We start from the raw sequence: 57,671 nt of genomic DNA on the forward strand, positions 1-57,671 counted from the left end.
CGCATGGTGGCGACATCGGCTTCGAGTTCATCGAGATTGTCGCCCAGCGTGGCCTGCCGGCAGGCAATAGAGACGTTCCGCCCGGCGGTGACCGTGAGAACCCCGCCTCCCACCACGCAGTAGTGTTCGACGCGGTCTTGCGTGCGCCATCGCACCACCGAAGGCGGCAGGACCGTCAGAAGATCGGCATGGCCAGGCAGGATACCGAAGCCGCCGCTTTCGTCCTCGGCCCGTACCGACAGGACCCCGGCCTGATCCATCAGCACCGCCGAGGGTGTGGTGATGGCAAGGTGCAACGCCGCACTCATGCAGGGTGGGCTGGCGGGGACGGAGTTGGGGCCGAGTCGGCCCGGCGTGCGGCGGCCTCCTTCTGCCGAGCTTCGTCGAGAGTACCAACCATGTAGAGCGAGCTTTCCTGCCAATCGTCGCAATCACCATCGAGGATCGCCTGGCACCCGGCGATAGTGTCGGCGATTGCGACGGAACGGCCCGCCACACCGGTAAAGGCCTCCGTTACAGTGAACGGCTGGGTGAGAAAGCGCTGAAGGCGTCGAGCCCGCTGGACGATACGCCGGTCATCAGCGCCAAGTTCTTCGACGCCGAGTAGCGAGATGACATCCTGAAGCTCGCGATAATGCTCGATGGTTTGCCGCACACGATCAGCCACATCGACATGTTGCTGCCCGACGATCAGCGGGTCGAGCAGGATCGAGGACGAGGCGATCGGATCGACCGCCGGATAGATCCCCTCGGCGGCCATGGCGCGCGAGAGCACGACCATGCTGTCGACATGGCTGGCGATTGCCGTCACCGCCGGATCAGTGAAATCGTCGGCGGGGACATAGACAGCTTCAATGGCAGTCACGGCAGCACCGCCCACAGAGGCGATACGCTCCTGAAGTGCTGCGACTTCAGTGGCAAGCGTGGGCTGGTAGCCAACCCGCGAGGGCAGCCGGCCCAGGAGCCCGGATACCTCGGCCCCCGCTTGAACGAAGCGGAAGATGTTATCCATCAGCAGAAGCACATTCCGATGGTCTTCATCACGGAAATACTCAGCGATGGTGATAGCTGTCATTGGCACGCGCCAGCGCGCTCCTGGAGGCTCGTTCATCTGACCATAGACGAGGACGGTCCGGTCGAGGACTTTCGAATGAGTCATATCAAGCAGCATCTCGTGGCCTTCGCGGGAGCGCTCTCCGACGCCCGCAAACACCGAGATGCCTTGGTAGGTCGCCACCATGGCGTGGATCAGCTCCATCACCAGGACGGTCTTGCCGACGCCTGCGCCACCGAACATCGCGGCCTTGCCGCCTTGCGCGAGCGGGGTCAGAAGATCGAGTACCTTGATGCCGGTGGCAAACAGGTCCGACGTGCCGGTCTGGCGGGCGAGAGATGGGGCGGCACGGTGGATCGGCCTGAGCGGAACGTCGTGGGGAAGCTCGCCCAGGCCGTCGCCAGTCCGACCGGTAACGTCGAGAAGACGTCCGAGCACCGCGCTGCCGACCGGCACCGCGATTGGTCCCCCCAATTTCTTGACGGGATCGCCTCGCCTGAGCCCTGCGGTTCCCTGCAGAGCGATCGTTCTGACGGTCGTCGGGTCAAGATGCGCCTGTACCTCCGCGATGACCGTGCCGGCTTCTTGATCGAAGACCGAGACGGCGTCGTTGATGTCCGGCAACGCAGTATTTTGAAAGACAATGTCGATTACCGCCCCGCGGATGGCAAGGACTACGCCGCTCGCTTCCACTGCCAACGTCTCCTGATGCTCCCGGGATCGCATCGATGCGAGTTTCGGCCACTGGAGCCCTGGCTTGAAGCCCCTTCGCCGCGGAGGAACAGCGTTCGAATGGCGCTGCGTTCTACGAAGCCCAAAAACATCCAGTCACAAGACCCTGCGCTGAGGCGGTCGACCAGGAGTGCGTTCCACGACCCAACGCTGCTGCGGGAACGCTGCTACAGGACAGTGCCGCCTACCCGCGAAGCCGGTCAACCCGGCGCCCAGGCGCGCGTCGACCGGTTCCCGATGCGTTGCCGGCTGGATTCGCAGGCATGGAGTTGGTGCCGGAAAGTCGGACGGTTGGACAGGAATTCGCGACGGGTGGCAGAAAGCACGCATCACAAGCGCCAAAAGCGATCTTTTGATGCCGTCACGTCAATGACGTGCGGAAAATCAGCGGTGATGTCCTTTACGATTTCGTAAGCCGTCAGATATCGCGACTCGGCCCTTGAAGTCCGCATGAAGCCCTCGACCCTGACGGTGTCGTGAGCTGAACAATTCATACGGTATATCTGGCGGATATTTCACCGTGTCTCCGGCTGCCCAACCTTGTGATCTTGCGAAATCCGTTGTGGCGGAGTAATGCGCGCCCGAGCAGGGCATCCGCGCCGCCTGCGGGAAAGACGAATGAATCTGCTCGCCACGATTGCCTCCGTCAGCGTGCCCGCGTTCATGGCGCTGCTGTTCCTCACCCAACTCGCCACAAAGGAATTTGGATTGTGGTTGGGTCGGCGGCAACGGCGGAACAAAGTACAACTCGAAGGCGTGGGTGTCGTCGTCGGTGGCATGATGGGATTGCTTGCCTTCGTCTTGGCGCTGACGCTCTCTTTCGCCAACGGCCGGTTCGAGGAGCGGCGCTCCGCGGTGTTCCAAGAGGGGGACGCCATCGGGGGCGCCCATACGCGTGCGATGGCGATGGGCGACCCCGATAGCGTCGCGATTGCGCATCTGTTGGAGGACTATCTCAACGTTCGACAAGCCTTTGTGGAAGCGCCGCACGGCGCGGCGCAGATCGACGATCTCATCCGGCGCTCGGCGGTCCTGGAGAATGAAATCTGGACCCACCTCGGGACAATGATGCGCGAGCGCCCCAATCCGGTGACGGTCGGACTCGTCAACAGCGTGGATCAAGCCTTCGCCGCGGCGGCGAGAGTACGTTTCAGCTACGCGACCCGAATTCCACCGCAAGTGCTCTGGCTGCTCATCGGCTCATCGCTATGCACGATGGGGGGACTGGGCTACCAGCTTGGTCTGCGTGGCCAGACCTTGCGTATCCTCTCGACCGCGCTCATGGCGATGTGGACTCTCGTTATCGTGGATGTACTTGACCTGAGTTCCAGTCGACTTGGCCGCGTGCGCACCGATACTGCGATCTATGGTTGGGTACGTGATGGTTTCGCCGCTCCTCCAAAGCCGCCTCCGTCACAACCGTGACGCCGGTGCGGGACGTCGACAGGCCGCTTCCACAAGCTATGTTCGTGCCCGGAGTGGCTGCAGGCTATGCTCAGCCACCTCCTCCGGCCATTGGCGATCCCGCTTGGTAGAACGTATGGATCTTCGCCGCCCCATGGCTGGATAGGGGTGCCCGCGGCGTGGGTGTTGCCTTGCCGGCACATCCAGCCGTTAGCAGTGCCAGAACGAATGCCGTGCCAAGCACGTACAAGTGGCTAAGGGGAAGGACCTTGATATCCATTACAGCTTACCATCCGGATGCGCGAGCATCGCCAGCCCGAGAGCCACGATGGCTTCCGGCAGCGGGGTCGTCGGGTTGTTTGTGCAGTATTGGGTCAGCCACGCCGCCAGGTCCGCGTGACGAAACGAACCGATGACATCGCGGCGGGCGCCGGCGGCGAGGCCGGACAGATAGCCCTCCGCCCAATATTCGATGGCGGCGGTGTCAACCGGATCAGCGGAGGGTTGGCGCCATTCGATCCATGTCGAGCAGGTTGCTGGTCCGTTCGGCGTCATCACAACCAGTCCAGTGACCTCGGCGATTTCCTTAGGAGAAGGCTTTTTCTTCTGTGCCGCGGCCGGAGACGCCATGGCCAGTGTTGCGATGCAGCAGGCGCCGGCGATCAGACCCAGCCATCCAATACGACGAGCTCCACTCACCCGTTGACTGTGTCGCGGTGTCCTGCGGCGGTGCATTATTATTGGCGTCCTCCGTTTTTCCGGGGATTCCGCAACGCGCATTTGACAACCTCCCGACAGTCTAGGCAGGACCGAATTCGTTATTCGTGCCGTTGATACGAAGGCGTTACTGGCCCGCCGGTCGCATGCTACGCCACCAATCCGCCAGACTTACCCGCCCCGCTATGGATCGTCAACGCTACTATTACGGGAATTGCAGATCACCATTATAGTGGCGTTCTGGAGAGGCGGTCTGGACGCCGGACAGCTCGCGGAATAGATTTTCGAGATTCATTTGTAACCATTAAGAATGGCTCGTGCCGTGCGATTTGCGTTCGCCCAGCACCGCGAGCGTCGGCAGTCTCGCGCTGCAGCCACCGCGGCATCGGCTCATCCCACCTGCATTGGCGCCCAGCGCCGCCCATGCTCCCGGGTCAGGTTGTCAGATTGGTTGCTGACGAGCCTTTATGCCGGTCCAAAACTCAGAGACCGACATGGCGCTCGGTGACGTAGTTGCCGATGTGCGAGATCGTTTCTCGACGGCCTGCCGGCTGTCCCGAGAGAGCCGTTCATGGCAAGGGCCTCCACCTCTTGACCGCCAAAATGGACGAATAGCCAGGGGCTGCAGGATTGGTGCCCATGATTGCCCTCCAGACAGCCCACCGACTATTTGCCGTCCCTATTCAATCGAACGAACATTTTACGACGGCTGGGCGCCCTGTCCAAGCTCCGCGCCAGTGATGGGATCGCTGCTTGGATCGGACATCGTGCGAGCGGCGACCTTCTTGGCGATCGCTGCGTCCGCGCGGCTGAGCTTTACGCTGGCGGAGCCATCGCCGCCATCGACTGCGGCTTGCCGCTCGCGTTCCTCGACGAAGTCCCATTGCTCGCCCTGGTTCCACGGGCCGCGCATATCGCCTTCGCCCTGCGACATGTTGAAGTAGGTATTGGTGAACTCCGCCTGTCCCGGCAGCTTCCCAGGGGGGAAGTTCGTCTCGATGGCATAAAGGGCCTTCTCGAATGATTTCTGATGCGCGATTTCCCGCGTCATCAGGAAGCCCAGGGCGTCCTTGACGTCGGGATCGTCACAAAGATTGATAAGGCGCTCGTAGATGATCTTGGCACGCGCCTCAGCTGCGATATTCGACCGGAGATCGGCTGTAGGTTCTGTGCGGGAATCCACATAGGCGGCAGACCAGGGAACTCCTGCGGAATTGGTCAGGGCGACCCCACCGCCATAGAGCAAGGCGGTCGTATGGCTGTCAGTGCCGCCAGATATGTTCGCAAGCAGCTGGGCGGCCTCCAAACCCTCCGCCATCTGCCCTTTGACGCCCTGGTTGAGCATCGTCACGATGCTACCGACGACCTCAAGATGGCTGATCTCTTCCGTCGCGATATCCAACAGCAAATCCTTGCGGCCCGGATCGATCTCGGCGAGGCCTTGGGTGAAGTATCTCATCGCGGCGGCGAGTTCGCCGTCGGGCCCGCCGAACTGTTCAAGGATAAGATCAGCGAGTTTCGGATCGGGAGCCGCGACCCGTACAGTGTACATCAGGCGCTTGTTGTGCATGAACATGACGGCGAGCCTTCCGTGTTGCTGGAATGAGCGGCCGGGAAACCGCCCAGGCTGCATCGGGTTTCCTGAAACCGCTTCACAGGCGTGTCACCCGGATTTTCTCGGACAACGGTCCGACATGCGTGCAGCAGGGACCGGCGCCGGCGTTTCCGAGCCATTCCGTAATCCCACTGCCGAAAAGTTGCGCGAACTAGACTGCTCTGCCTGGCGTTCATCACCTGAACTGTGGCTCGTGTGGTCTTGTGCGCGCGCCAAGTCAGGCCATCGACATGCGATCCGACGAGAGGATCAGAGAAGGACAAAGCCATAGAGAAGGACAAAGCCATGAGGACACTCATCACGACGCTCGCCGCCGCGACTCTGCTGAGCGCCACGCCTGCGCTGGCAGCTGTGTCCGGTTCGGATCGGACTTTTGCAGCGGAGGCTGCTCAGGGAGGCGTGGCTGAAATTCAGCTGGGGCAGCTTGCTTTGCAGAAGGCCGCATCCCCGCAGGTTAAAGAGTTTGCGAACCGGATGGTTACCGACCATACGACTGCCAATCAGGAACTGGCTGGAGTGGCAAAAACTGAAAAGCTAAGCCTGCCGGCGGAACCGGACGCCAGGCAGAAGAGCGATATGGAGCGCCTGAGCGGCCTGACCGGCAACGCGTTCGATACCGCGTATATGAAACAAATGGTTCAGGATCATGAGAAGACGGTCGCTGCTTTTCAGAAGGAGGCGCAGACCGGAAGGGATCCAGAGCTAAAGGCGTTTGCGCAGAAATATCTGCCCGTTCTGCGCCAACATCTGCAAATGGCACAGGCGAGCCAGACGAAGGGCTAGGCTTACCACGCCGCCCGCGGTAGCGGGCGTCGATCCCGTCCATAATGGCGGCGAGTACGCACACGTCGTGCTGCCAGTCGCCGTTCCTCTGAACCGCGTCAGGCAAGGAGCAATGTCGTCCACCGATGAGAATATCGTATTCCGGGCCATTGCCGGATTCGATTCAATCATGGCGATCCAATATATACTCGCCATTGAGAGTGCGCTGGATATCTCGTTGACCGAGGAGGAAGTGGATTAATATCATGGGCGACGTCTTCGCCTTGGCGGCGGCGACGTCTTCGCCCTGACGGCGCCGAAGCCTCCGTCCGGACTGGCAACAACCACCCCATATCCATCAGATGCACGGAGCCAAATCTCTCGGTGCCGCGGCGCCGGCTCGAAAAGCCGAGCTATGGCGCCCGGATCAATTCAATGAGCGGCTTGACCGACCGTGTCTCCCGAAGCCCGCGTATCGCCGCAAGGCTCGCCTCGATCCTTGCCGCGTCCAGGCCCGCGGCCGGTACTAACGCGCGATATTTTGCCTCGATGTCGCTCCAGGCAATCCCAAGCTGGCCGGCGCCTTTCGGGACGTAAACGGTACTGGCAAATTCCGCGCCGTCGGCGGTCCTGATCGTGACGGTAGCGCCCTGCCGGTAGCGATCCACGTCCTGGATCGGTTGAGGGCCGACCGCGACCTTGTCGATCAGGCGGTGAATCACCGGGTCGGCGATTTTCTCCGGACTGGCATGCGTCCAGGAAAAGTCACGATCGGCGGCACCGGCGGCGGCGAAGTAGGCAGGGCTGTGCGCCATATCGATCAGGTCGGCCGGGTGAAGCGGCCCGGTCAGGTCTGTCAGCCCTGGACGGGACACGATGATCGCTGCGATCCGCTCCGCCGTGACGTTGCCGTCTCGCGCCGCGTGGGCGGCCGCCTCCGCGATGGCGTGGTAGGGATGGCCGCCGGGCATCAGCTTGATTGCCATGTCCGTAACGATATCCCAGCTCTCACCCAGGCCGGCGGTGGCGGTTTCGGCCGCGGCCGACCCATTCACCCCGCCGAATGCCTCGAAGAATCCGTTCGAGGCTTCCAGAATGCGTTCCTCGGCCTGGAAGCCGCGCTGTGCCGCCAGCGCGGCGTTGCAGCCGAGCAGCACCGCCAGGCCGGCGTGATATTCACGGGCGGTGCTGGTGTCGGCCGCGGTGGCCAACCCGCCGATCGACGTCGCCGCAATAGCGATGGATTGCGCCATTGCCGCCGCATCGAGCCGCAAGAGACGCGCCGTCGCGACGGCGGCGGCGAATACGGCGCCCAGGCAACCATGGAAACCCCGGCGGCGGAAGCCGGGCGTGATGGCCTCGCTGATCCGGCCTGCCGCCTCATAGCCGACCACCATGGCGGTCAGCACCTCTTCGCCCGTCGCATCGGCGCGCTCGGCCAACGCCAGCGACACCGCTGTCAGCGGCGTTCCGGCATGGACGATGTTACGCAGGTCGCTGTCGTCGGAGGCGGCGGCATCGCTGAGCATGGCGTTGACGCGCGCGGCCTCCGCCACCGGCAGCCTGGGCCCCGCATCGAACCAAAGCGACGCATCGGGACGACCACCCTGCGCCCTTGCCAGGTCCCGTATGATTTGGGCAGAGCGGATGCCGGTGCCACAGGCCGCGCTGGCGAGCGTGCTGGCAATGATCATCGCCGCGTGCCGCAAGGCTTGCTCCGGCACATCAGTCGTGGCGATTCCGGTCAGGAAGTCGGAAAGCCTTCGGGCAACGGTCATGACAGCGTCCATATAAAGCGTTGGCGTCGTTACGTGATGCGCACCAGTTTCTGCATGCACCGTATATCCTGCTCGTCCGGGATCGGTGAGCCTTTGTTCTTCATCGCCGTTCGCGATACCTCGCCGACATAGATGTCACCGCGGGAATCCACCGCGAGCCCGTGCGGCGCAATGAACTGGCTCGGCTTCTGGCGGGTCGCGTCGCCGGCACGCGCGATGCGTCGGCCGTCCAGCGTCCACAGACTGATGCGCGGACCGATACCCGGATGGTTCGCGTTCACCGCCATGCTCGGGCCGGTTTCACCAATATACGCGATCGGATTCCTGCCCCGCGTCATGCACAGGCCACAGGGCCGGTGCATGTTGTTCCACTGCGTTTCGAAGCGACCGTTGCCATCGAACACCTGGATGCGGTGGTTCTCCCGGTCAGCCACGTAAACCCAGCCATCCTCGTCGCAGCAGATGTTGTGGACGATGTTGAATTCGCCCGGCTCCGTGCCGGGCTCGCCCCAGGAGAATTGCAGCTTGCCGTCGGGGGCGTATTTATGAACACGCGCATTGCCGTAGCCGTCAGCGACGTACAGATCGCCGGTGGGCGACAGCGCCGTGTGCGTACAGCGGTGGAACGGATCGCCGCTCATATACGGGGCGGGTTCCCCGGGCACGCCGATTTCCAGCAACATTCTGCCATCCGCGGTCATGTGGCGAACGGTGTGGTCGCCATCATCCGTGCACCACAGCGTATCGTCCGGAGCAACATGGATGCCATGCGGCCGGGCAAAAATGTTTTCGCCCCAGGACCGCAGGACGTTGCCGGCGCGGTCGAAGACGATCATCGGATGCTTGCCGCGATTGAAAACGTAGACATTGTCCTTGCTGTCGACACCCACGGCGGCGACTTCGCCATACCGCCAGCCATCCGGCAGCGTGCCCCAGTTTTCGGTGACGTCGTAGCGGTAGTCGCCCTCGCCGATAATGATCGTCATGACCCGTTCCCTCCCAGCGGCTCCAGGGAGGCTACGCGAGCAGGCGCCGATCCGCCACTGTGCCGCCGGCCGTGACGGACGGTGGACCGGCGGTGGCTTGACCGCGTTGCGAAACAGGATCGGAGTAGGTGGAAAGGCAACGAACAGGACCGTCCCATGACCCTGATCCACCATGTCGTCACCGGCTCTGCCACGCGGCCAGTCGTTTTCGTGCACGGTTTCGGCTGCGGTCTGACCGACTGGGACAGCCAGGTCGCGCACCTGTCTTCACGCTTCCAAGCGGTCGCCGTTGATCTCCGCGGGCATGGCAGCAGCCCGGGCCCTGCGGCCGCGTGCTCGATCGAACGGTACGGCGCGGATGTGGCCGAACTGATGCGCGCCCTGGCGCTGCCGCCGGCCGTGCTGGTCGGGCACAGCCTGGGCTGCCGGGTGGTGATGGAAGCGGCCCTGCAGGCACCCGTCCACGCCGCCGGCGTGGTGCTGGTGGATGGCAGCCAGTTCGCCCCGGCGATGGAAGCGACGCTGCAAGCGGCATTCGGACGGCCGAAGGGGTACGAGACCATGGTGCAGGACATGTTCCGTGACATGTTCCACGCCAAGGCCGACCCGGCGGTCGCCGCCGCCGTCGCCGCCCGCGTGCGACGCCTGCCGCAAGAGGTGGGCGAGAAGATGTTGCTGGATCTGCTGCGATACGACGTCTGGCGGCTGCCCGCCTCCCTCGGCTGCCTTCGTGTCCCGGTCATGGCAATCCAGACCACCTATGCGAACGAAAAACGCGAACGGAAATCGTTGCAGATCGGGCAGGCCACGCCGTACCTGTCGATGCTGCGCGACGTCATTCCCGCGGTCCGCATCGAAATCATCGAGGAGACCGGGCATTTCCCACAGCTTGAAGAGCCGGCGCGCACGAATGCACTGCTGGACAGCTTCCTGGCATCGGTCTTCGCATGAGAATCGTTCCGGATACCCCACCAGAGCGCGATCGCCGGAAGCCGGCGGTAAGAGGGCGTGAATCGCGCTCTTGAATCAAAGAGTGACAAAGCATTGATCGGGTCAACCCGACCCTGTCATGCCTTAGCGGGTTGCGGGTGAGACCGTCGCCCCGCAGACACCGCCGCGCGGCCATGCTATGGTGGAGCAACAATCACTCATAACGCCTGGGAGACATCCATGAAGCGCCGCCAGGTCCTGGCCGGTGCCGCCGCCCTGGCAGCGCGCCCGGTGCTTGCTCAGCCCGCCATCGGCGGCGCCAGCAAGGTTCTGTCCTTTGTGCCCACCACCAATCCGCCCAGCTACGACCCGGCCTTCAACCCCGCGCAGGCGACGCGGACGCTGGGCCTGATGATCTACGAGACGCTCTACACCCGCGACATGCACCTCAATCCGCACCCGCACATGGTGGAGGGACACCTGGTCGAGGATGGCGGCAAGCGCTGGACGATGACTCTGCGCGAGGGGCTGTGGTTCCACGATGGCACGCCGGTGCGGGCGCGCGATTGTGTTGCCTCGATCAAGCGCTGGATGGCACGCGATCCGGTTGGCGGCTTCATCAATGAGCGGATGGACGCGCTGGAGGCGCCCAACGACCGCACGCTGGTCTGGCGTCTGCGCCAGCCATTCCCGTTCCTGCCGAACGCGCTGGCCAAGACGCAGCCGACTCCCGCGATCATGCCGGAACGGCTGTGCGCCGATCCCTGGAAGCAGGCGCCGGAATGCATCGGCAGCGGACCGTTCCGCTGGGTCGCCAGCGAGTTCGTCACCGGCAGTCGGGCGGTGATGGCGAAGTTCGAAAACTATGTGCCGCGGCCGGAAAAGGTCGAGTATGGCTGGGGCGGCTATCATGTGAAGGTCGACCGGGTCGAGTGGCGCATCATTCCCGATCCGGCCACCGCGGCAGGCGCGCTGGCGACCGGTGAGGTGGACTGGGTGGAGCTGCCACTGCCGGACCTGCTGCCGATGCTGCGCAAGACACCCGATGTGGTGGTGCGGCGGATCGACACGCACGGCGTGTTCCCGGTGCTGCGGCCGAATTTCATCCATGGCCCGACCGCCAATGTCGCGGTGCGCCGGGCGATGCTGGCGGCGATCAACCAGGTCGATGAGATGACGGCGCTGATGGGCGAGGATCGGGACGGCTACCGCGCGCCCATCGGCTTCTTCATTCCGGAGAGCGAAGCCGCCAGCGACGCCGGGATGGACCTGCTGCGCAACCCGCCAGGCGTCGCGGCGATCCAGAGGATGCTGAAGGAGGGCGGCTACAACGGGGAGCGGATCGTGTTCATGCATCCGACCGACCCGCCGGCCTATGACGTGCTGTGCAGCGTCGCGGAGGGCGCGTTCCGCCGCGTCGGCCTCGACATCGATGTGCAAACCACCGACTGGGGCACCGTCACCGCCCGCCGCGTCAGCAAGGAGCCGCTGGAAAAAGGCGGCTGGTCGATCTTTCCGTCGGGGTTCCCGCCGGTGGACTATGCCAATCCGGTCCTGGCCGGCGGACTGCGCACCAACGGCAAGGACGCCTGGGTGGGCTGGCCGGAGAACGCGCGCATCGAGGCATTACGGAGCGCCTGGATCGATAGCCCCGACCCGGCTGAGCAGAAGCGGCTGGCCGCACAGATCCAGCTCGAATGCTTCAACTATGTTCCGTACATTCCGCTGGGGCAGTACCTGCCGGCGGGCGCCTGGCGCAGCAATATCACCGGCCAGCTGCGGGGACCCGCGCCGGTGTTCTGGAACGTGAGCAAGGCATAGGACGGGTATGCAACGGATTGGCGGTCCGTGTCGGGATCGTTCCTGAATTCCTCTTTCGGCCTTATCAGCCGGCCATCTTGCGATTCGGTGAAACACAGCACTCGCGCGGTGGCGATCCTTTCATCACCGCCGCGCCGCCGGTTTACGCCGCAGCCGCTTTCTGATCTCGGGTACCTTGCATATAGCGCAGGCTCACCGGCTGATTCGTCTCGAACGGGCTCTTCAGGTCCAGTTCCTTCGCCATTTCGCGCACCGCCGGGAACACCTCGGTCCCCAGCAGCCGGACACATGTTTTCGCGTCCTCATGGGAGACCGTTCCGTCATTGCCCCAGAATGACAGGATGCCGGGACGCGTCTCCTCCAACAGGATGCGCAGCTTGGCGATCACCTGCTTCGGCGTACCGGCGATGATCATCAACTCTTCCATCTGCTTCTCCACCGCCGGACGGTAGCGGGGACTCTTCGAGCGTCCGGTGGCGAATTCCACGAAGGCGCGGCGGTTTTCCGGGCTGCCATAACCCGCGGGTGTGCTCCAGACCGGATGGGCCAGGCCGGTGAACTCGCCCTGCATCCACATGAACTGGCGTGCGTTCTCCAGCGCTTTTTCCTCGGTTTCGGCGACGTGAATCTGCTTCAGCAGGCCGTGGTACTCCGGGCCAGCCTGGAAGCCGGCTTCGGCCGCCGCTTTGTCATAAATGTCCCAGATCTGCCGTGTCCGCTCCACCGGCGTGTTCAAGGCGATATAGGGATAGCCGTGCTGCGCCGCCCACACGATCGTTTCCTTGCTGATGACACCGGGAATCCAGATACGCGGATGCGGCTTCTGCAGCGGCAGCGCCCAGGGGTTCACCACGCGCTGTTGATAGTGCATGCCTTCCCACCGGAATGGTCCGGGTTCGGTCCAGATCTTTACGATCAGATCGTGCGCTTCCTCGAACCGCTCGCGGTTGAAGGCGGGATTGATACCACCGGCCAACTGCTCCTGTCCGCCGCCGCGGACGAAGCCCGATACCAGACGCCCTTTCGACATCATATCGATCATCGCCAGCTCCTCGGCCAGCTGCACCGGGTTGTCCCAGGCTGGCAGTGGATTGCCGAGCATGACGATCTTGCAATTCTTGGTGGCGGCAGCCAGGGCCGCTGCAAACATGTTGGCGCGTGCCTGCATGCAGAACGGAGCGTTGTGGTGCTCGTTCAGCATGATCCCGTCTATGCCCAGCTCATCGGCCAGAATGTAGTGTTCCAGATATTCGTTGTACAACCGGCTGCCTGCGACGGGATCGAAATGACTGTTGGAAAACATCAATGCGGTGGCGCCGAAATCCAGCCCGGCCTTGGCGTCGTACGCCGACATCGGCTGCTCTGTGAAATACATCAGGTGCATGGGCGATCATTCTCCCTGGTTCAGCGGGTGCGCCGTGGCTGCTTGTTTCTATAGGTACCGGGAGAGGCTAGCGCAGAGAGGAGGACGGGGCAAATCCCCGTGCCAATTCAATAACGGCCTCGCTTCATAGCACCGGTATTGCGTGCCTTGCGCGCGGCATCGGGAACCCTCGGCTGTCTCCGCAGCCTCTCCACCCGATACCCCGTGTGCTGACGGTGGCTTTCCTACGCCATCGACAGTTCCCTGTAGCCGCCGGTCGACACCGCGTCGCAGTGCTGGCGGAACGCCGGATGGCCGCCGCTGTAGCGCATGACCCGGCGGACCTGTTTGCCTTCCACGTTGCGGTTGATGCCGGTCATCCAGGAATCGACCTCGTTGAACAGCAATCCCTCGTTGGTTTCGATGACGTGATCGGTCCAGGCCTTCGCGGCCTCGGGCGTCGCGTCCACACGCGTCAGGCCGTTATCGCGCGCGTGGCGGATCAGCGCGGTGACCCAGTCGGAGGTGTATTCCACCGCCCGCGGGAAGTTGCCGAGGCCGGCGTGCGGACCCATCACCATCATGAAGTTCGGGAACCCGTCTACAAGAATGCCCAGCAGCGTCACCGGTCCGTCGGCCCATTTGTCCTTCAGCGAGAGGCCGCCCACGCCGCGGATGTCGATCTGGTCGAACGCCCCGGTGATGGCATCGAAGCCGGTGGCGTAGACGATCATGTCGAACCCGTAATCGGCGTCCGAGGTGCGGATGCCATCCGGCGTGATGCGCTCGATCGGCGTTTCGGTCAGGTCGACGAGTGTCACGTTCGGCTGGTTGTAGACCTCGAAATAGCCGCTTTCCAGCGGCACCCGCCGCGTGCCGAAGCCATGCGTCTTGGGGACCAGCCTTTCCGCGACCGCCGGATCCTTGACCCGCTGGCGGATCTTTCCCGCCAGCCAGTCGGACATCAGCTTGTTGGCCGCGCGATCGGTCAGCACGTCACGGAAATTGCCCATCCAGATGCCGAAGCCGGGTTCGCCGTAGCGCTTTTCCCAGAACGCCTCGCGTTCTTCCGCCGTGACGTCGAACACGGAGCGCGGGTCGGCGGCGTGGATGAAGCAGCCGACGGTTTCCTGGCAGCGAGCGAAGATATCGGCGTAGTTCTTGCGAATTTCGGCCATCTCCTGCGGCGTGACCTTGGAGTTGTGCAACGGCGCCGACCACTGCGCGGTGCGCTGGAACACGGTCAGGTGCCCCGCGGTCTTGGCGATTTCGGTGATGGCCTGGATGCCGGTGGCGCCGGTGCCGATCACCGCGACCCGCTTGCCTTCGAAGCTGACCGGCTGCTTCGGCCAGTTATGCGTGTGACAGGACTGGCCCTTGAAGCTCTCGATGCCGGGGATGCGCGGCAGCACGGAGGCCGACAGCACACCGACCGCGGTGACCAGGAATCGCGCGGTGCAGGATGTGCCGTCATCGAGCGTGACCTTCCAGCTTCGGCTGTCTTCCTGGTAATGCGCCGCGGTGACCGTGGTCTTGAACCGGATGTCGCGCCGGAGGTCGAACTTGTCGGCGACGTGGTTCAGATAGCGTTCGGTTTCCGGTTGGCCGGCGAAATGCTCCTCCCAATCCCATTCGTCGAGCAGTTCCTGGGAAAAGGAGTAGCCGTAGGTCCAGCTTTCGGAGTCAAACCGGGCGCCGGGGTAGCGGTTCCAGTACCAGGTGCCGCCGACATTGGAGCCGGATTCGAAAACCCGCGTCGTCAGGCCGAGCTCCCGCAGGCGGTAGAGTTGGTAGAGGCCGGATACCCCGGCGCCGATGACGATCGCGTCGAAATCGGTCGCCAGCCCCGCGGATGTCTCGCGGGCGGCTCCCACTCGGTCGTTCATGCTCACCTCTCCCTTGGTAATCCCTTGGTAAAGCCTCCGGGTTCTCTTGAACGTTTGACCCGATCCGCCATCCTGGCTGGCGGTGCTTCAAGCGGTTCGCCATTATGCCGGAAAAGGGCGCGTACGCCATAGCGCACGGCGTGTGCGGCGTCAGGCCCTGCGGGCAAGGCAAAGCCTGCCGCCTTGTCTTCGCCAGCATGTCCGGGAACATCCGCGTGCGTCGCCTCGGTTTAGCGTTTGGTTCCTCGCGTTATGGGCAGTTTGGTTACAGATGAACATGATGAAGCGGTCCAAGCCTTCTCCTTGTTCGTGGATCGCTTTATGGTTTCCGAATAATGCCGTGGAGCAGGGGCCTTCCGACAAGTCGTGCAGCGTGATCTCGGGAACCGGCATTCAGCCGCGCCACGGGAAGATTGACAAAACTCAACGACCGTGGTTACCGGCCGTAAATCAGTATCCTTGACGGCAGGCATGGAAAAGCCATGAAGCCAGGAGGCGGTCTCGACGTGTCACCTAGCGAAGCGGCTTTGCGCCAGCGTGTCGCCGAGCTTTCACGCGTCCAACGTATCGGGCGGGTCGGTGGTTTCGAGATCGATCTTCGCGGGGGCGAATTCCTCAACCATCGGTCACCCGAGTATCTGTCGGTCCATGGCCTGACGGTCGACGCTGCCCGCGAGGCCCATGAAGCCTGGGTGGGACGCCTGCATCCCGATGATCGTGAGCGGGCCGAGACGCATTTCAAGAATTGCGTGGCTGGCGATGCACGCCACTATTCCTCTGAGTACCGCATCGTCCTCCCGGGCGAGGGCGTCCGATGGATTTCAGCGATTGCCGAGATCGACCGCGACGACGCCGGTGCGCCGCTCCGGATGATCGGCGTGCATATCGACATCACACGGATGAAGGAGGCCGAGGAAGCCCTGCGCGCCTCTGAACTGGCGTTGAAGGAGAGTGAACAGCGGCTCCGTGATCTCAATGCGAACCTGGAGAGGCTCAGCGAGGAACGAGCTCGCCAGCTTGCATCCAGTCGTGCCCAGTTGCAGGCATTTTTCGACAACTCGCCCGATTGGCTGACGTTGCAGCGGTGCACGGCGGACGGACGGTTTATTTACGTGGATATCAATCCTGCATGTGAAAAGGGCTATGGCCTGTCCCGCTCTCAGGTCATCGGGCGGCGGGTCGAGGAAATCCTTGGGGAGGAAGGCGCACAGATCACGCTCGCGCACTTCAAGGAGTGTGTCAGGACCGGCAAACCCCAGCGCTACGTGACCAATCGCACGATGGCCGGGTCCACGCGCTTCATCGATGTGATATCGGCGTTGATCCCGGATTCCTTTGATGGGGAGGACCGTTTCCTTTTGACATTCGCCCGTGATCTTACTGAACGCGAACGGTTGGAAACGCAACTTCGGCACGCCCAGAAGATGGATGCGATCGGGCAGCTGACCGGCGGCGTCGCGCATGATTTCAATAACCTTCTCACAATCATACTTGGCAATGCCACTCTTCTCAAGAAGGGAGCGAGCAAGGACCCGGCAAAGCTCCTCGACAATATCCTTCTTGCAGGCGAACGAGGTGGTACGCTCACGCGGAAGTTGCTGTCCCTGGCGCGGAATCGTCCCCTTGCGCGCCAGGTTGTCGATTTGACCGCTCACATCCCGAAGATGGCGGAGATGCTCCGTTCCTCGTTGCGGGGCGATATCAATCTGCACATCGCCACCGGCGCTGAGATCGTTGCGGCCGAGGTCGACGTTGGTGAACTGGAAATCGCAATCCTGAACCTGGCCGTGAATGCGCGTGACGCGATGCCAGCAGGTGGCCAATTTGTCATCGATGTTCGAAAGGTTGGCATCGGACAGGCGCCGGTGTCTCTGCCATCTGCACACATGGGCTATGTGGCCATTTCCGCTCGGGACACCGGAACGGGTATGCCGGCGGAGGTGGTTTCTCGTGCATTCGAGCCGTTCTTCACGACGAAGATGCTTGGGGCGGGAACCGGACTGGGCCTGAGCCAGGTATTTGGCTTTGCAAAAAGTTCAGGCGGTACTGCCCATATCGAAAGCCGGCCTGGGGAAGGGACGCGGGTCACGATTTTTCTGCCGATGACGGACGAACAGAGTCTCGAAACATCCGCGGTTGAGGACGATAGCGCGCTGCGCCGGCTATCGGGCCGTATCCTCCTGGTTGATGACAACGAAGAAGTGACGACTGTCACACAGGCAATGATATCCGCAATGGGCCTCGAGGTGGAGACGGCCGCTAGTGCCGCCGAAGCACTGGAGCGGCTTGCCGCCGGGGGTGCGCGATTCGACCTGCTATTAACGGACATCATCATGCCAGACATGAGCGGGCTCGATTTGGCTCACGTCGTTCGCCGCCTCCATGCGGGCCTTCCGATTGTCCTGATGTCAGGCTACAACGACGCACCAACCCCGAAAGAGTTTCGAACATTACGGAAGCCGGTTCCCTATGAGGAGCTGCACAAGGTGATTCAAGGCCTTTTGAAGCCCGCTCCATAGACGCTAGGCCTGCGTGGCCGATCCGACGAAGCGTGCGCACCACGTCACCCTCCGGCTGGCGGCGACGCGCAAACCTGCTCATACGCATAGCGCTGCTTGAGCGAACCGAAATGCTCGAATACATCAAGCGCCACCTCGAACGCCGGCCGTGTGATCTCCACATGGGGCGCCCAGCAGCCCAGTCGTTGATAGCTGGCAATACACTTCGCCAGAACATCAAGCCCGATCGTCGGAAAGAACGGCTTTTCCGCCCTGGCGATCTCGATCGCCGGCGTCGCCAGCATATAGGCCCGTGTCTTCCTGTAAGCCCGCATGAAAGCCTTGGCGACATCGGATTGCAGCCACTCCCGCCGCGCCGCCAGGCTTGAAAAGGCGACAGGCCCGATCTTTGGTCCGCATTGCGCAACGATGTGGCCAACGCCATCAGCCTCGAGCTGCTGCGGGAAAGGTCCTTGCTGCTGGACATACTGCCCTTTGCCGTCCCGAAACGCCTTGTCCATGTCCTCGGCACCGCCAGGGCTGATGACTTTCAGCTTGGCAAAGTCAATCCCCGCCTTGTAGCAGGCATATTGGAACATGGCCAAAGGCTGGCCGCCGCCGAACAAAATCACTTCCGACCCTTCCAGCTTCTTCCAGTCAAACGCCGGATCGGGCGTCCGGCCGGTGATGAAGAACCCGTCCATCTCGTTGATCTGGGCAAAATGAACAGCCGTTGGCGTTTCCCCCTTGGCGAGGCTTGCGAAGGCCTGGCTCGGAGCGGACTGGATGACGTCGGCACGCCCTTCCTCCAGTGCCTTGACCGCGGAAACCCCAGGCGGCGAGACGGTCCAATCGGCCTCCAGCCCCTCAGCCTTCAGGAAGCCACCTGACATCACTGAAATCAGGGGCGAGTAGAAAGCAGAGAACAAAGTGAATTCTATATTGATGTGCGCCATTTCGAGGCCTCCCAGGTATAGCTTGTTCCAACAGTGTTCCGTCAGGCAAACCCGATCACGGGATGCGGGGCATAGGGTTCCTCCAGCGCAGCGATCTCCTCGGCCGACAATGTGACCTCGAGTGAACCAAGCGCATCGTCGAGATGCGCCAGTTTCGTTGCGCCGACGATGGGCGCCGTGATGACCGGCTTGTGCAGCAGCCAGGCCAGCGCGATCTGCGCCCGGGTCACGCCGCGCGCTTTCGCCACCTCGGCGACGCGTTCGACGACCCGTCTGTCCGCTTCCTCGGTCGCGCGCCTGAACATCCGGCCATAGGCTTCGTCTGTCTCCGTCCGGACGCTTTTGTAGTCCCAGTCGCGGGTCAAACGGCCGCGTGCCTGCGGGCTCCAGGGGATGACGCCGATACCTTGATCGGCACAGAGCGGCAGCATCTCACGCTCCTCCTCACGATACATCAGATTGACCAGGTTCTGCATGCTGACGAAGCGGGTCCAGCCGTTGCGCTCTGCCACCGCGAGGGCCTTGTGGAACTCCCAGGCATACATCGACGAAGCGCCGATATAGCGGGCCTTGCCGGATTTTACGACATCATGCAGCGCCTCCATCGTCTCTTCGATCGGCGTTTCATGATCGAATCGATGGATTTGGTAGAGATCGACATAATCGGTGCCGAGCCGGCGCAGGCTCTCATCGATCTCGAACAGGATGTTCTTGCGGGACAAGCCAGCGCCGTTCGGGCCGGGGCGCATGCGGTTGAAGACCTTGGTGGCAATGACCACTTCCTCGCGCCGCGCGAAATCCCTCAGCGCCCGGCCCAGGACCTCCTCGCTCTTGCCGACCGAGTAGCGGTTGGCGGTATCGAAGAAGTTGACGCCGGCCTCAAGCGCTTTCCGGATGAACGGGCGGCTCTCTTCCTCGTTGAGCGACCATTGGTGAAAGCCGCTGTTGCCGCCGCCATAGCTCATGCAACCAAGGCAGAGTCGGGAGACATCGAGGCCGGTGCGGCCCAGTTTGGTGTATTTCATTGCTGACTCCTTTGATGGGGCTGCCACGATATTCCCAGGCAGACAACCGGTAAAATGGCAGGGTCTGCCGCTGCGACGTTTTCGATCGGGCCGGGCGCCTTTGGGTGACGATATTCCCTATTGGATATATCGCAGATAACAGCACGGCGGCAATGTCGCCGCAACCGGCGGCGACAATCTGTGCCTGGTCCGTCGCGTCCCGCCTGTTGATCGCGACGGCCCTGCCGAAAAACGCCGGATGAGCGGGATCAAGGATCCGAGAGAGGATTACCGTCCCTTGCCGCAGCGCATGGGGCGCTAAAAAATCGTGCTGACGCCGATCATGCCCCCGTTGCTCAACTGCGCGCCGCTATATTCGCCGTCATACCGAATAAACATGCGAACGGGCCCGGTCGTCGTAACGCCAAGCCCGATCACGGCGGCGTCTCGTGAGAAGCCGGCGCCATGGACCTGAAAAGCCGCGCTGGATAATTCCTGAAAGCTCTGGTCGAGATCGCGTGCCGTTCCGGCAAAGTCATGAGCCCAGGAGAGTCTGAGATCGGCTGTCAACCCCAAACTCGAATTCACGGTGACATGATGGCGCACATCAATGCCCAACAGGCCGCGCACCGACGTCAGGCTCTTGCTGTCGGCGTTCAGGTCGAGTGCGCCCGCCCCGTATTCCGAGAAGGCGTTCTGCCACTGGCTGATGACCTGAAGGCCAGCCACGGGGGCGATGCTGCCTCCTGCCCACACCGGAAAGCGGTAGCCGATATCGATGCTGGACATGAAGGCGCGGCTATTGGTGTCGGTCGTGGTTGATCCGACCTGGTCTGCGAACGCCAGGCTGCGCCCGACAGCGAAATTGTTGAATCCGTAGCCGATAATGCCTTGGGTGTAGAATGGCCCATTCGAATATCTGCCGTAGACGGCCATCGAATAGCTATCGGCGCTGCCACCGCTGGCGAGCCCGTCCAATGAGAGTGACGTGTGTGCATAACCCAAGGCCCCACCTACCAGGACTTGTGGGCTGAGCGCGGCTTCCACGCCGCCGACAACGCCGACCATCGACATGCCAAAATCGTGGGTATTGCCGTCACCTGCCACATTGGTGTCACCGCCGCCGGTGCCAAGCCAGAGACGCAGGCCACCGCTCTCCTGAACGGCGGGTGAGGTGTCAGCCTGCAAATGCTGTTGCAGGATACCGAGGAACGATCGCGCGGCTTCAAGCGTGACCGAGGGAAGGTCGGCATTGATCTCACCACTCAGCTGGCTCAGCGCATTGCGGAACGCGACGGGGTCGGTAAAATTCAAAAAATCCAGACTGTTGTAAACACCATCCATTGGCGTGAAGGGCGCGGGGAAGATCGCATGGTCCAGGGCCGCTGCAACCGCGGCGGTGTTGCCGCTTCGGGCATTGGGGACATAGGCAAGGGCATAGGTGCCCATGTTCGATTGGGGGATGTAGTTGGAGGTGTCGATATACTGCGGGTTGACGCAGTCAGGCGTCGTGGTCTGTCCCACGATGTAGTATTGTGGTGCACCCGCGGCGCCCCACGGTCCGGGTGTGGGCACTGCCGGCGGGTCTGCCGGGAAATTTCCCAGCGCGGGGTTGCCGGGTCCACCCAGGATGCAGGTCCCGGCGGGGACGCGCACGATGGCCACCGAGGTTGGAAGATCGGGCAGCGCAAGGATGTTCTTGACTTGCGCCGCGGTCAGGCCGCGCACTGAATTGCTGGTGGCGATCCACGATCCCACGGCCGGACCAAGTGTAAGATCGTTATTCTGTTTGTAGAAGCGAACGAACTGCGTCGGCACGGACGTCCGTACGACTTGCGCCGGTGCGTTTGGAACGAAGCCCCCCTCGACAGATCCGGTGTATAGATTGGCGTCGGCACCGGTGGTCAAGGCGGGTAGTGTCGGTCCGTCGGTATTGCCGATCGGACCGATGACGACTTGCCCGGGTGGAAACGGTGTCGTCTGCGAATGCGCATCGTGTGCCGCCAGTCCGCCGGCAAGCAGTGCGGTTATCAGCGCTACGGCATGTAAATGTCTCGGCATGATATCAATCCGTTTCCATATTTATCGACGCCAGAAACCATAAAGCGAAACTCAAAATGGGAAGTCCGGCCAAGCCACTGGCCCGCGCATGTCGGATGCTGGAGTGGGATCGTCTGAAGCCTTTGGTTAGAAAGCGCGAATCGCGCTCCTGAATCAAAGACTTGACCCTATCATTCTTTAATCAAGTGACTCAAGCAGCGATGTAATCTTCGCCATGCGACTCTCCCAGCCAATCCGTTCCCGAATATCATCGGACAATTCAAAGTTCCGTGGTGTTGCCAATGCTTCGGCGATCGCATTGGCAAACGCGTCCGGTCCGTCACCGATGCGGATCAGGCCATGGAGCGCCTCCAGATTTGCCACCGGCGTTGTGACGACCGGTATGCCAACGCTCAGGTAGTTGTACACCTTCAACGGGTTCATCGCGTCGGTGATTGCATTCGGTATGTGTGGCACAATGGCGCAGTCGAATGCGACCATGCAGCGGCGCGCTTCGTCGTATGGCAGCGGGCCTGGCAAGGTCACGTTGGGAAGTTGCAGAACCGTGTCCCGCACGCCACCTTCGCCGTGTGGGCCGATCAGCACGAAACGCCAGTCCGGATGCCGCGTCGCCAGGGCCTCGATCAATGGCCAGTCGATCCGCTCACTCAGATTGCCGCAATACCCGACGACCGGCCGGGTCGAGTCACGCATGAACCCCGGCAACGGGCTGCTGTCGGACGGGAAATCCAGCTCCGCTCCATTCGGGATGACATGGATATCGTCGCGCAGGGCCTCGAAGCCGGCCCGATTGCCCTCGGCATTGGTCAGGACGAGGTCGGCGTGGCGCAGCGTCCGCTCATAGGTGGTCTGCACACGCTGCAGCTCATCCTGATTTCTTGCCCAGCTGCGCTGATCGTCGATCAGGTCGACGACAATGCGATGGAACGCCACATGTTCGGCGATAGCGGGAAAATTCCATACGATGGGACAAACCCAGGCAATCGTCCGGTCGGGATCACAATTCTCCTCCCGCAGCACGGCGGCGACCCGCTCTGGCACAAGAGCCTCCGCGTAATATGGCTCACCGCCGAAACCAGGCGGCGCATTCGGCGCTTCCGTCAGCAGCAGGCGCCGCAGCATGTCCGGCCTGTCGAGCAGGCGTAGCGCGCGCAGTGCCTGGTTGCGGAATTGCATCGCGAAGCTGGTCGGGCGGTGCGCCACGTAGTCGCGTCCCATGCGCGCGAAGGTGGAGCCGTGCAGGGAATGATCAAAATGCACGATCCGCCGGACCAGGCCCGTTCGTGGGAGATACTCGGTTACCAGATCGGCTCTGCGACCGAACAGGCCGCTGTCATTCTGCTTCCAGAAAAAGGCAACATCGTATCGCGCGCGGTCCCGGCGGACCGAGGGCTTTGAAAGCCAGCCGCGTTGAAGATCGGCACGGGCTCGGCGTACCGTATCCATGATTCCCCGCAGAGCCTCGGTGCGAGTCCGTCCGAACGGATTGGCCACGCGCATCGCGGACCGGACAGCCGCGTCAAGACGGACGCGGTTGATGCCGTCGCTGAACTCATCCTCGAAGATGGCTCTGATCCGGGCACGCCGGGCGTCGGGCTTGTTGCCATCCAGCAAGCGCGCGTCGAGATATCGTTTCAGATCATACGGCTCGATCCAATCCACGGCATCGTTCAAGCCCCCTTCCGATAACGGTGGCGTGGCGATGGCAACGATGGGCACGCCATGCTGCAAGGCGTCGGTCAGCTTGGCGGGAAACTGGCTCTGGGCGATGGCCGCTGCCGGGTTCTGCAGCAGCGGCACCAGATCGGCCGCCGCCAGGTAATTGGTCAGCTCTTTCAGCGGACAAGGCGGAAACACACGCACCGATTTCGGCATGCCCATCAATCGGGTCCGCAGGGCGGGTTCATCGATCGAACCAACGACCAGCAGTCGCAGGCGCGGATCGCCGATGGCCTCCATCGCCGTCAACACGCGGTCCAACCCTTTATGGGCCCGGACCGTACCGATGAATGCCATCACGATGTCGTCGGCACCATAACCCAGGCGTCGCCGCGCCGCGGCGCGATCGGCGACGGCCGCGGTTTCATCCCGTGAGTGACGTACGAGGTGCCCGCCGAAGATCCGGCGCAGGGCCGGGCTGGCGACAGTCGTTGCATCCGCCACCGTCCAGTATTGTGCCGCGAGCAGCGTGCCGGATGTGCCGAAGGGTTCCGCTAGAAGCTTGGCGCTCGCATCGCCCGGGTCCTCGACATGATGCTGCAGAAATGCCCGCTCATCCTCATCGAAATCCAGGACCAGGGGACACCGACTCTGCTCCGCCAGGAACAGGCCCAGAAGCAGTCCCGGCAGTCGCGGCTTCGACACCACGACCAGGTCGTAGCGCTTTGCCAACGCCAGCGCGCTGGCCGCCACGATCAGCTCCTCCAGATTGGAAACGTGCAGCGGATGCCACGCAATCCCGCTGTCCAGCAGCGGTTCCCAAAGGGTCTTGCCGAAACGAGGCCAGATCGGACCCACAAGCTCCGTATTCCAGTGCGTCGCCAGCAGCTTCGCAAGCACATACGCGCGGCCGGCCGGATTATGCGACAGATCCCAGCACACGACCGCGGCCTTGCCGCGCGTTGTGCGTGGCGGACCGGGCATGGCAGCCGGATCGGCCTTCGCCATCAGATGGGAGCCGAGATACTCCAGGTTCCGCTTCAGGCGCTCTTCGCGAACGGCGTTGGCCATCCCTTGTTTCATGCTGCGGTCCGCGGCCTGCATCAGTCTCCCGGCAGATCGATATCGCGTGAGATCACATCGAGGCCGCACAACAGGAAGCTGCTGCTGCCGCTCGGCTCCAGCTCTGTCGACAGCGTCATGCGGTGCCGGTGCCGGCCGGATACCCGCACGGCGATCGTGGTCCGGCTGTCACGAGGCAATTCAAAGACCTGCTTCTCGCCATCCGCCTCCAGGACCGAAAGCAGCTTAGGGCCCAGATTACCTCGCGCCGGAAGCATGCATTCCAATTCCAGGCCGATCGCGTTCTCGACCTCCAGGACCAGCTCGTTGCGCACCCAGCCGCCGTCCCGCGCGCGCCCCTTGCACAGACGGACATGAGGACCGGCCAGCGCATCCTCTTGAATCCGGATGCTCATGGGCTCTTCATGGACCGGCTCGAATACAAGAAGCGGGAACTCATCATCCGTGACGAGGCGGACCTGTCCCTTAACCGGCAGCTCGTCATCCGACACTTCCGGCAGGGTGATCGGCAGCCATGCCGCCAACTCGGAAAAGGGCATGTCCCCAGCAAGCTGGTAAAGCGAATCACCCAATGCTACGCACGGCATTCCACCCTCGGCCGATAGATACAGATGCGGGCTTCCGGTCGCGATCAATGATTGCCGCCTGGAACTTATCATCGCGCCATCGCGCGCCCGGACCACGGAAAGATTGCGGCGTGACCAGGGAACACGGGAGTGAATTGATTCAAGTAAAAAAGCATGCCGCCCATTGCCAACACCTGCCTCCGCCAGGTCGGGACGGTACCGGTCCGCCCTGAACATCAGAACCGCGTCCGTTCCATCCATCACGGCGACATCGACCGGCTCATCTGGCCGGCTCGGGTCCCAGGCCCAGCCGGTCACCAGGTCGACTGTAAAGGAATCGATGTGCCCAGGCTGACTCACGCGACAGCTCCTCACCCGAAATGTCAGGGCCGGCGTCAGGAAAGCAGGGCTCTACTGCCGCCCGTCCGCGCCAATGCCTTTTCATTCCCGGACAATAAGCCAAAAGTCACGGCAGGCAAATGCATCCCCGCATGACATGCCGGATCCGATACAAAGACTTTTTTTGAGAGTCTCTGCAATATTGCCCGCACGAGGTCTGAACCCGTCACGCGCCCTTCGTCCTGGTGGCCCCTGCATCCCTCAGGACGGGAACGAACGGCCGAACAGCCAGCCTCCATGCCGCCTGATGTCGCTATGTCGCCAGCAGATAGAAGCGGCGCGCGCCATAGGCTGAAGAGAAAAGCGGGTCGATCAGTTGCACGTGGCGAAAGCCACTCCGCGCGAACAACCGGATGAGCGAGTCCTCGGTGTGCCAGAACGATTTCGTATTGCCGATCGCCGCCATCGGATTATCGTTCTCCGGAAATTCCACGCCGTCATAGCCTTCGCGCTCGACCACCGCGTGCCAGGGCCGCGGCGAATCGACAGGCACCATCTCCGGTACGTGCACCTGCGTCTCGACGATCACCGCGGCCCCGTCGGCGCAGCGGTCCAATAGCCGTTCCTGGTCAGAAATCTCCAGATGATAGAGCAGACCTAGAATTGCCACGACCCCGAAACCAGACGGATCGAATTGACGGATATCAGAATGAATGAACCGCACCGCGCCCAGATCGGCCGGGACCCGCTCGGTGCGGCCATCCACCGCTGTCACGTCATAACCCAGACGGGCAGCCAGCATGCCGAACTTGCAGTGTCCCGCGCCGAGGTCGGCCAGCGTCCTCTTCCTTGGCCGGATATGTTTCTCAAGCAACGTGGCGAAGGTCCGCATGCGGTGTTCGCCATCGCTCCGGGACATCACCTGGATCGTTTGACGTCCAACAAGAATTGATGGCGTATCGGGCATGGCAGACCCTTCAAGCGGGACCGGATCGATTTCTGTGGTCCAATGGTAGCAGGCGAAGCGGCAGGGACGCGAATTGACGAAGATCGCGTTGCGGAAGCAGCCGCCCGCGCGTCTCGGTACCATGCACCGAGACGTGCGCCAGCACCGCCTCGATCATCATCTCAGCCTGCAGCACGCCCAGCTCTGAGCCTTGGCAGGCATGCGCGCCGCCGCCAAACGCCAGCAAAGGCGGCGCCGTCCGGGTCGGGTCCAGGCAGTCGGGTGCAACAAAAGCGCCGGGGTCACGATGGGCACGCTCGATATGCAGGATCATGCCCTCGCCAGGTCGCACCGTCGTCTCGCCAAGCCGGATCGGCGCGGTTGCGATTCGCCGGGTCAACCGGCGCAGCGGGCCGGCAAGGCGCAGGACCTCCCTGACGAACCCGCTGATCAGCCCTGGCGCGCGGCGCAGCCGTTCCTGCATCGCCTGGTCCCGGGCCACTATGTCCAGCGCCGCCGCGAACGTGCCGGTTACGGAATCACCGCCGGATGTCGCAAGCCAGAAGGCAAGATCGGACACCGTGTCGGCATCGTCGCCGGTATGCAGGCACGACAGGCTGCCGCCGGGCGCCGCGTGGGCGGCAAGCCCGTCATGCATGTGCCGGCACAGCGTGTCGAGCCGCGCATAGTCCCGAGCCGGCGGCGCCGGTCGCCATAGGGCCATGACGGCATGACCGTCATGGCGCAGCCGCCTGACATGCTCGAACTCCAGTCCCAGGGCGTCGGCGATGATGGTGCCGGACAGGCGGTCCGCCAGCGCCGGCACGATATCAACGACAGAGCCGAGGGGCACGTCGGACAGCGCCAGCGCCATCGTTTCACGCATGCGATCAGGGGTCCACCTGGCCCGCAATTCCGCGACGAAGCGGCGGACCATCATGCGCGTGCGCCGGTGCCGGTCGCCATCCTGGAACAACTGGGTGCCCGCCAGCACCGCTTGCAAATCGTCATGGCGCCGGCCGGCCCGCAGCGCGAACCGGGACAGTTCGATGCCCGGATCGGCGCTACGCACCGCGCGCGTACGCAGCACGCTGACGATGTCGGCATAGCGGCTGATGATCCAGCCCCGTTCGAACCCGCACCAGGACGGCGGCGCCGGCGCGGCGATCGCGGCATCCGGATTCTCCAGGTCGGTACATTCCGGGGAAGACTCCGGCACGCGCGTCACCTCTCGCTCCGCTTGCCGAAGATCACGGCCATGCCCTGGCGCAGGGCCTGGGCGTGCCGGCGCAGCGCGTCCGGATGGAAGGGCGCTTCCGGCCGGTGTTCCGCGATGAAATGACCGTGATCACGCCCGCGGACCCAGGTCGCCGTGTTCACCTGGCCGTTCCGCTGCGCGACATGCGCCGGAATGTAACGGATCGCGAAACCGATCCGCCGCTCATCCGAGGGATTGGCCGGCGAACCATGCACGATCAGCGGATCGTGCAACGACATTTCGCCGGGCCCCAGTGTCACGTCCACCGCCGCACGCTCATCCACCTGGACGATGACCTCCTCGCGGCGGCCAAGCATATTGAGCCGGTCGCCATTATCGCGATGCGCCAGCACCTGGTGGTTGCTGCCCGGTATCATCCGCATGCCGCCGTTCGCCGGGCCACTGGATGAGAGGGCGAGCCAGGCCGTCACGGCGCGCGGCTCCGTCAGGCTCCAATGCGTCTGATCCTGGTGCCAGGTGACATAGCGCGGGTCACGGGCATTCTTGATGATGAAGCTCGTTCCCCAGCACAGCAGGTCGGGCCCCAGCAGGTCCTCCACCGGGTCCAGGATCGCCGGGTGATGCACCAGCTCCCACAGCCATGGGACCAGCAGGTGGATCTTGGCGTTGAGCGAGGGCGGAATCCGGCCGGCGCGTTCTGCCTCCATCGCCTCAAGCCATTGTCGGCGTTCCGCCGCGGCTTCGGGGGTCAGGACCCGCAACGGAAAGAGCATGCCATCGCGGTGGAAAGCGGTGATCTCCGTCTCGCTCAGCCGCTTGCCCATTCAGGCCTCCACCGTGGCCAGGAGATGCAATGTGCCGGCCGCATAGGCTCGCCGGGCGGCCTGGCGCCGGATCTTGCCACTGGTGGTGCGGGGCAGCGCGCCATGGGGCAGAAAGCCGGTGCGCGGCACGACACCGCATTCCTGTCCGACCGCCGCGGCGATGTCGCGCGACAGCCTGGCCAGGTCGCGGCCCTGGCGATCGGCGGTGGCGATCTCCCCCAGCAGCACCAGGATCTCCTGGTCCGGCTCGCCGGCCGCGAAGGCCGCCACGGCCATCAACGCCTGACCCGTCGCGGCGATCGCGGCCTGCTCGATATCCGCGGCGTGGAGGTTGCGCCCGTGCAGGAACAGGATGTCCTTCATGCGGTCGATCACCACGAGGCCCGCCGCGGTCAGGGCGCCGATATCGCCGGTGCGGAGCAGGCGGCGACCGTTGTCGGGCAGGGCGGCCGACAGCGCGGTGATCCGCCCGGTCTCGGCGCACCATTCACCGACCGCGACATGCGGACCCGCGACGCAAATCTCGCCGGCCGCGCCGAGGGGCAGTGCCACCCCGGTCTCGGGATCATGGATGCTGACATGGCAACCCATAGGCGGTTCGCCGCAGGACACCCGTGGACGCGGCCCATGCGTCGGGCGGGACGCCACGGGCACCTGTCGCAGTCCGGTGCCGGGACGGGCCGAGGTCGCCAGCAGCGTGGCCTCCGCGAGTCCGTAGCACGGCAGGATCGCCCTGGGGTCGAACCGCGCCGGCGCGAAATGATCGGCAAAGCCTTGCAAGCTGGCGGCGCGGATCGGTTCGGCGCCGCAAAAGGCGATTGTCCAGCTCGACAGGTCCAGGCCAGGCGCGTCCTGTGGCCTGACGCGGCGCACGCACAGCTCATAGCCGAAATTCGGGCCGCCACCGATATCGCCACGATGCCGGTCGATCGCGCGTAGCCAGCGCACCGGCTTCTGAATGAAGGCGAAGGGAGGCATCAGGACGCCGAGGCCGCCCGCGTATAGCGGTTGCAGGATCGCCCCGAACAGGCCCATGTCGTGATGCGGCGGCAACCAGTTGACGCCGACCGTCCCCGTATCCGTGCCGAAGACCTCCCGCACCATCGCGAGATTGCTGGCGATATTGCCGTGGCTGAGCACGATGCCGCGCGGCGCTCGGGTGGAGCCCGAGCTATACTGGATGACCGCCGGCGCGTCCGCCGCGGGCATCGCCGGCAGGTCCGTGGTGTTCCGCCGCGGCATCGCCGTCAGGGACAGGATCAACCGCGATTCATCGGATAGGGCACCGATCGCCGCGGCGTCATCGGTGACGGCGGCTGCGCCGCGCAGCTCATTCAGCACTGTCACCAGACGCTGGCGACCTTCGCCCGCCGGCGGAAACGGCACCGGCACCGCGATCACGCCGGCGCGCAGACAGCCGAGGAGGGTGGCGACGAAACCGATGCCGGGCCGTAGCGCCAGGATGACAGGCCGGCCGGCACAGCCGCGATCCAGCAGGACCGACGCCACGGCCTCGGCCTGGGTGACGAGGTCCGCATACGTCGCCTCGGACGTGACATCCTCGCCGCGTTCCAGGAAACGGATCGCCACCGCGTCCGGGCGCTCCCGCGCATGGGTGGCGACGGCGTCCAGCAGCAACGGCGCGGCCGGGACGGAAACCGCCCGAGTCACCGGCCGCCACTCCCGTTGGCCCGTTCGGCATGGGCCATGCCGTCGAAGACACCGCGCATCCAGCTGCGCACGATCCCGCCATAGCGGCGGGTCGCCGCCGGGTCGAATGGCGCGTCGGGCCGCTGTTCCAGATCGAAATGACCATGATCGCGTCCCCGCACCAGCGTCGCGGTGGCGCGCCATCCGGCCCGCGATGTCAGGTGGGCGGGGATGTAGCGGATGGCCAGGCCGCACCGCCGCTGGCCTGAATGGTTCGGCGACGAACCGTGCACCAGCAGGACGTGATGCAGTGACATCTGCCCCGGACGCAGCACGACATCCACCGCCGTCGCCTCATCCACCTTGGCCAGCACGGTCTCCCGCCCCGGCAGCATCGCCGTCCGGTCGCCGGTGTCCGCATGGGGCAGGATCGTGTGGTGCGTGCCCGGGCTGACCCGCATGCAGCCGTTTTCGGGCACGGATGGCGTGAAGGCGACCCAGGCGGTCACGGCCTCGGGGGCGGAAAGGCCCCAATAGGTCGCGTCCTGGTGCCATGGCACATGCTGCGGCTCGCCAGGGCGCTTGTCGAAGAAGCCGGCCGCCCAGCACAGCAGGTCCGGGCCGAGGAGATCCTCTACGGGATCGAGGATGCGCGGATCGTGCACGAGGTCCCACAGGAACGGGATCAGGAGATGCGCCTTGATGTTCTGGACCGGCGGAAGCCGTCCGGCACCGCGGGCCTCGATGTCTGTCAACCAGTCGAGGCGCCGTGCCATCTCGACCTCGCTCATCACGGGTAACGGCGACAGGAAACCATCGCGCGCATAGCGGGCGCGCGCCGCGTCGTTCAACCTCCCAGGTCCATCCGACGTCGGCGACGGGCCGCTCATGGCCGGTCAATCACGCGGCTGGCGCGGGCGTCGAACAGCCAGCCCTGGGTGCGCAACGGGTTGGGGGGCCGGCCGCGCCGGCGGAGATAGGCGCGGGTCCCCTGTTGCAGCGTCTGCATCGCGCGCTCCGGCGCACTGGTGGAGAGGCCCCCGTGGAACTGGTGGAACGTGCCTTCCCCCAGGATACGGATCAGTTGCACGTCCGGCAGCGCGCAGGCGCGCAGGAAGGCGTCGGCGTTGCCCAACCCGCCCCCCGGTTCGATGAAGGCCGGATCGTATCCGCCCAGCTCATCCCATAGGGCACGCGGCAGGAACAGCGCGTTGGATTCCAGGATCGGGCCAGCGGGACCGCCCCGCAGTTCCGACACCGCGACATCGAACAGCCGGTATCCGTCCGTCGGCCAGCCGATGCTGGCCAGCAGCCTGTCCTCGGCGGCCTGGTCGTACCCGCGGCGCGCGCTGTCGAATTGCAGGGCCGGGCCAAGCTGATAGTTCAGCGTGGCGATGACCGGTCGCGGATGCAGCGCCGCGGCGGCCAGGCACGCATCGACAAGGCCGGGCGATGCCAGGCGCGCCCCATCGATCCAGACGCCGATCAGCGATCCGCGCGCCGCGGCCAGCCCGGCGTTCACCGCGGCGACCGGTGAAACGGTCGCGTCCGGCAAGCACAGGATGCGCGGTTCCGCGTCCAGCGCCGCGAACTGTTCCGCCGTTGGCGGACAGGCGGAGCCGTTGTCGACGATGATGATCTCGCGTTCGCCGGGGACCCGCCGGTTCTGGTATGGCGCCGTCAGCGACCGGATGGTGCGCGGCAGCTCACGCGCCATCTCATGGCAGACCACCACCAGGGATACGGCGGGATCCGTCACGGGGCCGGTTGCTCCGCCGCTGGCAGGGGAGTGCCATCCCGCGCGAAGGCCGCCGAGAAGGCATCGATGCTGGGATATTCGAAGAGCTGGATCGGATCGACCGGGACGCCGAACTCCTCCTCCATGACACCGGCCATGACCACGGCTTCGACCGAATCGAAGCCATAGGTATCGAACGTGCTGTCGGTCGGCACGCCATCCGGTGGCGAGAGGACGGACCCGATATAGTCCACCATCCAGTTCCGCAGCACGGCTTGGTCACACGGCAGGCGTTCGGCCATCCAGTTGTCCTCCTTGATCGCGTGGCAACCCGTCCAGCGCGGCATGACGGCTGACCCCAGGGCTACTGACCCCAGGGCTACTGACCCCAGGGCTACTGGCTCCAAGGCGGCTGACCACGGGTTGCATGGCCCAGCCGGGACCGTCGCGCAGCACTCCCGCCCGAAGCAGATCCCGCATGAAGGCGGCGCGCTCGGCACGCCGCTGAGCCGGGGCGCGGAACGCCGCGATGACGGCATGCCAATGCCGGTCCAGGGCGACCGCGACGGAGGCGGGAAACCCGGTGCCGTTCCGACGGGTCGCCGCGGCCGTGAGGGCTTTCCACCAGTCCGGCGCCAGGTCCTGCGGCCGGCCGATGTGATCCAGGAAGCCAGCGAACTTGTGGTAGGCGGGCCGGCCGACGAGAATTCCCGGTACGCCATAGGCCGCCGCCACCATGTAGCCGTGCAGGGAGGCACCGACATACAAGGCACTATGGGCCAGGGCGGCGGCGACCTCCCGCAGCTCCATGGGATCGTCCAGCAGCAGGTGCGGCGCGGTGAACGAACCGGCCAGCAGCCTCGCGACCGCGGGATCGTCATGGCTTTCCCCCACCGCGAGCAGCATCGGAACCAGGCCCCGCTCCGCCGCGAATGTCTCCAGCGCGGCGGCGATCCTGGCCGGGCTCTCTCCCGCGATCGAGCGGTTGCGCACATGGATCGCCAGCAGCCGCGTGTCGCCCGCCATCCGCTTGCGCCGCAGCAGCCCGTGAAACACATCCGTCAGCATGCGACGCGGCCATAGCAGCGGCAGGTCCGCCACCGGATCGGGCACGACGGAAACCGGCACATCGGAGGCCCCCAGCAGCCGGCGGCTGGCATGATCCCGCACCGCCACATGGGACGCGGCGCGCAAGGCGGCATGAACGACGGGGCGCTGCCGGGCGGAGAAAGGGTGTGGCACGCCAGGCGCGTTCCAGGCGATCGGCACGTCATGCAGCGCCGCCGCCAGCGTCGCGCCGATCCACAGGCCGGGCCCGCCCCAGGACGCGGCCTCCGCGCCGCGGTAGCGATCGAGGAAACTCAGCGGGCTGGTGTGAATCATGTACCCGCCGCCGATCAGGATGCCAGCGGCCGGGCAGGCACCGGTCAGCATGTCGGCCGCCGCGCGCGGTTCCATGGCATCCGCGAAACCGGGCCGGCTGTTGCTGGGCGCCACGGCCACCGCCTCCAGCCCGGCAAGCGCCAGCCGCCGGCTTGCCAGCAGGGGGAACAGCAGGTCACCGAAATTGTCCATGTCGAACATGCCGGTGACCAGGATGGGCGCGGGCGCGGTCACGGCGGCGCCGGCGTGGCGATCGCCTGGTCCAGCACCGTGAAGAACCTGCCATTGGCGATCATATGCTCGATGGCGAAATGGTCGGCGCAGCCGGGCACGGGATGCAGCACCGCGTTCGGCACGTCGCGCAGCAGGGCCGCGGCTTCCCTGTCGGGCGCATAATCCGCGCCGAAGCATTGATGGACGCGCGTGCGGGGGGCCGACCTGATCAGCGCGACAATGTCGAATTCCGCCTCGGTGAAGGTCGAGAACATTGCGGTCCGCGCGCCGGCGGAGGCGGGGGCCAAACCGTCGTCGCCGGCATCCGCGCCGTATCGGATATCCCCCGCGAACGAGATCGCCGCATGGGCCCGCATCAAGGCCGCGGTCCGGATCGCGGCGACACCGCCGACGGAAGCCCCCATGGTGACAACGGGGACGCCCAGCGAGCCGCAGAGGGTCTGAAGACCGGTGATCATGGCCGCCTGGTCGGGCCCGAACCGCCGCACCCCGCTGGTGAAGGCGCGGCTGTTCAGGTCGCGCAGATAGATGACATTGATCGGGCGCCGCATCAGCAGCCCGTCGGTCAGGCTGAACGGCAGATAACCCAGACCGCCTTGGACCCCCGCCAGAACGATGACCGTGGCGATGGCGTTCGGCGTGCCGACGACCTGCATGTCTTTCGCCGGATCGTTGCTGACCCCGCGCGGGTTGTTCCACGTCCCGGGCGGATAGGCATTCAGCGTCGCCCGCAACGGCATCGCCATCCCGGCGACCGGCCCGGCCGGGGACACGGCATCGATGATGGCCGTTGCCCGCGCGACGTCGCCATGCCGCAGGCCGGCGACGGCGAACTGGAACTGCCAGCGTTCATCGCCCGCCGTCGCGGCGGCTTGTTCGGCCAGGATATCGTACAGCTCCCGATCCGCCGTGAAGGGGATCGTGCAGCGGTTGTACCGAAACACCAGCAGCCAGTCGCGCGGCCAGCGTCGCAAGGCCGATTCCAGCAGGGCAACCATCTCCGGCACGCGGCCGCTGAAATGCGCCGCCTGGATCGCCCGCCGCGCGAAGTCCGGCCGTTCCGGTGACCGAGCGTGCAGCGCGCACGCCAGCCGATACGCCTCCTCGAACCGCGCGGCGACCAGATGCAGTTCCAGCTCCAGCAACTGGCTTTCCATCGGCAGCGGTCCCAGTTCCCGCGCGGCGGCGAACAGTCTTTCCGCCTCCTGCCGGTCACGCGCGCGGAAACGCAACGCGGCCAGCTTCAACAGCACGAACCGGTCATCCGGCACGCCCCGCAGCAGGCTCGACAGGAAGTCCCGGCGCGCGGCGGTTTCACGATGCGCCAGCAGGGCGCGAGACAGCAGGCTGATCCGCGTCGCCTCCGGCGCGGTTCCGGACCAGATACGGGTTGCCACCAGCGCCGCGGCCTCCATGCCCCGACGCTGCCGCAGGAACAGTTCGGCCAGACGGACGTCTGGCCAGGGATTGGCGGGATGCCGATCCAAGGCGGCGCGGTAGCAGGCTTCGGCGGCATCCGGCTGACCGATCCGCTCCAGCCAGCCGCCTTGAGCCAGTTGAATCCCCAGGTCGTCCGGCCAACGCTGGCGCGCGATGGCGATGCGGTCGGTCAGGTCCGGCGCATCGGGCGCGGCCAGCAGCGCGCGCAGCGCCGCGGCCTCGGCGGCCGGACCGTGGGTCCGCCCGGGCGCCAGCGTCTCCCAAGCCAATGCATTTGTAGTGATGGCGGTGCTGGTGACGACGGCGCTCATGGAGTCGGCACCGGGATCGCGATGGCGCGCAACGGGGTGTCCGTCTGGTCCAGTGGCGACAGCGTCCGCGGCGTGTGCGCCAGCAGAAAGGCGCGCGTGCGGACGCCGGTGACCGGGTCCGCGGGCTCAGCCACGACGATCCGCGCGTCGGGCACGGCGGCGTGGATGATTTCTTCCACGTCGGCACCGAACTTCCGGAACTCATTCATGCGGTCGCCGCGCGGAAAGCCCCAGTCGAGGGTTCGCGCATAGCCGGGGACATTGCGCAGCGCGAGGAACAGGAACCCGTCGGCGCGCGTGGCGCGAAACATCGCGCTCAGCAGGCGTTTGGCGTCGGGAGCCCGTTCCAGCATGTCGATGCACGCGACGATGTCGGCGGACCCGATGGGCAGCTCCTGCTCCGGCGCCGCGACCGTCGCGTCGCAGTCCCGTATGTCGGCGAACCAGCCGCCGGCGAGGACCCGGTCCTCACAGAAACGGATACAGCTCTGTTTCGGCTCACCCCGCTTGCGAAGCACATCGAACAGCACGCGCATGGCGCGGTGCCGCGCCGAGGCTCCGCATCCGGCGCAAACAGCCCCGCCGCCGACGATGTCCGGCAGCGAAACGGGTCCGGGCCGCAGGCCGGCCCCGCCGCAGATGTTGCAGGGCACGGCCGCGCTTCCGGTGTCCGCCGACGCCGGTTGTCCAGCCAGGACCCTTGTGAACGCGCGCCAGTCCCTGGCGCCCGCGCCGGCTTCGGCATCCGCCATCCATTGCGCCAGACGGGCTCGGCCCTGTTGCCCAGCGGGGCCCGGACTGCCGGTCATCAACCCGCGCAACCGGCGCCAATGCCCGGCGATCCGATCCTGTGCCCGCGTGATGGCGGAGATTTCGACTGGGGTAAGCGGTTGCAACAGGCGGGGTGCGGCCGTGCGGGCATCTTCCCACCTGGTCACAAATCGTTCCGACATCCCAAGTTGCGAGAGGAATCCGGCGAATTTCACCATATGCGGCCGCGCCACCGCGACGCCGGGCCGGCCGTAGGAGAGGGCGGTGATCAGCCCATGCAGCGAGGAGCCGACATAGCCTTCCGCGTACGCGATCAGAGCCGCGATTTCCTTCAGTCCGACCGGGTCGTCGACGACCATCGCGCCCGCCGGCATCGTCTCGCCGACGCGCCGAGCGAAGGCGTCATCGCCGTGGCAGGGTCCGATCGCCACCAGAACCGGTGTCGCGTTCAAGGCCCTGGTGATTGCCGAGACGATATGTGCGGCCTGGGCTGGCTCGCCGTCCCAGTAGCGATCGTTCAAATGGAACACCAGCCAGGCCGAGGGCATGTCCATCCCATGACGCTCGAAGGCATGACGCGCGTGCGCGCGCAGGGCGGGGGCGGGCCAAACACGCGCGATGTCCAGGGCCGGATCGGGTACAACCGCCGGCTCCGCGCCGGTTTGTGGCGATGCCGCACCGAGAAATCTGATGCTGGCCGAGTCCCGCAGGCTGACATAGTCGCTCGCCGCCAGGACCAGATCGCGCAGGCCCCCGACGATCGGGTCGTCGATCGGCGCCGGCACGCCGGGCGCATTCCAGGCCAGGCGCGCGCCGCCCTGTGCCGCGATCAATGCCGCTCCCAGCCATAGCGACGGATAGGCTCCGGCGCGACCGAATTGCGCGTTGTCATAAGCGGGCAGCGGCGTTTCCCGAACATGGACGATGTTGCCGCCACCGATCAGATGCAGCCGCGCATCGAGCCGGAGCGCGTCGGCGACGGCGCGTGTCGGCACCGTGTCCCGCCAGGGCAGCTCCGCGCGCGTGGGAGAAACCGCGATACAGTCGTGCAGCGCCGGGTCCAGCGCATTCGCAACCAGGTGCGGGAACAGCAGATCGCCGTAGTTCAGCACATCAAATGTGCCATAGAGCGCGATTCGCGGCCGCACCGGCGCGGATGCGACGCTCTCGCTCATGATCGAAGGATTTGGCGGTCGCGCGGCGGGCGCCCCGCTTCATGGTTCGGCATCGCGATTACCTTACGGGAGAAAACATTCAGTTGAAAACACCACCATGTCAGTCAGGCCGTTTATTCTTGTTCCGTGCCACCGGACGGGCTTGCCGCCGCCGTGTCCGGAACGGTGTTCGCGGATGCCGCGGCGCGGTGCTGGCGCCGGCGGCCCATGATTGCTTGCCACCGCGCCCGGTCGGTGGCACGTCGAGTGCCGATGACGGTACCATACGGTCGGGGCGATGCTGGAACGTTTGACTGATCCTCGCTTCAAGGCGATCTCCCAACCCAGTGCGCAGGCGGTCGCGCTGACGACGCAGATCCTGGAACGGGAACCCGCCCCGGTCATCGCCGAGATCGGCATTGGCATTGGCGCGACATCCATGGCGCTGTGCTCCCTGCTGGATCATCGGGGAGAGGCCTGGTTCTTCGATTTCGAGGACAGGGTCACCGAGCTTGCCGCGGATCTCGCCGCCGCCGGTTATACCAATATACGGACCTTCGGCAATTCCCGGGCGACCCATGATAGTTACGGATGGACCCTCGCGATGCTGTTGCGGCGCCGGCGCGCATCCGGTCCGGCGGCGCTTTTTGATTTCATCTACCTGGATGGCGCGCATGTCTGGCATCACGATGCGCTGGCGACCGTTTGCGCCAAGGCCCTGTTGAAACCGGGCGGCTTTCTGCTGATGGACGATTATGACTGGACCATCGCCGTATCACCGACCATGCGTCCATCGGTCAATCCGACCATCCGGCAACACTATACAGAGGAACAAATCGAACTTTCGCATGTGGAGATGATCTGCAGCCTGCTGCTGGATGATGATCCGCATTTTGAGCGTGTGCCACTCGGATACCGTGGCCGCGAGCACCGGCGAGCCTACCGCAGGCTTTACTGAACGATGCCGCCTGCGCCGGATATTGTCGAAAATTCCGAGATTCTCCTTGATGCGGTGAAACATGCCGCGCTGGGCAGTACAATCCCGATCGGAGGGGGCGTTTTTTATCTGGAACAAAGCCTGGTTCTGGATTGTTCGGTATCGCTTCAGGGGGCGGCCGACAATCCCGCCTGCCTGATTTTCATCGGGCCGAATGCCGGCCTGAGGGTTCAGGCCGACGATTGCTCACTTGACAACCTGATACTGGGCTCGCAGCGCCATCGCGGCGCGCCGCTTCTTCATGCCAGGGACGCCGCCGGTCTGCGCGTGACGAATCTGGCCCTGTTGAACAGCCAGGGCCGGGGCATGCAGGCCGAGGATTGCCGCGATCTGTTACTTGAAGGTGTCGCCGCCGCGGAACTGGGTGCCGAGGCCGTCGTCATCCGAAGCTGCGCCGGCGTCCGGATCGGTGCCGTCTGCCGGGGCATCGGCCGGGCCCATCGGGCATCCGCCGTGATCGTGGAAGATTGCAACGATTTTTTGCTTCGGGTCGATGTCGCGGACACCTCCGGCAGCGCTGTTACAATTCGTGGCAACGAGCGGGCGGCGCAGCGGGGCGAGCTGCGCGTCCATGCCAGGGACTGCCTGCGCGGCTTGACCGTGATCGGGCAGCGCGAGCAACCGTTGACCGGCCTGTCAGGCAGTGTGTGGGTTGCCGGCAGCGCCGAGTACGGCGTCATGCTGACCAATGTGCATGCGCTCAAATTCGAGGTTTTCGTCAACGGCGCGCCGACCTCTCCGGTCCTGCGCCTTCAGGGCGCCTATGGCGCGCGTGACTGCGTGCTGACCCTGCACGGCGACGATATGGATCCCGTTACGGTGACGGATGGCCGCGATTCCGGCACGGCCATCCTGAAAGGGGATGCGCCGGCCACCCCGCCTGACGACGCTGTCCCCCCGTCTTTGCCCAACCCGATGATTGCCGCCCTGATCGGCACGGCGTCGGAGGAAGGGTTCGACCGATACCAGGTTCCGGGTATCTGCAGCCTCTGTGGCTGGTCGGGCCTGTTCCGGCGCACCGTGGCGTCGGAGCGTGAGACATTGGCGTGCGGACGATGCCGAGCGGTCCTGCGGTATCGTGGTCAGGCCGATGCGCTGCTGTACGTCGTCGGAGGCGGGCAGTATCCAACCTTGGCGGACCTTGCCGCGCGTGGTGCGCTGAAACCACTGGCGATCTTCGAACCGGGCAAGACCGGTCCGCTGCGGCGTTATCTGTCACAGTCCGGCACCTATTGCCGCTCCCAGTACATCCCCGGCCTGCCCAGCGGCACGGAGCGCGACGGCCTGGTCTGCCAGGACCTGATGGCAACGTCGTTCGCGGATGCCAGCTTCGACCTCGTTGTCACATCGGACATCATGGAGCACGTCCGCAAGCCGATGGCGGCGTTTCAGGAGATCGCCAGGATTCTGCGGCCGGGCGGGGCGCATATATTCTCCATCCCTTTCCTGATCCCGGTGCCCGAGGTCACGCGCGCTCGGGTCGATACGTCGGGGCCCGAGGACCGGTATCTGCTGCCGCCCGTCTATCACGGCTCCGGCGGCGGCGGTTTGTCACTCGTCTACACCGACTTCGGCCGCGACCTTGGCGCGCTGCTGCGCCAGGCGGGCATGGAACTGGAGGTGATGCGCCACACCGGCCGGAGCGAGCGGCACATCGTGGCGGCGACGATGATCGCCCGGCGCGTGCGTCCGGTGGACGCGATGGCGTCGGGAAAGACCCGCAACGCGTGAAACGCCACGCCGGCCGGGAGAATCCCGATACGATCCCGGACTGACAGGAATGGTCACGTCCGAAATGGCATGGGGGAAGATCGAGCTTGCGCGGGCCGCGGACCAATTTGTAGAATCGGTAATAACATTTGGAGGGAACCGTCCATGCTTACCCGCCGCGCCGCGCTCGGCGCCACGGCCACGCTCGCGACCGTCGCCGGAACGCGCCGTGTCCGCGCTCAATCCGGTCCCGTCATCCGCATCGGCGTGATCAACGACCAGTCGGGCGTATACCGCGACGTCGGCGGCCTTGGATCCGTCGTCTGCGTCAAGCAGGCCGTTGCCGACTTCGCCACGCAAAATGGCCTCAATGTCGAGGTGCTCGCGGCCGACCATCAGAACAAGCCGGATATCGGCCTTGCCATTGCCCGAGAATGGTTCGACCAGGGCGTGGACGTCATCACCGATGTTCAGGGTTCCGGAGTCGCCCTCGCGCTTGCCAAGCTCGCGCGCGAACGCGACAAGGTGATGCTGGCGTGCAACGTCGCGACCTCGGAACTGACGGGGAAGTCCTGCTCGCCGAACACGCTGCATTTCGGCTACGATACGTATATGACGGCCAACGTCACCGGCTCGGCGGTCGTGAAGCAGGGGGGCGATAGCTGGTTCATCCTGTTCGCCGACTATGCGTTCGGCAAGCAGATGAAGGAGGATCTGACGACCGTCGTGACCCGCCATGGCGGCAAGGTCCTCGGCAGCCTCGCCGTGCCTTTTCCCAATACCGATTTCTCGTCCATGCTGGTGCAGGCACAGGCTTCGGGCGCCAAGGTCATCGGACTGGCCGAAGCCGGCGCCGACCTCATCAACGTCATCAAGCAGGCCGCCGAGTTCGGCGTCGTGGAACGCGGCCAGAAGCTCGCGGCGTTCGTGATGTTCATCAACGATGTGCATGGCCTTGGCCTGCGCGTCGCGCGGGGGCTGCAACTCACCAACGTGTATTACTGGGACCGTGACGACCGCAGCCGCGCCTTTGCCAAGCGCGTCTGGACGGCGATGGGCAACGCGCCGCCGAACATGAGCCAGGCATCGAACTATTCGGCGACGCTGCACTATATGAAGGCGGTAAAGGCGCTCGGCCCGGCGGAGGCGAAGAAATCCGGCGCCGCCGCCGTCAAATGGATGAAGGCGCACAAGCTGGATGACGACGTGCTGCAAGGCGCGTCCATCCGCGCCGATGGGCGCGTGATGAGCCAGGCGTTCCTTTGCGAGGTGAAAAAACCGGAAGAAAGCAAGTACCCGTGGGACTACTACCACATCCGCGCCGTCATCCCGCCGGACCAGGCGTGGCGTTCGCTGGCCGATGGCGGCTGCCCGCTCGCAAGCTGATCCGCCGTCAATCCGTCACGCCGCCCCTCGCGGAATCTTGGTAGGCGGTGTCCTGATACGAGGCGGCGTTGGGCGGCGTTGCCTCGCCGCCCCCCCTTTCGTCATGGCGGGTCTCCCGCCCCCCGCCATGACGCGCGGGAACGGCAACCGCTCCTGCCTCAGGTCGCGCTGACGCGTTCCAGATAGCTCTGGAAGACACCGACATGGTTCAGCGCGTCATCGCAGGAGTCCGGCCACAGATCGCGCGCGCGGAAGCGAACGTCGTATGTCGGCTCCATCGGCGCCTGCATGCCGTGGCCGGCGGCATCGGGAAACGGATACGGTGGGGAGACGGCGACGACCACGCCGGTCTTGCCGCGAATATAGGCCGGCGCACGCACATGGCCCGCCACATAGTCGTCCTTCACGCGCACCGTCTCGCCGATCTCGAAACGCTGCGGCGGCGCTGCCTCGCGGCCGGGACCGATCGGCCCGGAAAGCTGAAACCGTCCGCCAGCCAGCGCCTCCAGCTCCTCGCGCGTGGTCAGCCCCTTCTCCACCAGCAGCGAGGCCAGCGCCGTCAGGTGACGTTCAAAATACGCCGCGGCCACGTAGTGCCGCGGCTCCATCCGCTCGATGGCGTGGCGTTGCTCATCCATATTATAGATGTGGTTGCGCATCGCGCAGGCGGTCATCGCGCGCACGGTCGGTTCCCAGGTCTCGTCATGCGGCGGCCAGGGGTGGATCACCCGGCCAAAACCCTGCTTGCCGCCCAGGTCGTGAAGCCCGTCCATCGGCTTTACCCCTTCACCTCATCGAGGCGCGACGCGCCGATCAGCGAATCCTGCGTGACGATCCCGGCGAGTCTCTCCGCCGGCCAGCCCCGGGTCGCCGGCGGCTGCACCGGCAGTACCATGTAGCGGGTGTCCGCCGTCGTATCCCAGACGCGGATTTCCGTGCTCTCCGGCAGGTCGAGCCCCATCTCCCGCAGCACCGTCCGCGATTCGCGCACCACGCGCGCGCGGTAGTCGAGGTCCTTGTACCAGCCCGGCGCCGCGCCGATGATCGTATAGGCGGTGCATGAGCACAGGGTGCAGACGATCACGTTGTGGATGTCCGGCGTGTTCTCCAGCACCACGAAGTGCCGATGATGCTCCGGGAAGTCGAAGCCCATCTCCCGCGCCGCGCCGGTCCCGTCGGCCAGCATGCGTGCCTTGAACGCGGGATCCGTCCAGGCACGCGCGACCATCCGGGCGCCGTTGGCCGTCACCCAGGCATCATCGGCGTGTTCCGTGAAGTCATGGATGAAGTCGTCCGTCAGCACCCCGTGCCGCCGCAGAACCAGCTCGACCGCGGCCGTCCTCTGTTCCAGCGTGGCAGCTTCCTGGATGCCTGAATGGTCAGCCATGTCTCATCTCCCCTCGGGCAAGCATGTCCTCATCCCGGATGATGATCATTGGCGGCGTGGACCAAAAGAGGGGTTCCGGCGCGGCACCAATTCATCACATATGTGATGGGCGGCTGATAGGAAGGTCCGTTTCATGGCGGCGCGGCAGCGGCAGCCGGTCAAGTCGGTCACGCGGTGCATCGAGCTTCTGGAATTCTTCGCCCAGGAGAGCCGGGTGGCCACGGTCGGTGAGGTGGCGAAGCGGCTGCGCATGCCTCAATCGAGCACGTCGATGCTGCTGAGCAGCCTTGCCACCCTGGGCTATCTGCAGCAGGTCCCGGGCACGCGGGCATTTGCGGCAACCGTGCGCGTCAGGCTGCTGGGGTCATTCGTGCAGGACGATATCGCCGTGCTGGGCGGCCTGATCCGCGGCATGGAGGAGATGCGCCACCGGACGCGGGGCAGCGTCATCCTGGCCATGCGCCAGGGCATCCTGGTCCGCTACATCGTGGTGCTGCGCGGCGACAATTCCACCGCCGAGAGCTTCAGCACCGGCGCGACACGCCCGGTCTTCCAGGTGGCGCCCGGAACGATCCTGGTGGCCGAGGAGACGGATGAGCAGATCGGCCTGCTGGCGCGGCGCGCCAACGCGGAGCAGCCGGACCAGGCCCAGACGATGATCGCGGACCTGATGAAGGACATCGCCGGGATCAGGCGGAACGGGTGGGCCCGCAGTCCCGGCGGCGCGACGCCGAGCACGGAGCTGACATCCGTCCTGATGCCGCGCGTGGCCGGTCAGCCGCTGCTGTCGCTGACCCTCGGCCTGCCGGCGCGGGAGGCCGTGGCGCGGCGCCAGGAGATCGTCGAGTCGCTCCGGGCCTTGGCGACGCGCTTCCACGGATAGCACCAGCCGGCGGCGTCCGGTTCATCGCGAGTCCCACCGGCATGGCGGGCGCAGGGCTTGATGGGGGAACGGAGGAGCGAGCCGGCCGGCATCGACATTGGCCTGATAACGGCCGGGCCCCAACTGGCCGCCCCCAATGGCCGCCCCAACTGGCCGCCCCCAACTGGCCACCCCTTCGGATCGCGGAAATGTTTGCGAGCGCCAGGCGGCGATGAGGTGCGGGTGCGGGTCAAATGGAGCAATCCTCATATAAATATATCCTTATATCCGACTTGACAGCCTCGGCGCGGCAAGCGTAGGTGAGCAGCCGAGGTTCTCCGCGTCGTGTTCCGGCGCGGAGCGAAGAGGGAAGCCGGTGCGATGCCGGCGCTGCCCCCGCAACTGTAAGCGGCGAGCGATCGTCCATCTGTGTCACTGGGCTTGCCCGTCGGGCTCGCCTGGGAAGGCCGGACAGTCGCACCGACCCGTGAGCCAGGAGACCTGCCTCGACACATAACGTCCCCGGCGGGGTGCCCGGTCGGTCGCCTGTTCGACGTCGCGGACCTTGTCCGCGCGGGCGTTCGTGCAGCCGTCTGCCCTTGCCAATCATCGGCTGGAGGCCGTCGCCATGACCGTCAATGTCGCAACCCTGGGCTTTCCTCGCATCGGCCCGCGGCGCGAACTGAAAACCGCGCTGGAAAGCTACTGGGCCGGCAAGTCCGACCAGGCCGCGCTGCTGGCCACCGCGGCGGAGCTGCGGCGCAAGGCCTGGGCACGTCAGCGGGACCTGGGTGCCACCATCATCCCCTCGAACGATTTTTCGCTATACGACCAGGTGCTCGATACCACCGCCATGGTGGGTGCCATCCCGGCGATCTATGGCTGGACAGGCGGCGAGGTCGGCCTGGATACCTATTTCGCGATGGCGCGCGGCGCGCAAGGCCAGCCCGGACACGAAGGCTGCGCCCATGGGCATGCGCATGACGGCGAAGGCGCGCCGGCGGCCGAGATGACCAAGTGGTTCGACACCAACTACCACTATCTCGTGCCGGAACTCACCGCCGGCCAGAGCTTCCGGCTCGCTTCCACCAAGGCGCTGCGGGAGTATCGGGAGGCCAAGGCCCAGGGCATCGAAACCCGGCCGGTCCTGCTGGGTCCGGTCAGCTACCTGCTGCTGGGCAAGACCCGCGGCGCGGATTTTGAGCCCCTGTCGCTGCTGCCCCGCCTGCTGCCGATCTACGCCGAGGTCCTGCGGCGGCTGGCGGAGGCCGGCGCGGCCTGGGTGCAGATGGATGAGCCCTACCTGGTGATGGACCTGACCGACACCGCCCGCGCCGCCTATCGGGACGCCTACGCGGCGCTGACCGGAGGCACCCCCACCGGGGGTGCCTCGACCGGAGATGCCTCGACCGGAGATGCCTCGACTGGGGACGCTTCCATCCCCCGCATCATGCTGACGACCTATTTCGGGGCCCTGGGCGACAACCTGGCGACCGTCCTGGCCTTGCCGGTCGCCGGCCTGCACGTCGATCTGGTCCGCGCGCCGGACCAGCTCGGCGCCATCCTGGCCGGCGCGCGGCCCGACCTTGTCCTGTCGCTGGGCGTCATCGACGGGCGCAACATCTGGGCGGCCGACCTGAACGCCATCCTCGATCGCATCCAGCCGGCGGTCGCCGCCGGCCGCACCGTCGTTCTCGCGCCGTCCTGCTCGTTGCTGCACACCCCGATCGACCTGGAACGGGAAACCGATCTGGATCCCGAGGTGCGGCGCTGGCTTTCGTTCGCCGTGCAGAAAGTGGCGGAGCTGGCGGTGCTCGCGCGGGCACTGAATGAGGGCCGCGACGCCGTGCGCGCGGAGCTGGACGTCGCGGCGGCGGCGGCGGCGTCGCGCCGGATCTCCCCGAAGATCCATAATCCGGCGGTTCAGGCGCGGATCACCGCCGACGATCCGTCATTGTCCCGCCGCACATCACCCTTCGAGGTCCGGCGATCGATCCAGCGTGCCAAGCTGAAGCTGCCGCCCTATCCGACCACCACGATCGGGTCCTTCCCGCAAACCGCCGAGATCCGCAAGGCTCGGGCTGACTATGGCAAGCACGCCATCGACCTGGCGACGTATGAAGGCTTCCTGCGCGACGAGACCGCCCGAGCCGTGCGCTGGCAGGAAGAGGCCGGTCTGGACGTGCTCGTTCACGGCGAGTTCGAGCGCAACGACATGGTCCAGTATTTCGGAGAGCAACTGTCCGGCTTCGCCTTCACCAGCCATGCCTGGGTGCAGTCCTACGGTTCCCGTTGCGTGCGGCCGCCCATCATCTACGGCGATGTCGCGCGTCCCAGGCCGATGACGGTTGAATGGTGGCGCTACGCGCAGTCGCTGACGAAGCGGCCGATGAAGGGGATGCTCACCGGCCCGGTGACGATCCTGAACTGGTCCTTCGTCCGCGATGACCAGCCACGCAGCGTCACCTGCCGCCAGCTCGCCTTCGCGATCCGCGATGAGGTCACCGACCTGGAAAACGCCGGCGCGGCGATCATCCAGATCGATGAGGCGGCGCTGCGGGAAGGCCTGCCGCTGCGGCACGGCGAGTGGCAGGCCTATCTCGACTGGGCCGTCGCATGTTTCCGGATCGCCTCCTCGGGTGTCGGCGATGCGACGCAGATCCACACCCATATGTGCTACTCGGAGTTCAACGACATCATCGCCTCGATCGGGGCGATGGACGCCGATGTCATCTCCATCGAGACGGCCCGCTCGCAGATGGAATTGCTGGATGCGTTCGCCGGCTACCGCTATCCGGCGGAGATCGGGCCCGGCGTCTACGACATCCACTCGCCCCGCGTCCCGGCGGCCGATGAAATGAGCGCGCTGCTGAAGGCCGCGGCGCGCCGCCTGCCGGCCGATCAGCTCTGGGTCAATCCGGATTGCGGCCTGAAGACGCGCAAATGGCCCGAGGTGCGGCTGGCCATCGAGAACATGGTCGCGGCGGCGCAGGCGGCCCGCGCCTGCGCCTGACGACACCGGGGCGGGAGCCGTGGGATGGCCTCACGCTTCCGTCCTTGCCGCCAGCGGCGCCGGCGGCATCGCACCCCGACACCGCACCCGACACTGTACCCTTTAGAACCCTTTGGGCGAGACGGATACGCGCATGAATGGACACCTGGCTGAAACGCATCCGACCTTGCGGCGCTGGCTTGCCGGCGAACGATTCGCCCCGCTGCCGCCACGCGGTGCCGACCAGGCCCCGCCGGCCCTGTCGTTCGAATTTTTTCCGCCCCGGACCGAGGCGCTCGAACGGCAATTGTGGACGTGCATTCAGCGCCTGGCGCCGCTTCGGCCGCGCTTCGTGTCGGTGACCTACGGGGCCGGCGGTTCGACGCATGCCCGCACCCATGCAACGGTGACACGAATCGTCAAGGAAACCGATTTGACACCAGCCGCGCACCTGACATGTGTCGGCGCTTCCCGCGAGGAGGTCGACGCCGTGGCGCGGAGCTATTGGGAGGCCGGCATCCGTCATATCGTGGCGCTTCGGGGCGATGCACCGCCCAATACCAGCTATGCACCGCATCCGGGCGGCTACGCCTATGCCAGCGATCTCGTCGCCGGCCTGCGGCGGATCGCCGATTTCGAGATATCGGTCGCCGCCTATCCCGAAACCCATCCGGCCGCCCGCAGCGCCGAGGACGACCTGGACAACCTGAAGCGCAAGCTCGACTCCGGCGCGACGCGGGCGATCACCCAGTATTTCTTTGATACCGCGACCTATCTTCGTTTCCTCGACCGCTGCCTCGCCGCCGGGATCACCGCGCCGATCGTCCCGGGCATCATGCCGGTGTCCAACTACGAACAGGCGGTCCGGTTCTCGGCGATGTGCGGGGCGTCGGTGCCCGCCTGGCTTGGGCACATGTTCGAGGGGACCGAGAACGATCCGGACCAGCGGCGGATCGTCGCCAGCATCGTGGCCGCCGAACAGGTCCGGATCCTGCAGGCCAACGGCGTCGACGAGTTCCATTTCTACACGCTCAACCGCGCCGACCTGACCTGTGCCATAGCCCATGTGCTGGGTGTCAGGCTAAGGTCCGCGCCCTCACGCGCCGCCGTCTGACACCGGCGGGCCGCCAGCCGCACTTCGTGCACAACCACCGGGGTACAACAAGAATGAAGGCACGTGCGTTGGCAGAGACCTTGGCAGGGCATGTGGCCGGTGATGCCGACGCGGATATCGTTCGCGCGGTGCACCCGGCCGAAGCCTCGGACGAGCGCGATATCGCCATCGCGATATCGCCGGATGCGGTCCGGCTTCTCGACGCGTGCCCGGCCCGTGCCGTCCTGGTGCTGGAGGGGACGGAACTGCCGCGGCCCTTTCAGACCGTGATCGCCATTCGCCGCTCGCGTTCCAACATGCCGGCGATCACGCGCGTCTTTCGTCATCACCCGCCGATCAGTCCAGGCATCCATCCAAGCGCGGTCGTCGCGCCGGATGCCCGGATCGGCGACGGCGCGATGGTCGGACCGCTGGCGGTCATCGGTCCCGGAGCCGCCATCGGACCCGGGTCCGCGATCCTGTCCCAGGCCACGGTCGAGGCCGACGCGGTCATCGGGTCCGGTTGCCTGATCCACCCGGGCGTCCGCATCGGCTGGGGATGCCGGATCGGGGATCGTGTCATCCTGGCTCATAATGTATCGATCGGCGCCGACGGCTTCAGCTTCGTCGCCGCCCGGACCGCCGCGCATGAAGCGGCTCGGCAGCCCGGTGCATGCCAAAACGGGGCGCAGCGAAACGAGCAACAGAAGATCCACTCCCTGTCGGTCGTGGAAATCGGCGACGACGTGGACATCGGCGCGTTGACCGCCATCGACCGCGGCACCCTGAAGCCGACCCGGATCGGCGCCGGTACCAAGATCGACGATCTCGTGCTGATCGGCCATAACGTCGAAATCGGGACGGACTGCCTGCTGTGTGGACAGGTTGGCCTCGCGGGCAGTGTGACCATTGGCAACAGTGTGGTATTGGGCGGGCGTGTCGGCGTCGCCGACCATATCAGGATCGGCGACCGCGCGGTCATTGCCGCCGCGGCGTGCGTTGGGACGAATGTGCCTGCTGGCGCGGTCTATGCCGGATACCCGGCGGTGCCGCATGCCGAGGCGCTGGAAAACTTGAGGGTGATGCGGCGCCTCCGGCGCCTGCTGGCACGATTGACAGAGACATAGGCACCCAGCGGCGTGAGGTCATGCAGGAAACGATAGAAACCACCCTCGCCAAGGTCATTGCGACCCAGGCCAATGTCGATCCGTCGCTGGTGGTGGCGGAGGCGACCTTGTCCGACCTGGGCGTGACCTCGCTCGACCTGGTCGAGATCATCATGACCATCGAGGATGAATACGATGTCACCATTCCGGTGAACGCCGTCGAGGCCTGGAACAATTACAAGACCGTCGCGGATCTCGTCGGATTGGGCCGTTCCCTCGGTCTCGAGGGACGCAACTGTGGATCATGAGCCCGTCGTCGTCACCGGCATGGGCTGTGTCTCGGCACTGGGTCATTCCGTCGAAGCCTTCTGGTCGGCGCTTCAGGAAGGCGTCTGCGGTCTCGGCACGCTCGATATACCCGCGCCGTCCGACCTGAAGGTCACGGTCGGAGGGACCATTCCCGCCCCCGACCCAAGGGAGAGCCTGGACGCCCGGCGCCTGCCGATGCTGGACCGCTTCAGCGTGCTGGCCACCGTGGCGGCCGGGCAGGCCATCGCGCAATCGGGCCTGCCGCTGGAAGCCTGCGGGCCCAGAACGGGCTGCATCGTCGGTGTCGGCACCGCGGGCGCCGAGACGATCGATGAGCTGTACCGTAGGATGTTCCTGGACGGCGCCAAGCGGGCGAACGTCTTCACGGTGCCGCGGGTGATGCCCAGCGCGCCCGCCAGCCAGATCAGCATGATGCACGGTATCCGCGGCCCGGTCCTTACCGTATCCTCGGCCTGCGCATCGTCAAACCACGCGGTTGCGACGGCCGTGTGGCTGCTGCGCAACAGGGTCATCGACGCGGCGGTGGTTGGCGGCACGGAAGCCCCGCTGACCTACGGCATCCTGAAGGCGTGGGAGGCTCTGCGGGTACTGGCGCCGGATACGTGCCGGCCGTTCGACCGTCATCGCAAGGGCCTCGTGCTCGCGGAAGGGGCGGGCATGTTCGTCTTGGAACGGGCCGGCCACGCCAGGGCGCGCGGCGCGGAGATCCTCGCGCAAATCGCCGGCGTCGGGATGAGCGCGGATGCCGCCGACCTCGTGGCACCCACGCTGGAAGGCCCGGCGGCGGCCATCCGAGCCTGTCTGGAGGATGCCAGGCTGGCCCCGGATGGCATCGATTATGTCAACGCACATGGCACCGGGACCGTCGCGAACGACATCACGGAGATCAACGTCCTGAAGTCGGTGTTCGGGGCCGATGCCAGGCGTCTGTCGATTTCCTCCACGAAATCGATGCATGGGCACGCGCTTGGGGCAAGCGGCTCGCTCGAGCTGGTGGCGGTCATCGAAGCCATGCGCCACGGCATCGTTCCGCCGACGGTGAATATCGTGGAACTCGATCCCGAATGCGACCTGGACGTCACCCCGGGGCATGCACGCGAACGACCGATCCGTGCCGCAATCAGCAACGCGTTCGCTTTCGGCGGCACCAATGCCGTCATCGCGGTGACACGCTTCCCGGGTTGAGGGCGGCTCCCGGTCTCTGGACGCCTCGCGATAAATAAGTGTGGTCTGGGAGTTAATACAACCATTAAGCGCGTCGTGGCGGTTGAACATCCTGTGGTTGAGCGGCTCACAGAGCCGTGAAGGAACTGCGGGGCTGCCATCATCGCTTAAGAAAGTATGCAGCTAACCAGGGACCGGACTGAGCAAAGGCGGCCATCGAACAGCGCTGCGCTCTCCCAACGGCCGGTCTCCCGGGCAGCCATGCGGATCTACTATCTACATCCGCTTTCGGCCGGCCCCATCCGGACATGGGACAGCCATCTTGCCCACGCCGCGCGGCTTGGCTTCACGCATGTCCTGCTGGCCCCGCCGTTCCAGCCCGGCCGAACCGGCAACATCTTTCTGACGCGCGACCACCAGCGCCTGCATCCGATGCTCGGCGCCCAGGACGCGGCCGAGGCGTTGGCGGCGTTGTCGCGCCAGGCACGCAGCCTGGGCCTGCGGCTGCTGCTGGACCTCGTCATCGACCGCGTCGCCGATGAATCCGATCTTCCATCGAAACCATATGATCCGCTGCCGGATCCGCGGCGCCCACCGGGTTTGAGGGGCGGCGCCGTGACCGACCTGTCGGCCGACAGCCTTACCTTGTGGCAGGGCCTGATCTCGACATGGATCGATGCCGGTATTGATGGCTTCCGCTGCGATGCCACGGATCGGGTACCGCCGGCGGTGTGGCGGCGGGTCGTCGCCGCCGCCCGCCGCGCGGCCCCTGACACCGCGTTCATCACCTGGCAGCCGGCGGCACGGCTCGCGGATTGCGGCTTCGATCTCGCGGCCTGCGCGTCCTGGGCCTGGGACTTTCGGGCCGAGTGGCTGGCAGAGGATCTAAGAAGGGCCGCCAACGTGGCCGACGTGCTGGCCATGCCGGAGCTTCCGTTTGGCAAGCGGATCGAGCACCCGCTGGCGGCGCGGCGAAGCCTGTCGCTTGCATCGGCCTTGGGGTCGGCTTGGCTTATGCCCATGGGCTTCGAGCACGCGGCCACCGAACCGCTCGATCCATCGCGGCCGACCCGGATCGCCGAGACGGATGCGCGGGTGGAGGCGGTGATCATGGCGAACCGCCAGCATCAGGACCTGCTTGATTGTCCGCCTGCGGAAATGAGTTCGGCGCCGGGGTCGCCCGTCGCCATCCTCAGCCGTGGCCCGGCGGTCGTCATCGCCGTCAATGCGACGCTCGATCGTCCCGCTCCCGTCCAGGACGGAGCGTGGGAGCTGCCACCCGGCGAGGTCGCGATCATCGCGTCCAAGCCGGAGCCCGCGATCGTCGCGCCAGCCTTGCTGCCAGCCTTGCTCAAGGATGCCGATACCGCCGCCGCCGCGCCTCGCATCGCCATCGAGGCGATCAGCCCGGCCGTCGATAACGGCCGGTTTCCGGTCAAGCGGATCCTTGGCGACTGGGTTGAGGTCGAAGCCGACCTGGTCACCGACGGGCATGAGAAACTGGCCGGAAACGTGCTGTGGCGGCCGGCCGATGCCGATGTCTGGCAGACCGTGCCGCTTCAGCTGGTGGCCAACGACCGCTGGGCCGCGCGTTTCAGATTGACCCGTCTGGGCCGGCATCTTTTTACGATCGAGGCCTGGCGTGACGAGTTCGGCACGCTGCAGGAGGACCTGAAGAAGAAGCAGGCGGCCAAGGTCGACGTGACGGCGGATATCGCGGACGGGCTCGCGTTGCTGGCGCGCCATGCGCCGGAACGCGCCGCGGCGGTGACGGACGATCCGCTTGCGATTCTTCTCGACGACGCATCCTCGGCCGCTGTCGCGGCGTCCGGCTATCGTCCCTTCCTTGTGAGGCATGAACCGGCACTCTGCGTCGATGCCGGCCGGCCGGCAGAATGTTTCGGGAGTTGGTACGAATTGTTCCCCCGTTCGCAAAGCGGGGATCCCGGCCGGCATGGGACATTCGATGACGTCATCCGCAGGCTTCCCGCGATCCGGGAGATGGGATTCGACGTCCTGTACATGCCGCCCATCCATCCCATTGGCCGGACGAACCGGAAGGGCCGCGACAACGCCCTGGCCGCGGCGCTGGATGATCCGGGCAGTCCCTATGCGATTGGCGGCGCGGCCGGCGGCCATGACGCCATTCATCCCGAGCTGGGCAGCTTCGATGATTTCCGGCGCCTGATCCAGGCCGCGGCGAAGCATGGCATGGAAGTGGCGCTGGACTTCGCCATCCAGTGTTCCCCCGATCATCCCTGGCTGCGGCAGCATCCCGACTGGTTCGCCTGGCGTGCCGACGGGTCTATCCGGTATGCCGAGAACCCGCCGAAGAAATACGAAGACATCGTCAATGTCGATTTCTATGCGCCCGCCGCCGTGCCGCGGCTGTGGGTGGCGCTGCGCGACGTCGTGCAATTCTGGGTCGATCGCGGGGTACGCATTTTCCGCGTCGACAATCCGCACACCAAGCCGCTGCCGTTCTGGCAATGGCTCATCGGCGACATCCGCTCCCGCCATCCCGACACCATCTTCCTGTCCGAGGCATTCACCCGGCCGAAGATGATGTACCGGCTTGCCAAGATCGGGTTCACCCAATCCTATACCTATTTTACCTGGCGCAATTCGGCGGCCGAGCTGAAGGAATACCTGCTGGAGCTGTCGGCACCGCCGGTGAGCGAGTTTTTCCGCCCGCATTTCTTTGTCAATACGCCTGACATCAATCCGTTTTTTTTGCAACGATCAGGCCGTGCCGGCTTCCTGATGCGTGCCGCCCTGGCCGCCACGCTGTCCGGACTGTGGGGTGTCTATAACGGTTTCGAATTATGCGAGTCCGCCGCCCTACCCGGCCGCGAGGAATATGCCAGCTCTGAAAAATATGAAATCCGAGCATGGGACTGGGATAGACCGGGGAATATAACGGATGAAATCAGGCGGCTGAACGCGATCCGCCACGCGAATCCCGCCCTGCACTCACATCTGGGCCTGACCTTTCTGGAGAGCAGCGATCCCGACGTTCTGGTGTTCGCCAAGGCCGTGCCGGGCAATGTGATCATCACGGCGGTCAGCTTCGATCCCCACGCTGCACGCGAAACGGACATCCTGATTCCGCCGTCCCTGTGGGATCTGCGGGACGAAGCGGAGTTGACCGGTGTCGACCTGATGGCCGGCCATGAATTCCCCTGGCGAACGGGGCGCAGTCGAATCGGCCTTGATCCCGGTCATCTGCCGTTTCTGATCTGGCGTCTGCGTCCCGCAAATGAGGCTTGATGATGAAGCGGAGGCATGTTCCGGCGCAAACCCTCGATCCGCTGTGGTACAAGGACGCGATCATTTATCAGCTGCACGTCAAGTCATTCGTCGACTCGAACGGCGACGGCATCGGTGACTTTCGCGGTGCGCTGGGAAAGATCGACTACATCGCCAATCTAGGCGTCGACGTCATCTGGCTGTTGCCGTTCTACCCTTCGCCACGCCGCGACGACGGGTATGACATCGCGGATTACCGTGGTGTCCACCCTGACTATGGCACCATGGCTGATCTGCGGGCCTTCATCGATGCGGCCCATTCGCGCGGCATGAAGATCATTACGGAGCTGGTGATAAACCATACCTCCGACCAGCATCCCTGGTTCCAGCGGGCGCGAAGCGCCAAGCCCGGCAGCGTGGCGCGCAACTACTATGTCTGGTCCGATACCGATCAGAAATACGCCGGGACGCGCATCATCTTCCTGGATACCGAAAAGTCCAACTGGACCTGGGATTCGGTTGCGGGGGCCTATTTCTGGCACCGGTTCTATTCGCACCAGCCGGACCTGAACTTCGATAATCCGCATGTATTGCGTGAAGTCCTGTCGGTGATGCGGTACTGGCTCGACGTCGGCGTCGATGGGCTGCGGCTCGATGCGGTGCCCTATCTTGTGGAACGTGAGGGCACGGACAACGAAAACCTTCCGGAAACCCATGCCATTCTGCGCACGATCAGGGCGGCGATGGATGCACATAGTCCGGGGCATGTGCTGCTGGCCGAAGCGAACATGTGGCCCGAGGACGCGCAGCAATATTTCGGCACCGGCGATGAATGCCAGATGGCGTTCCACTTCCCGCTGATGCCGCGCATGTACATGGCCATCGCGCAGGAGGACCGGTTTCCCATCACCGACGTGTTGCGCCAGACCCCCGACATCCCGGAGAACTGTCAGTGGGCCGTGTTCCTGCGCAATCATGACGAGCTGACGCTTGAAATGGTGACGGACAAGGAGCGCGACTATCTCTGGACCACCTATGCCGCCGATCGGCGCGCCCGCTTCAATCTGGGCATTCGCCGCCGCCTTGCCCCCTTGCTGGAGCATGACCGCCGGCGCATGGAGCTGATGAACGGCCTGCTGTTCTCGATGCCCGGGACCCCGATCATCTATTATGGCGACGAGATCGGCATGGGTGACAATATCCATCTGGGCGACCGGGACGGCGTCCGGACGCCGATGCAATGGTCCCCCGACCGCAATGGCGGCTTTTCCAGGGCCAGCCCGGAGAGCCTCGTTCTGCCATCGATCCGCGATCCGCTCTTTGGCTACGAAGCCGTGAACGTGGAGGCGCAGGAGCGCGACCAGCACTCCCTGCTGAACTGGACGCGGCGCATGCTGAGCGTCCGGCGGAGAAACCGGGCGTTCGGACGGGGAACGTTACGGTTCCTGTATCCGACGAACCGGAAAGTCCTGGCATTTCTGCGGGAGTACGACGGTGAGACCATTCTTTGCGTCAGCAACCTGTCCCGTACGGCGCAAGCCGTGGAGCTGGATCTTTCCACCCTGGCCGGCCGGACGCCGGTGGACATGATCGGTGGGTCCGTGTTTCCGCCGATCGGGCAGCTTTCCTACCTGCTGACAATGCCGCCTTATGCCTTCTACTGGTTCATGCTCGCCAGTGAGAACGCGCTGCCGAGCTGGCATCAGCCGGCACCGGAGCCGTTGCCGGAATATCGTACGGTCGTGCTGCGGAAGGGATTGGATGAAGTCCGCCAGGATGCCATCCGCACGATGCTGGAGACGGATGTTCTGCCATCCTATCTGGCCTTGCGCCGGTGGTTCTCGGCCAAGGACCGCAAGCTTCAGCACGTCCGCATCGCGCGTGCCGAAGCCATCACCGCCCGCCGGGGAGAATTCCTGCTGTTCGAGCTTGAGGTGGACACGGATTCGGGATCCGATCTCTATCACGTGCCCGTCGGCATCATCTGGGAGGATGAGATCGTCGGGCCGTTGGCACAGCAGCTCGCCCTGGCCCGTGTCCGGCGTGGCAGGCGTGTCGGGTACCTCACCGACGCCTTCGCCGCCGACGCGCTGCCGCCCGCGATCATTCGCGGCCTGCGCGCCAAGGCCAAGCTGCGGCTGCACGAAGGCGAATTGCGGTTCGTGCCGACCTCCCAACTCGCCGAGGTCGAGATCCCTCCCGATGCCCCGATTCAACGGCTCTCCGCGGAGCAGTCCAACACCTCATTGTTTGTCGGCGACAAGGCGATGCTCAAGATACTGCGCCGCGTGACGGCGGGCGTTCATCCGGAAGCCGAGATGTCGCGCTTCCTGACCGACGCCGGCTACGGCAATACGCCGCCTTTGCTTGGCGAGGTCGTGCGGATCGACCAAGACGGGACGCCGCACACGCTGCTGCTGCTGCAGGGCTTTGTGCGCAACCAGGGCGATGCCTGGACCTGGACGCTGGATTATCTCAGCCGGATGCTGGAGGACCTGACGGTCATCGATGCCACGCCGGAGCAGGTCGACGATTCCTTGTCGGCCTATCTCGGCTTCGCCTCCTGCATGGGCAGCCGCCTGGCGGAGCTTCACACGGTCCTGAGCCGGGATACCGACCAATCCGCCTTTGCCCCTGAACCCGTCGACCGGCCGACCGCGGAAGACTGGGCGAACGATGTCCGGCGCCAGCTGCAGAAAGCGCTCGATGCGATCGGTCATGTCCAGAGCTGGGATGATCCGCGCGCCGAGTCCGATGCGCGCACCGTGGTCGGGGCAAGGGATGAGCTGCCGGGTACGATCGGCCGCCTGTCGCAGTCCGCGATCGGCACCCTGATGACACGAATCCATGGGGATTTTCACTTGGGCCAGGTATTGGTCGCGCAGGGTGACGCCTATCTGATCGATTTCGAAGGCGAGCCGTCCCGGCCGCTTGCGGAGCGGCGGGCCAAGAGCTGTCCGTTGCGGGATGTGGCGGGTCTGATCCGCTCCTTCGACTATGCCGCCGCCTCCTCCGCCATGGGCCGAGCCGCGGCCAGCCAACGGGCCGATGAGCGCCGCGAGGCAATTCTCGATCGGTTCCGCGCTGCCGCGACAGGCGCGTTTCTGGACGCATATCGGCGGACGCATGCCGCCGCGCCGCGGAGATGGGTCGAGGCGGCGCAAGAGGCCGACCTGCTCGATCTGTTTCTGCTGCAGAAAGCCGCTTATGAAGTCGCTTATGAGGCGGCCAACCGGCTTGCCTGGCTTCCTATTCCGCTGCGCGGCCTGGCCGCCTTGGCGGAGCGGGTCATTGCAAAGGAACCGACGCTTGCTTGACGTTGCCGACGATTTCGATGCGCTGACAGCCCTGGAAGCCGGCCGCCACGGTGATCCGTTCGCCCTTCTTGGGCTTCATGACAAGCGGCTGCTGGTGCTGGCCAACGGGGCGCGTGGCGTGGAGGCCGTCAGCGCGGCTGATGGCAGCCCGATCGCGACCCTGCATCCGGTGGGCCAGGGCGGCCTCTTCATGGCCGAAATCGCCCATCCGGTGCCGTACCGGCTTCGCATCGACTGGGCAGGCGTGATCCAGGAGACCGAGGACCCTTACAGCTTCGGCCTTCTGCTGGGCGATCTCGACCTGCATCTGATCGCCGAGGGGCGGCACCGCGACCTTGCGCGGTGCCTTGGCGCTCATGTCACCAGCGTCGGCGACGTCGACGGGGTCAGGTTCGCCGTGTGGGCGCCGAATGCCGCGCGGGTCTCCGTCGTCGGCGACTTCAACGCCTGGGACGGGCGGCGCCATCCGATGCGCAATCGTCCGCCGTTCGGCGTGTGGGAGCTGTTCATTCCCAGACTGCGTGCCGGTGAGCGCTATAAATTCGAACTGTTGGACCGGGACTGGCGGCCGTTGCCGTTGAAAGCGGATCCGGTCGGCTTGCAAGCCGAACCGGCCCCGGCCACCGCATCGGTGGTCCCCGATCCCACGCCATTCGTCTGGACGGATGAAGCCTGGCTGGAACATCGTTCGGAACGGCAAAGCCCGGCTTCGCCGATCGCGGTGTACGAGGTCCATGCCAGCTCGTGGATTCGTGTCGATGGGCGTCAGCCCGACTGGGAGGATCTGGCGGAACGCCTGATTCCGTACGTCGTCGATATGGGATTCACGCATATCGAATTCCTGCCCATCATGTCACATCCGTTTGGCGGATCCTGGGGCTATCAGCCGCTGGGCCAGTTCGCGCCACAAGGGTCCCTGGGCCCGCCACGCGCCTTCGCTCGGTTTGTCGATCGATGCCATGAAGCGAATCTCGGCGTGATTCTCGACTGGGTGCCAGCGCATTTTCCCACCGACGCGTACGGCCTCGCCCGTTTCGACGGCACGCCGCTTTATGAGCATGCCGACCCGCGGGAAGGATTCCATCACGACTGGAACACGTTGATCTACAACCATGGCCGTCATGAAGTACGCGGCTTCCTGATCGCCAGCGCCCTGTTCTGGCTGGAACACTACCATGTCGACGGGCTGCGCGT

42 protein-coding genes and 1 riboswitch (2 of these 43 only partly in view) are annotated in these 57,671 nt (G+C 65.1%); of the genes, 17 read left to right on the top strand and 25 right to left on the bottom strand.

The window, feature by feature from the left end:
• Positions 1–296: the 5' portion of a F0F1 ATP synthase subunit epsilon gene (locus tag VHC04_RS18970; protein ID WP_325684206.1), read on the bottom strand. 163 nt of this gene lie to the left of the window's left edge; 296 of the gene's 459 nt are visible here — the first part of the coding sequence; its start codon is at positions 294–296; its stop codon lies off the left edge, out of view.
• Positions 297–304: 8 nt separating this feature from the next.
• Positions 305–1,747, bottom strand: a complete 1,443-nt coding sequence (gene atpD / locus VHC04_RS18975) for a F0F1 ATP synthase subunit beta (RefSeq protein ID WP_349255092.1) — start codon at positions 1,745–1,747, stop codon at positions 305–307.
• A gap of 657 nt (positions 1,748–2,404) precedes the next feature.
• Between atpD and VHC04_RS18980 the strand changes: the two genes are divergently transcribed.
• Positions 2,405–3,211, top strand: a complete 807-nt coding sequence (locus VHC04_RS18980) for a hypothetical protein (protein WP_325684210.1) — start codon at positions 2,405–2,407, stop codon at positions 3,209–3,211.
• 258 nt (positions 3,212–3,469) lie between these two features.
• Here the strand turns inward: VHC04_RS18980 and VHC04_RS18985 are convergent, their stop codons facing one another.
• On the bottom strand, positions 3,470–3,820 hold the full coding sequence (locus VHC04_RS18985; protein WP_325684212.1) for a hypothetical protein: 351 nt from the start codon (positions 3,818–3,820) through the stop codon (positions 3,470–3,472).
• Between the two features lie 787 nt (positions 3,821–4,607).
• Positions 4,608–5,483 carry a manganese catalase family protein gene (locus VHC04_RS18990; protein WP_325684214.1) on the bottom strand — a complete coding sequence of 292 codons (876 nt, stop codon included), beginning with the start codon at positions 5,481–5,483 and terminating at the stop codon, positions 4,608–4,610.
• Between the two features lie 324 nt (positions 5,484–5,807).
• On the opposite strand from VHC04_RS18990, the gene VHC04_RS18995 reads away from it, so the two are divergent.
• Positions 5,808–6,305, top strand: a complete 498-nt coding sequence (locus VHC04_RS18995) for a DUF4142 domain-containing protein (protein WP_325684216.1) — start codon at positions 5,808–5,810, stop codon at positions 6,303–6,305.
• Between the two features lie 392 nt (positions 6,306–6,697).
• Here the strand turns inward: VHC04_RS18995 and VHC04_RS19000 are convergent, their stop codons facing one another.
• A complete protein-coding gene (locus tag VHC04_RS19000; protein ID WP_325684218.1) occupies positions 6,698–8,062 on the bottom strand; it encodes an MmgE/PrpD family protein in 1,365 nt (454 codons plus the stop codon).
• Positions 8,063–8,091: 29 nt separating this feature from the next.
• Positions 8,092–9,048: a peptidyl-alpha-hydroxyglycine alpha-amidating lyase family protein gene (locus VHC04_RS19005; RefSeq protein WP_325684219.1), complete on the bottom strand. Its 957-nt coding sequence runs from the start codon at positions 9,046–9,048 to the stop codon at positions 8,092–8,094.
• A 156-nt stretch (positions 9,049–9,204) separates the two neighbouring features.
• Here VHC04_RS19005 and VHC04_RS19010 point away from each other — a divergent pair, with 156 nt between their 5' ends.
• Both VHC04_RS19010 and VHC04_RS19015 read left to right on the top strand, forming a co-directional pair.
• Positions 9,205–9,999, top strand: a complete 795-nt coding sequence (locus VHC04_RS19010; protein ID WP_325684221.1) for an alpha/beta fold hydrolase — start codon at positions 9,205–9,207, stop codon at positions 9,997–9,999.
• 219 nt (positions 10,000–10,218) lie between these two features.
• Positions 10,219–11,799: an ABC transporter substrate-binding protein gene (locus VHC04_RS19015; RefSeq protein ID WP_325684223.1), complete on the top strand. Its 1,581-nt coding sequence runs from the start codon at positions 10,219–10,221 to the stop codon at positions 11,797–11,799.
• Between the two features lie 142 nt (positions 11,800–11,941).
• Here VHC04_RS19015 and VHC04_RS19020 read toward each other — a convergent pair whose 3' ends face one another.
• Both VHC04_RS19020 and VHC04_RS19025 read right to left on the bottom strand, forming a co-directional pair.
• On the bottom strand, positions 11,942–13,183 hold the full coding sequence (locus VHC04_RS19020; RefSeq protein ID WP_325684226.1) for an LLM class flavin-dependent oxidoreductase: 1,242 nt from the start codon (positions 13,181–13,183) through the stop codon (positions 11,942–11,944).
• A 224-nt stretch (positions 13,184–13,407) separates the two neighbouring features.
• Complete coding sequence (locus tag VHC04_RS19025) at positions 13,408–15,048, bottom strand: flavin-containing monooxygenase (RefSeq protein WP_325684228.1); 1,641 nt, start codon at positions 15,046–15,048, stop codon at positions 13,408–13,410.
• Positions 15,049–15,554: 506 nt separating this feature from the next.
• Between VHC04_RS19025 and VHC04_RS19030 the strand changes: the two genes are divergently transcribed.
• Positions 15,555–17,567, top strand: coding sequence for a hybrid sensor histidine kinase/response regulator (locus tag VHC04_RS19030; RefSeq protein WP_325684230.1), 2,013 nt, complete (start codon positions 15,555–15,557; stop codon positions 17,565–17,567).
• Between the two features lie 44 nt (positions 17,568–17,611).
• On the opposite strand, the gene VHC04_RS19035 is transcribed toward VHC04_RS19030, so the two are convergent.
• The 15 genes from VHC04_RS19035 to VHC04_RS19105 all read right to left on the bottom strand — a co-directional run bounded on the left by VHC04_RS19035 (position 17,612) and on the right by VHC04_RS19105 (position 36,905).
• Positions 17,612–18,502, bottom strand: a complete 891-nt coding sequence (locus tag VHC04_RS19035) for an ABC transporter substrate-binding protein (protein ID WP_325684232.1) — start codon at positions 18,500–18,502, stop codon at positions 17,612–17,614.
• A gap of 41 nt (positions 18,503–18,543) precedes the next feature.
• Positions 18,544–19,527 carry an aldo/keto reductase gene (locus VHC04_RS19040; RefSeq protein ID WP_325684234.1) on the bottom strand — a complete coding sequence of 328 codons (984 nt, stop codon included), beginning with the start codon at positions 19,525–19,527 and terminating at the stop codon, positions 18,544–18,546.
• Positions 19,528–19,824: 297 nt separating this feature from the next.
• A complete protein-coding gene (locus VHC04_RS19045; RefSeq protein ID WP_325684236.1) occupies positions 19,825–21,567 on the bottom strand; it encodes an autotransporter outer membrane beta-barrel domain-containing protein in 1,743 nt (580 codons plus the stop codon).
• Positions 21,568–21,744: 177 nt separating this feature from the next.
• Positions 21,745–24,297, bottom strand: a complete 2,553-nt coding sequence (locus VHC04_RS19050; protein ID WP_325684238.1) for a glycosyltransferase — start codon at positions 24,295–24,297, stop codon at positions 21,745–21,747.
• Positions 24,298–24,329: 32 nt separating this feature from the next.
• Entirely contained in the window at positions 24,330–25,193 is an 864-nt protein-coding gene (locus tag VHC04_RS19055) for a hypothetical protein (protein WP_325684240.1), read from the bottom strand.
• A 334-nt stretch (positions 25,194–25,527) separates the two neighbouring features.
• On the bottom strand, positions 25,528–26,181 hold the full coding sequence (locus VHC04_RS19060; RefSeq protein ID WP_325684242.1) for a class I SAM-dependent methyltransferase: 654 nt from the start codon (positions 26,179–26,181) through the stop codon (positions 25,528–25,530).
• Positions 26,182–26,191: 10 nt separating this feature from the next.
• Entirely contained in the window at positions 26,192–27,379 is a 1,188-nt protein-coding gene (locus VHC04_RS19065) for a cytochrome P450 (protein ID WP_325684244.1), read from the bottom strand.
• 5 nt (positions 27,380–27,384) lie between these two features.
• Positions 27,385–28,203, bottom strand: a complete 819-nt coding sequence (locus VHC04_RS19070; protein ID WP_325684246.1) for a phytanoyl-CoA dioxygenase family protein — start codon at positions 28,201–28,203, stop codon at positions 27,385–27,387.
• Positions 28,204–29,874, bottom strand: a complete 1,671-nt coding sequence (locus tag VHC04_RS19075) for an AMP-binding protein (protein ID WP_325684250.1) — start codon at positions 29,872–29,874, stop codon at positions 28,204–28,206. It abuts the gene before it with no gap.
• Positions 29,871–30,743, bottom strand: a complete 873-nt coding sequence (locus VHC04_RS19080) for a phytanoyl-CoA dioxygenase family protein (RefSeq protein WP_325684252.1) — start codon at positions 30,741–30,743, stop codon at positions 29,871–29,873. Before VHC04_RS19080 ends, VHC04_RS19075 begins: the two co-directional genes overlap by 4 nt.
• Positions 30,740–31,612, bottom strand: coding sequence for a glycosyltransferase (locus VHC04_RS19085; RefSeq protein ID WP_325684254.1), 873 nt, complete (start codon positions 31,610–31,612; stop codon positions 30,740–30,742). Before VHC04_RS19085 ends, VHC04_RS19080 begins: the two co-directional genes overlap by 4 nt.
• Positions 31,609–31,893, bottom strand: a complete 285-nt coding sequence (locus VHC04_RS19090) for an acyl carrier protein (protein WP_325684256.1) — start codon at positions 31,891–31,893, stop codon at positions 31,609–31,611. Before VHC04_RS19090 ends, VHC04_RS19085 begins: the two co-directional genes overlap by 4 nt.
• Positions 31,871–33,208, bottom strand: coding sequence for a polysaccharide pyruvyl transferase family protein (locus VHC04_RS19095; RefSeq protein WP_325684258.1), 1,338 nt, complete (start codon positions 33,206–33,208; stop codon positions 31,871–31,873). Before VHC04_RS19095 ends, VHC04_RS19090 begins: the two co-directional genes overlap by 23 nt.
• Positions 33,205–34,959, bottom strand: a complete 1,755-nt coding sequence (locus tag VHC04_RS19100; RefSeq protein WP_325684260.1) for a tetratricopeptide repeat protein — start codon at positions 34,957–34,959, stop codon at positions 33,205–33,207. Before VHC04_RS19100 ends, VHC04_RS19095 begins: the two co-directional genes overlap by 4 nt.
• The gene (locus VHC04_RS19105; protein WP_325684261.1) at positions 34,956–36,905 is read right to left on the bottom strand and encodes a polysaccharide pyruvyl transferase family protein; all 1,950 of its coding nucleotides are present in this window, start codon (positions 36,903–36,905) and stop codon (positions 34,956–34,958) included. Before VHC04_RS19105 ends, VHC04_RS19100 begins: the two co-directional genes overlap by 4 nt.
• 277 nt (positions 36,906–37,182) lie before the next feature.
• Between VHC04_RS19105 and VHC04_RS19110 the strand changes: the two genes are divergently transcribed.
• From VHC04_RS19110 to VHC04_RS19120, 3 genes are all read left to right on the top strand, one after another.
• Positions 37,183–37,842: a class I SAM-dependent methyltransferase gene (locus tag VHC04_RS19110; protein WP_325684263.1), complete on the top strand. Its 660-nt coding sequence runs from the start codon at positions 37,183–37,185 to the stop codon at positions 37,840–37,842.
• A gap of 3 nt (positions 37,843–37,845) precedes the next feature.
• Positions 37,846–39,612: a class I SAM-dependent methyltransferase gene (locus VHC04_RS19115; protein WP_325684265.1), complete on the top strand. Its 1,767-nt coding sequence runs from the start codon at positions 37,846–37,848 to the stop codon at positions 39,610–39,612.
• 144 nt (positions 39,613–39,756) lie between these two features.
• Positions 39,757–40,977 carry an ABC transporter substrate-binding protein gene (locus VHC04_RS19120; protein ID WP_325684267.1) on the top strand — a complete coding sequence of 407 codons (1,221 nt, stop codon included), beginning with the start codon at positions 39,757–39,759 and terminating at the stop codon, positions 40,975–40,977.
• 158 nt (positions 40,978–41,135) lie between these two features.
• Here the strand turns inward: VHC04_RS19120 and nthB are convergent, their stop codons facing one another.
• On the bottom strand, positions 41,136–41,750 hold the full coding sequence (gene nthB / locus VHC04_RS19125) for a nitrile hydratase subunit beta (protein WP_325684269.1): 615 nt from the start codon (positions 41,748–41,750) through the stop codon (positions 41,136–41,138).
• A 5-nt stretch (positions 41,751–41,755) separates the two neighbouring features.
• Positions 41,756–42,364: a nitrile hydratase subunit alpha gene (locus VHC04_RS19130; RefSeq protein ID WP_325684271.1), complete on the bottom strand. Its 609-nt coding sequence runs from the start codon at positions 42,362–42,364 to the stop codon at positions 41,756–41,758.
• A gap of 133 nt (positions 42,365–42,497) precedes the next feature.
• On the opposite strand from VHC04_RS19130, the gene VHC04_RS19135 reads away from it, so the two are divergent.
• From VHC04_RS19135 to glgB, 9 genes are all read left to right on the top strand, one after another.
• Positions 42,498–43,247 (top strand): helix-turn-helix domain-containing protein, encoded by a 750-nt coding sequence (locus VHC04_RS19135; protein ID WP_325684273.1) that lies wholly within the window; start codon positions 42,498–42,500, stop codon positions 43,245–43,247.
• Between the two features lie 293 nt (positions 43,248–43,540).
• Positions 43,541–43,749, top strand: a riboswitch (cobalamin riboswitch).
• Positions 43,750–43,854: 105 nt separating this feature from the next.
• The gene (metE, locus tag VHC04_RS19140) at positions 43,855–46,239 is read left to right on the top strand and encodes a 5-methyltetrahydropteroyltriglutamate--homocysteine S-methyltransferase (RefSeq protein ID WP_325684275.1); all 2,385 of its coding nucleotides are present in this window, start codon (positions 43,855–43,857) and stop codon (positions 46,237–46,239) included.
• A 133-nt stretch (positions 46,240–46,372) separates the two neighbouring features.
• Complete coding sequence (gene metF / locus VHC04_RS19145; protein WP_325684278.1) at positions 46,373–47,332, top strand: methylenetetrahydrofolate reductase [NAD(P)H]; 960 nt, start codon at positions 46,373–46,375, stop codon at positions 47,330–47,332.
• A 53-nt stretch (positions 47,333–47,385) separates the two neighbouring features.
• On the top strand, positions 47,386–48,438 hold the full coding sequence (locus tag VHC04_RS19150) for a UDP-3-O-(3-hydroxymyristoyl)glucosamine N-acyltransferase (RefSeq protein ID WP_325684280.1): 1,053 nt from the start codon (positions 47,386–47,388) through the stop codon (positions 48,436–48,438).
• A 20-nt stretch (positions 48,439–48,458) separates the two neighbouring features.
• Positions 48,459–48,725, top strand: coding sequence for an acyl carrier protein (locus VHC04_RS19155; protein WP_325684282.1), 267 nt, complete (start codon positions 48,459–48,461; stop codon positions 48,723–48,725).
• Positions 48,715–49,932 carry a beta-ketoacyl-[acyl-carrier-protein] synthase family protein gene (locus VHC04_RS19160; RefSeq protein ID WP_325684284.1) on the top strand — a complete coding sequence of 406 codons (1,218 nt, stop codon included), beginning with the start codon at positions 48,715–48,717 and terminating at the stop codon, positions 49,930–49,932. Before VHC04_RS19155 ends, VHC04_RS19160 begins: the two co-directional genes overlap by 11 nt.
• A gap of 240 nt (positions 49,933–50,172) precedes the next feature.
• Positions 50,173–53,181: an alpha-1,4-glucan--maltose-1-phosphate maltosyltransferase gene (locus VHC04_RS19165; protein ID WP_325684286.1), complete on the top strand. Its 3,009-nt coding sequence runs from the start codon at positions 50,173–50,175 to the stop codon at positions 53,179–53,181.
• A 2-nt stretch (positions 53,182–53,183) separates the two neighbouring features.
• The gene (treS, locus tag VHC04_RS19170) at positions 53,184–56,477 is read left to right on the top strand and encodes a maltose alpha-D-glucosyltransferase (RefSeq protein WP_325684288.1); all 3,294 of its coding nucleotides are present in this window, start codon (positions 53,184–53,186) and stop codon (positions 56,475–56,477) included.
• On the top strand, positions 56,470–57,671 hold the 5' portion of the coding sequence (gene glgB / locus VHC04_RS19175) for a 1,4-alpha-glucan branching protein GlgB (RefSeq protein ID WP_325684290.1). 967 nt of this gene lie beyond the right edge of the window; only the first 1,202 of its 2,169 coding nucleotides appear in the window; the start codon lies at positions 56,470–56,472; the stop codon falls past the right edge of the window. Before treS ends, glgB begins: the two co-directional genes overlap by 8 nt.

It is taken from the genome of Rhodopila sp. (genome assembly GCF_035548095.1).
Lineage (GTDB): Bacteria > Pseudomonadota > Alphaproteobacteria > Acetobacterales > Acetobacteraceae > Rhodopila.

Bases quoted from the DNA above. Each gene is read 5' to 3' on its own strand.
- VHC04_RS18980 (WP_325684210.1), top strand. From the start codon at position 2,405: ATGAATCTGCTCGCCACGATTGCCTCCGTCAGCGTGCCCGCGTTCATG.
- VHC04_RS18985 (WP_325684212.1), bottom strand. From the start codon at position 3,820: ATGGCGTCTCCGGCCGCGGCACAGAAGAAAAAGCCTTCTCCTAAGGAA.
- VHC04_RS18990 (WP_325684214.1), bottom strand. From the start codon at position 5,483: ATGTTCATGCACAACAAGCGCCTGATGTACACTGTACGGGTCGCGGCT.
- VHC04_RS18995 (WP_325684216.1), top strand. From the start codon at position 5,808: ATGAGGACACTCATCACGACGCTCGCCGCCGCGACTCTGCTGAGCGCC.
- VHC04_RS19000 (WP_325684218.1), bottom strand. From the start codon at position 8,062: ATGACCGTTGCCCGAAGGCTTTCCGACTTCCTGACCGGAATCGCCACG.
- VHC04_RS19005 (WP_325684219.1), bottom strand. From the start codon at position 9,048: ATGACGATCATTATCGGCGAGGGCGACTACCGCTACGACGTCACCGAA.
- VHC04_RS19010 (WP_325684221.1), top strand. From the start codon at position 9,205: ATGACCCTGATCCACCATGTCGTCACCGGCTCTGCCACGCGGCCAGTC.
- VHC04_RS19015 (WP_325684223.1), top strand. From the start codon at position 10,219: ATGAAGCGCCGCCAGGTCCTGGCCGGTGCCGCCGCCCTGGCAGCGCGC.
- VHC04_RS19020 (WP_325684226.1), bottom strand. From the start codon at position 13,183: ATGCACCTGATGTATTTCACAGAGCAGCCGATGTCGGCGTACGACGCC.
- VHC04_RS19025 (WP_325684228.1), bottom strand. From the start codon at position 15,048: ATGAACGACCGAGTGGGAGCCGCCCGCGAGACATCCGCGGGGCTGGCG.
- VHC04_RS19035 (WP_325684232.1), bottom strand. From the start codon at position 18,502: ATGGCGCACATCAATATAGAATTCACTTTGTTCTCTGCTTTCTACTCG.
- VHC04_RS19040 (WP_325684234.1), bottom strand. From the start codon at position 19,527: ATGAAATACACCAAACTGGGCCGCACCGGCCTCGATGTCTCCCGACTC.
- VHC04_RS19045 (WP_325684236.1), bottom strand. From the start codon at position 21,567: ATGCCGAGACATTTACATGCCGTAGCGCTGATAACCGCACTGCTTGCC.
- VHC04_RS19050 (WP_325684238.1), bottom strand. From the start codon at position 24,297: ATGGCCAACGCCGTTCGCGAAGAGCGCCTGAAGCGGAACCTGGAGTAT.
- VHC04_RS19060 (WP_325684242.1), bottom strand. From the start codon at position 26,181: ATGCCCGATACGCCATCAATTCTTGTTGGACGTCAAACGATCCAGGTG.
- VHC04_RS19070 (WP_325684246.1), bottom strand. From the start codon at position 28,203: ATGGGCAAGCGGCTGAGCGAGACGGAGATCACCGCTTTCCACCGCGAT.
- VHC04_RS19080 (WP_325684252.1), bottom strand. From the start codon at position 30,743: ATGAGCGGCCCGTCGCCGACGTCGGATGGACCTGGGAGGTTGAACGAC.
- VHC04_RS19090 (WP_325684256.1), bottom strand. From the start codon at position 31,893: ATGGCCGAACGCCTGCCGTGTGACCAAGCCGTGCTGCGGAACTGGATG.
- VHC04_RS19100 (WP_325684260.1), bottom strand. From the start codon at position 34,959: ATGAGCGCCGTCGTCACCAGCACCGCCATCACTACAAATGCATTGGCT.
- VHC04_RS19105 (WP_325684261.1), bottom strand. From the start codon at position 36,905: ATGAGCGAGAGCGTCGCATCCGCGCCGGTGCGGCCGCGAATCGCGCTC.
- VHC04_RS19110 (WP_325684263.1), top strand. From the start codon at position 37,183: ATGCTGGAACGTTTGACTGATCCTCGCTTCAAGGCGATCTCCCAACCC.
- VHC04_RS19115 (WP_325684265.1), top strand. From the start codon at position 37,846: ATGCCGCCTGCGCCGGATATTGTCGAAAATTCCGAGATTCTCCTTGAT.
- VHC04_RS19120 (WP_325684267.1), top strand. From the start codon at position 39,757: ATGCTTACCCGCCGCGCCGCGCTCGGCGCCACGGCCACGCTCGCGACC.
- nthB (WP_325684269.1), bottom strand. From the start codon at position 41,750: ATGGACGGGCTTCACGACCTGGGCGGCAAGCAGGGTTTTGGCCGGGTG.
- VHC04_RS19130 (WP_325684271.1), bottom strand. From the start codon at position 42,364: ATGGCTGACCATTCAGGCATCCAGGAAGCTGCCACGCTGGAACAGAGG.
- VHC04_RS19135 (WP_325684273.1), top strand. From the start codon at position 42,498: ATGGCGGCGCGGCAGCGGCAGCCGGTCAAGTCGGTCACGCGGTGCATC.
- metE (WP_325684275.1), top strand. From the start codon at position 43,855: ATGACCGTCAATGTCGCAACCCTGGGCTTTCCTCGCATCGGCCCGCGG.
- metF (WP_325684278.1), top strand. From the start codon at position 46,373: ATGAATGGACACCTGGCTGAAACGCATCCGACCTTGCGGCGCTGGCTT.
- VHC04_RS19150 (WP_325684280.1), top strand. From the start codon at position 47,386: ATGAAGGCACGTGCGTTGGCAGAGACCTTGGCAGGGCATGTGGCCGGT.
- VHC04_RS19155 (WP_325684282.1), top strand. From the start codon at position 48,459: ATGCAGGAAACGATAGAAACCACCCTCGCCAAGGTCATTGCGACCCAG.
- VHC04_RS19165 (WP_325684286.1), top strand. From the start codon at position 50,173: ATGCGGATCTACTATCTACATCCGCTTTCGGCCGGCCCCATCCGGACA.
- treS (WP_325684288.1), top strand. From the start codon at position 53,184: ATGAAGCGGAGGCATGTTCCGGCGCAAACCCTCGATCCGCTGTGGTAC.